35 protein-coding genes (1 of these 35 running past the window's edge) are annotated in these 40,808 nt (G+C 60.6%); 13 read left to right on the top strand and 22 right to left on the bottom strand.

Annotated elements, in window-relative coordinates:
* The 6 genes from VJZ71_07655 to VJZ71_07680 form a co-directional block, all read left to right on the top strand.
* Positions 1 to 367, top strand: partial view of a hypothetical protein gene (locus VJZ71_07655; protein HKQ47926.1) — the end only. 1,142 nt of this gene lie to the left of the window's left edge; 367 of the gene's 1,509 nt are visible here — the last part of the coding sequence; its start codon lies off the left edge, out of view; it ends in the stop codon at positions 365 to 367.
* A 63-nt stretch (positions 368 to 430) separates the two neighbouring features.
* Positions 431 to 1,210 carry a DUF2092 domain-containing protein gene (locus VJZ71_07660; GenBank protein ID HKQ47927.1) on the top strand — a complete coding sequence of 260 codons (780 nt, stop codon included), beginning with the start codon at positions 431 to 433 and terminating at the stop codon, positions 1,208 to 1,210.
* A 1-nt stretch (position 1,211) separates the two neighbouring features.
* A complete protein-coding gene (locus VJZ71_07665) occupies positions 1,212 to 3,068 on the top strand; it encodes a DUF6515 family protein (protein ID HKQ47928.1) in 1,857 nt (618 codons plus the stop codon).
* A 200-nt stretch (positions 3,069 to 3,268) separates the two neighbouring features.
* Positions 3,269 to 4,048 carry a protein-glutamate O-methyltransferase CheR gene (locus VJZ71_07670; GenBank protein ID HKQ47929.1) on the top strand — a complete coding sequence of 260 codons (780 nt, stop codon included), beginning with the start codon at positions 3,269 to 3,271 and terminating at the stop codon, positions 4,046 to 4,048.
* A gap of 10 nt (positions 4,049 to 4,058) precedes the next feature.
* Positions 4,059 to 8,126 (top strand): response regulator, encoded by a 4,068-nt coding sequence (locus tag VJZ71_07675; protein ID HKQ47930.1) that lies wholly within the window; start codon positions 4,059 to 4,061, stop codon positions 8,124 to 8,126.
* A complete protein-coding gene (locus tag VJZ71_07680; GenBank protein ID HKQ47931.1) occupies positions 8,123 to 9,265 on the top strand; it encodes a SpoIIE family protein phosphatase in 1,143 nt (380 codons plus the stop codon). The genes VJZ71_07675 and VJZ71_07680 overlap by 4 nt, the downstream gene beginning before the upstream one ends.
* Before the next feature lie 50 nt (positions 9,266 to 9,315).
* Here VJZ71_07680 and VJZ71_07685 read toward each other — a convergent pair whose 3' ends face one another.
* From VJZ71_07685 to VJZ71_07695, 3 genes are all read right to left on the bottom strand, one after another.
* Positions 9,316 to 12,129, bottom strand: a complete 2,814-nt coding sequence (locus VJZ71_07685) for a glucosidase (protein HKQ47932.1) — start codon at positions 12,127 to 12,129, stop codon at positions 9,316 to 9,318.
* 71 nt (positions 12,130 to 12,200) lie between these two features.
* On the bottom strand, positions 12,201 to 12,818 hold the full coding sequence (locus VJZ71_07690; GenBank protein ID HKQ47933.1) for a carbonic anhydrase: 618 nt from the start codon (positions 12,816 to 12,818) through the stop codon (positions 12,201 to 12,203).
* 14 nt (positions 12,819 to 12,832) lie between these two features.
* Positions 12,833 to 13,588: a hypothetical protein gene (locus tag VJZ71_07695; GenBank protein HKQ47934.1), complete on the bottom strand. Its 756-nt coding sequence runs from the start codon at positions 13,586 to 13,588 to the stop codon at positions 12,833 to 12,835.
* Between the two features lie 208 nt (positions 13,589 to 13,796).
* On the opposite strand from VJZ71_07695, the gene VJZ71_07700 reads away from it, so the two are divergent.
* The 3 genes from VJZ71_07700 to VJZ71_07710 are packed head-to-tail and all read left to right on the top strand — an operon-like array spanning position 13,797 to position 17,680.
* Complete coding sequence (locus tag VJZ71_07700; GenBank protein HKQ47935.1) at positions 13,797 to 15,077, top strand: DUF2254 domain-containing protein; 1,281 nt, start codon at positions 13,797 to 13,799, stop codon at positions 15,075 to 15,077.
* A 19-nt stretch (positions 15,078 to 15,096) separates the two neighbouring features.
* Positions 15,097 to 16,821: a sulfate permease gene (sulP, locus tag VJZ71_07705; GenBank protein ID HKQ47936.1), complete on the top strand. Its 1,725-nt coding sequence runs from the start codon at positions 15,097 to 15,099 to the stop codon at positions 16,819 to 16,821.
* Positions 16,822 to 16,840: 19 nt separating this feature from the next.
* Positions 16,841 to 17,680, top strand: coding sequence for a bile acid:sodium symporter (locus VJZ71_07710; protein HKQ47937.1), 840 nt, complete (start codon positions 16,841 to 16,843; stop codon positions 17,678 to 17,680).
* Here VJZ71_07710 and hypB read toward each other — a convergent pair.
* The 13 genes from hypB to VJZ71_07775 are packed head-to-tail and all read right to left on the bottom strand — an operon-like array spanning position 17,623 to position 29,441.
* Positions 17,623 to 18,363, bottom strand: coding sequence for a hydrogenase nickel incorporation protein HypB (hypB, locus tag VJZ71_07715; GenBank protein ID HKQ47938.1), 741 nt, complete (start codon positions 18,361 to 18,363; stop codon positions 17,623 to 17,625). The two genes, VJZ71_07710 and hypB, sit on opposite strands and share 58 nt — an antisense overlap.
* A complete protein-coding gene (locus VJZ71_07720; GenBank protein HKQ47939.1) occupies positions 18,360 to 18,767 on the bottom strand; it encodes a hydrogenase maturation nickel metallochaperone HypA in 408 nt (135 codons plus the stop codon). Before VJZ71_07720 ends, hypB begins: the two co-directional genes overlap by 4 nt.
* Complete coding sequence (locus VJZ71_07725) at positions 18,760 to 19,281, bottom strand: hydrogenase maturation protease (GenBank protein ID HKQ47940.1); 522 nt, start codon at positions 19,279 to 19,281, stop codon at positions 18,760 to 18,762. The genes VJZ71_07720 and VJZ71_07725 overlap by 8 nt, the downstream gene beginning before the upstream one ends.
* Positions 19,272 to 20,576 carry a Ni/Fe hydrogenase subunit alpha gene (locus tag VJZ71_07730; GenBank protein HKQ47941.1) on the bottom strand — a complete coding sequence of 435 codons (1,305 nt, stop codon included), beginning with the start codon at positions 20,574 to 20,576 and terminating at the stop codon, positions 19,272 to 19,274. Before VJZ71_07730 ends, VJZ71_07725 begins: the two co-directional genes overlap by 10 nt.
* On the bottom strand, positions 20,573 to 21,391 hold the full coding sequence (locus VJZ71_07735) for a hypothetical protein (protein HKQ47942.1): 819 nt from the start codon (positions 21,389 to 21,391) through the stop codon (positions 20,573 to 20,575). Before VJZ71_07735 ends, VJZ71_07730 begins: the two co-directional genes overlap by 4 nt.
* A complete protein-coding gene (locus VJZ71_07740; protein ID HKQ47943.1) occupies positions 21,388 to 22,242 on the bottom strand; it encodes an FAD/NAD(P)-binding protein in 855 nt (284 codons plus the stop codon). Before VJZ71_07740 ends, VJZ71_07735 begins: the two co-directional genes overlap by 4 nt.
* Positions 22,229 to 23,890 carry a HAMP domain-containing sensor histidine kinase gene (locus tag VJZ71_07745; GenBank protein HKQ47944.1) on the bottom strand — a complete coding sequence of 554 codons (1,662 nt, stop codon included), beginning with the start codon at positions 23,888 to 23,890 and terminating at the stop codon, positions 22,229 to 22,231. The genes VJZ71_07740 and VJZ71_07745 overlap by 14 nt, the downstream gene beginning before the upstream one ends.
* On the bottom strand, positions 23,891 to 24,292 hold the full coding sequence (locus tag VJZ71_07750) for a response regulator (protein HKQ47945.1): 402 nt from the start codon (positions 24,290 to 24,292) through the stop codon (positions 23,891 to 23,893).
* Position 24,293: 1 nt separating this feature from the next.
* Positions 24,294 to 25,763 carry a 4Fe-4S dicluster domain-containing protein gene (locus tag VJZ71_07755; protein HKQ47946.1) on the bottom strand — a complete coding sequence of 490 codons (1,470 nt, stop codon included), beginning with the start codon at positions 25,761 to 25,763 and terminating at the stop codon, positions 24,294 to 24,296.
* A gap of 27 nt (positions 25,764 to 25,790) precedes the next feature.
* The gene (gene hypE, locus VJZ71_07760; protein ID HKQ47947.1) at positions 25,791 to 26,873 is read right to left on the bottom strand and encodes a hydrogenase expression/formation protein HypE; all 1,083 of its coding nucleotides are present in this window, start codon (positions 26,871 to 26,873) and stop codon (positions 25,791 to 25,793) included.
* Entirely contained in the window at positions 26,861 to 27,994 is a 1,134-nt protein-coding gene (hypD, locus tag VJZ71_07765) for a hydrogenase formation protein HypD (GenBank protein HKQ47948.1), read from the bottom strand. The genes hypE and hypD overlap by 13 nt, the downstream gene beginning before the upstream one ends.
* Positions 27,991 to 28,245 carry a HypC/HybG/HupF family hydrogenase formation chaperone gene (locus VJZ71_07770; GenBank protein HKQ47949.1) on the bottom strand — a complete coding sequence of 85 codons (255 nt, stop codon included), beginning with the start codon at positions 28,243 to 28,245 and terminating at the stop codon, positions 27,991 to 27,993. The genes hypD and VJZ71_07770 overlap by 4 nt, the downstream gene beginning before the upstream one ends.
* Positions 28,242 to 29,441 carry a carbamoyltransferase HypF gene (locus tag VJZ71_07775; protein ID HKQ47950.1) on the bottom strand — a complete coding sequence of 400 codons (1,200 nt, stop codon included), beginning with the start codon at positions 29,439 to 29,441 and terminating at the stop codon, positions 28,242 to 28,244. The genes VJZ71_07770 and VJZ71_07775 overlap by 4 nt, the downstream gene beginning before the upstream one ends.
* 278 nt (positions 29,442 to 29,719) lie before the next feature.
* On the opposite strand from VJZ71_07775, the gene VJZ71_07780 reads away from it, so the two are divergent.
* Together VJZ71_07780 and VJZ71_07785 are read left to right on the top strand one after the other, a co-directional pair.
* Positions 29,720 to 31,024, top strand: a complete 1,305-nt coding sequence (locus VJZ71_07780; protein HKQ47951.1) for a PLP-dependent aspartate aminotransferase family protein — start codon at positions 29,720 to 29,722, stop codon at positions 31,022 to 31,024.
* Positions 31,025 to 31,254: 230 nt separating this feature from the next.
* Positions 31,255 to 31,647, top strand: a complete 393-nt coding sequence (locus tag VJZ71_07785) for a DUF2294 domain-containing protein (protein ID HKQ47952.1) — start codon at positions 31,255 to 31,257, stop codon at positions 31,645 to 31,647.
* Positions 31,648 to 31,690: 43 nt separating this feature from the next.
* On the opposite strand, the gene VJZ71_07790 is transcribed toward VJZ71_07785, so the two are convergent.
* From VJZ71_07790 to VJZ71_07810, 5 genes are all read right to left on the bottom strand, one after another.
* A complete protein-coding gene (locus VJZ71_07790) occupies positions 31,691 to 32,191 on the bottom strand; it encodes a rhodanese-like domain-containing protein (protein HKQ47953.1) in 501 nt (166 codons plus the stop codon).
* A 315-nt stretch (positions 32,192 to 32,506) separates the two neighbouring features.
* Positions 32,507 to 33,310, bottom strand: a complete 804-nt coding sequence (locus tag VJZ71_07795) for a hypothetical protein (GenBank protein HKQ47954.1) — start codon at positions 33,308 to 33,310, stop codon at positions 32,507 to 32,509.
* A gap of 287 nt (positions 33,311 to 33,597) precedes the next feature.
* Positions 33,598 to 34,071: a Na-translocating system protein MpsC family protein gene (locus VJZ71_07800; GenBank protein ID HKQ47955.1), complete on the bottom strand. Its 474-nt coding sequence runs from the start codon at positions 34,069 to 34,071 to the stop codon at positions 33,598 to 33,600.
* Between the two features lie 436 nt (positions 34,072 to 34,507).
* Positions 34,508 to 35,434: a PHB depolymerase family esterase gene (locus VJZ71_07805; protein ID HKQ47956.1), complete on the bottom strand. Its 927-nt coding sequence runs from the start codon at positions 35,432 to 35,434 to the stop codon at positions 34,508 to 34,510.
* A 539-nt stretch (positions 35,435 to 35,973) separates the two neighbouring features.
* Positions 35,974 to 37,257: a thioredoxin family protein gene (locus VJZ71_07810; protein ID HKQ47957.1), complete on the bottom strand. Its 1,284-nt coding sequence runs from the start codon at positions 37,255 to 37,257 to the stop codon at positions 35,974 to 35,976.
* A gap of 999 nt (positions 37,258 to 38,256) precedes the next feature.
* On the opposite strand from VJZ71_07810, the gene VJZ71_07815 reads away from it, so the two are divergent.
* Both VJZ71_07815 and VJZ71_07820 read left to right on the top strand, forming a co-directional pair.
* The gene (locus VJZ71_07815) at positions 38,257 to 39,198 is read left to right on the top strand and encodes a response regulator (protein HKQ47958.1); all 942 of its coding nucleotides are present in this window, start codon (positions 38,257 to 38,259) and stop codon (positions 39,196 to 39,198) included.
* 10 nt (positions 39,199 to 39,208) lie between these two features.
* The gene (locus VJZ71_07820) at positions 39,209 to 39,631 is read left to right on the top strand and encodes a response regulator (GenBank protein HKQ47959.1); all 423 of its coding nucleotides are present in this window, start codon (positions 39,209 to 39,211) and stop codon (positions 39,629 to 39,631) included.
* 517 nt (positions 39,632 to 40,148) lie between these two features.
* On the opposite strand, the gene VJZ71_07825 is transcribed toward VJZ71_07820, so the two are convergent.
* Positions 40,149 to 40,544 carry a hypothetical protein gene (locus tag VJZ71_07825; protein HKQ47960.1) on the bottom strand — a complete coding sequence of 132 codons (396 nt, stop codon included), beginning with the start codon at positions 40,542 to 40,544 and terminating at the stop codon, positions 40,149 to 40,151.
* Positions 40,545 to 40,808 lie beyond the last annotated feature (264 nt).

The raw sequence follows: 40,808 nt of genomic DNA on the forward strand, positions 1-40,808 counted from the left end.
CGCCCGCAATATCAGTCGCCTGCCGATTGTGAATGTCGACCCTGAATTGGTCCAATGGGGCGCCAGTGTGAGTTCGCAGTTGCTCCAGGTGGCCTCTACGCTCGGCGTAAGCGGCCTTCAGGCGCGCGCAAAGGCCGAGAGCATTCTGAATCCCTACGAAAGCGGCGGCTATCAGTCGGAACTGGAGATTCGGTCCGACCCCAATGCGGAAATCGATCGCCAGAACGCCGCGCGCCAGCGGCGCGCCGCCGTCGCCGAAGAAAAAACGAAGGCGCTGGAACAGGCCACTCAGATTCTGTTGCAGCTTGAAGCCGGGCGCTCGCAAATCCGGGCGGCGATGACGCAAAAATACAACGCGGAGTTCTAATCATTGCAGCATGCCGGTTTGTTCGCGGACATTGAGCAACGCCGATTGCCGGGAGGAGCGCTGATGACTCGTCTTCGCCAATTCCTATCGCCCGGAATGCGGTTGGGCGTCCTGACCGCGGCGATAGCGGCGGGATGCGCGGCGCCGGAGCCGTTGACCCGGGAAGTGGATTCGGATGCGGATTCGCACATCAAGAGCATGTGCAAACTCCTGGACAGTGCCAAGGCGTTTCGATTCCAGGTGCAAGCGACCATGGACCGACCGGTCGACACCGGGCAGCTTGCCCAATTCCATCGCACCAGTGATATTACGGTCGTGCGTCCCGATCGGCTCTTCGCCAATACAGAATCCGACGAAGGTTCGTGGTCGGTCTGGTATCGCGGCAAGTTACTGACGATTCTCGACCGGGACGAGAACACCTATGCGACCGAGACGGTGCCGGACCGCATCGGCGAGATGCTCGATTATCTGGCGGACGAACATGACATTGTCATGCCCATGGCCGACCTTCTGGTCGGGGGAACCTACGAATCACTGCTGGCGGAGGTAGAAGTCGGCGAATACGTCGGCCTTCATTCCGTGGCCGACACGCCGTGCCATCATCTCCTCTTTCACCAGGAAAACCTGGAATGGCAGATCTGGATCGACGCCGGCCAGCAGCCGCTGCCCCGAAAACTGGTGATCACTTACTTCGACGAGCCTGATGAGCCCCAATATGTCGCGACGATGGACAAATGGGAACTCGCGCCGACCTGGTCCGAAGAGACCTTCACCTTCACGCCTCCCAACGGCGCTGCCAGTGTTTCGTTGTCGGACTTGGTCGCCTCGACCGAGGAGGACTGATATGACTCGGGGAAAATATCTTCGGCTTGCCATAATCGGAATACTCGCGATTGCACTCCTGGATTGTGCCGCCTATGCCTTCGGACGCGGCGGGCGTGGCGGTGGAGGTCGTGGAGGCGGCGGCTCCCGTGGGGGAGGTTCTCGGGGCGGCTATCGCAGCAGCGGAGGCGGCAGCCGGTCGTCCTATTCCAACCACGGCAGTATCCGCTATTCAGGTTCTTCTCGATCGGGGTCGCGATCCTCTTCGCCCTCATACTCGCGCGGCGGCTCATCGTATGGAAGCGGGAGGTCATCGTATGGTGGGTCGTCATACTCCCGGTCGTCGACGCCCTCTTACTCCGGTTCCAGATCGTCAACCGGGGCGGGAAGGTCATACGGAAGCTCCTATTCGAGGTCTTCAACGCCATCCTTTCGGTCGAGCGGAAGCGGCTATGGGCAGCGATCTTATGGCGGGGCCTACGGAAGCCGGTCCTACTCGCGACCCGCAACTCCTTCCTACCGACCTTCGAACAGCGGATCAATCATTCACAGCGGATCCGCTACCGGACCGCGGGGCAACACGATCGCCGGCGCAGTCGGTCCGCGCGGTGGTACCGCGGTAGGAATCGAGGGCTCCCGAGGTGGCACGGCCGGCGCGATTCAGGGTCCGCGCGGCGGCGGCGCTGCACGCGTCGAAGGCCCGCGCGGCGGATCAGCCGGCGCTATCAAGGGCCCGCGCGGTGGCGGCGCTGCGGGCGTTCAAGGGCCCGGCGGCGGGACCGCCGGCGCGGTTCGTGGACCACGCGGGGCCGGCGCGGCGGGAGTCAGCGGCCCGCGTGGAGGAACGGCGGGCGCGGTATGGGGGCCAAACGGTCGCGACATTGCCGCCGGTCAGGGACCATACGGCAATCGCTTTGTCACCAATCTCCCCGCTGGCGCCATTAATTATCCGTGGCGCGGACAGGACTATTGGCACTCGGGCTATGGTTGGTGGCGGCCAAGTTGGGTCGGCGACAGCATGTACTACGGCTGGGCCTATCCGCCCATCGGATACTGGTACTCGTCGTTGCCTGACGACAACGAATCGGTCGTCATCAACAACACGACCTATTACGAGTCCGAGGGGGTGTATTACCAGGAGGGTGAACAGGAGGGGCAGAAGGGATATGTCGTCGCCGAAGCGCCCGTCGCCGCGGACGCCCCGGATGCTTCCGCCGCCGATGAGGTCGAAAACCCTTACAAGATCCTCAAGAACATGTGCATCTACGTGGCGAACCTCGATCGATTCACCGCTGACGCCAGTACGACGCACGATCAGGTGCGGGAAACAGGCGAAAAGGTCCAAGTCTCGTCCCGCCGCAAGATCAGCGTCAGCCGACCGGACAAGATCGCCGTGGATGTGAAGGATGACAACGGTGAGCGACGGGTCGTGTACGACGGCCAGACGGTATCGATGCTCGATCGCACGAAAAACATCTACACGGCGGTGGAGGTACCCAATACCATCGACGGCGCGCTCGACAAACTCGCCCAGGATTACAACATCATCCTGCCCTTGGGAGATCTCCTCTACAAGGATCTCTACGATCGCATGGAAGCGAGAGCGGCGTCCGGGCAATACCTTGGAATCCATCAGGCGGGCGAATTCAAGTGCCACCACCTGGCCTTCACGACGGAATCCTCGAGCTGGCAAATCTGGATTGACGCCGGCAACGTTCCCATCCCACGGAGAATCACGATCGACTACGGCCAGGGTGCCGATCGCTCGCGTTATTCCGCGGACATCGTGGAGTGGACCCCGTGGACCACTTTTTCGGCGGAGACGTTTGCGTTTACGCTGCCGCCCGACGTCAATCGCTTTGAATTCGAGGCAAACTGACGTCACCGGCCATGCGGTGCAGTTGCCGCGACACCGACTTGGATTGATAATGGCTCATGGAGGGTGACCCGCGCATCGGATTCCTGCCGCAAAAGGCCTCGCGTGTCGATGCCATCGACGCAGTCCGTTCTAGCTGATATTTGTTGCCATGTTTCCCTATGCTCCCGGACGAACAGTTTGATCGGATACGGAGAATCGCCTTGAGTCTTGCGGGGATTGAGTTGTTTGAACGGCATCGCGATCTTCTGCTCCGCCGAAGCAGTCGGATCGGAATTGTTGATCCTATTGAATTGGATTCACTGCTGCAGCGAGTCGAGAAGGGAGACCCGGATGCGCAGCAAAAATTCTTTTGTCTGCTGACGACAAAGTTCACCGGGTTCTTCCGCCATCCCCGGCACTTCGCTATGGCCGCACAACACGCAATGGAGGCGGTGCGCCGAAATGGTCGGGCGCGACTGTGGTCGGCGGGCGCGGCGACCGGCGAAGAGCCGTACTCACTGGCCATTGCCGTGATCGAAGTCTTCCAGCGTGACGACCTGCCCATTAACATCCTGGCCACGGATGTGGACGTGGAGGCGCTGGAAATCGGGCGGCGAGGCGAATATTCCGAAACAGCGCTACGCGGACTCGAACCGTCTCGGCGGCAGCGATTTCTAGGCGAGGATCGCAACGCCCGCCGGTTCGTTGTCGCCGATGCCTTGAGGCAATTGGTGGATTTCCGGGCCCTTAACCTTGCCGATGAGAAGTGGCCAATTGACGGTCCGTTGGATGTGATCTTCTGCCGAAACGTGCTCATGTACCTGGAAACCGGTTTGCGACACACCGTGGTGGAGCGCATGGCGTCGCTGCTCGCTCCCGGTGGTTTGCTGATGCTCGATCCGACCGAGCATCTCGGCAAGGCGGGTCACCTTTTCGAATCGCGTGGGGACGGCGTTTATTCGCTCCGGGGCTCCTCCCCTACGCCGCGCGGCGGCGCTTGAAAGCGGACTCATGACCATCGCCAAACGCCTGATCATCTTGCTCGCCGTACCCCTTGTCGCGCTCGGCGGGCTCGGCGTTTTCATCGGTGTTCACCTGCGCGAGACAGAGTCCCGCGGCCGGTTTGTGTCGGAGTCCCAGATTCCGAGTCTCGCCGTTCTCGGCAACCTATCGCGGAGTTTCGCCGAACTCCGGGTGAATGTGCGAGACTGTTTGCTCGCCACCGACCAGGCGCAACGAGACGCGGCGAAGGCCGCGTTTGATGAGGATGAACGAGTCGTCACTGCCCTGCTTCAACAATATGGGGACAGCCTGATCACCGGCGAGCGGGACCGTCGTTTATACAACGACTTCCGAGACCTGAGCCGGGAGTGGATTAACGGCGCCAGGCAGGGCTTTTCCCTTGCCGAGTCGGGCCGAAAGGATGACGCCATCGCCCAGTTCGGCACCACGCTTTCTGCAATAGGCGTCCGATTAAGCACGGTTTCGAACGAGTGGATCCAGCTTAATGAAGATCTGGCGACGGCGGCCGGCCGGGACGCTGTCGCGACAATCGAGAAAACCCAGCGCCGAATGCTTATCGCCAGTTCTGTCGCGCTCCTGCTGACCGCGGTTCTGGGCTACCTGACTTTCCGACGTATCGTCCACCCCATTCAGGCGCTTGAAGCTTCGGTACAGCGAATAGCCGCCGGCGATTACGCGATCGACGTTCCCTTCACGCAGGCGACGGATGAGACCGGCGGACTGGCCCGATCGATTGACGTGCTTAAGAAAGGCGCCGCGGCGATGGACGAACAGCGCTGGGTCAAATCCGGCGCCGCCCAGATCACCCGGGAACTGCAGGCGGCGACAGACTTGGCCGAGTTTGGACAGCGGCTGGTCTCCGAGCTGGTTCCGATGCTCGGCGGAGGCATCGCGGGGTTCTATCTCCTCGAACAGTCGCCCGAGCGACTTCGGCGGATCGCTTCGTATGGCTTGGCCGCCGAGTCGAGTTCAGCGGAATCGCTGGGCCTCGGTGAGGGCCTGATCGGCCAATGCGCCCGCGAACGAAAGACCATTACGCTTACAAATCTCCCTCCGGACTATCTTCAGATCGCCTCCGGCCTGGGCTCGGCTACGCCGGTTCAGTCCGTGGCCCTGCCGCTGCTCTTCAAAGACGACCTCTTGGGCGTGTTCGAGATTGCCTCCTTCCGCACGTTCAACTCGTCGGAAAAAGCCCTGCTGGAAGAGTTGTTGCCGGTCGTCGCAATGAGCCTCGAAGTCCTGCAGCGCAATCTCCGCACGCAGGAGCTGCTCTCCCAGACGCAGGAACAAGCCCGACAGCTCGAGGAGCAGACCGAGGAATTGACCCAGTCCCAGGAAGAGCTGCTGGCCCAGAAAGAGGAATTGCTGACGCAGCAGCGCGAGCTGACCACGCAGCGCGAACAGCTGCAGAAGACGGAGTTGTTCTACCGCAGCGTCCTGGAATCCGCCCCGGACGGCATGATGGTGGTGGATGCCGGCGGGATTATCCGTCTGGCCAACGCGCAGGTGGAACAGTTGTTTGGCTACACGCGGGACGAACTCGTGGGGAGTCCCGTCGAAGTCCTCGTCCCCGATTCCATCCGCGATAAGCATGTCTCCCTTCGCAACTCGTACCTGGCCGATCCGAGCGCTCGAGACATGGGCAGCGGGATGGCGCTGACTGGCCGGCGCAAGGACGGGACCTTGTTCCCGGTCGAGATCGGCCTGAGCCCGGTCCAGGGCGGCGACCAGACGCAGATCGCCGTATCGATTCGTGACATCACCGAGCGCCGGCAGCAGCAGGAAGCGCTCCGTCAGGCGAAGGAAGCGGCCGAGGCGGCCACCCAGGCCAAGAGTACGTTTCTGGCGACGATGAGCCACGAAATCCGCACGCCGATGAATGCGATCATCAACATGAGCGGCCTGGCGCTGGAGACCGACCTGACGCCCAAGCAGCAGCAATACGTCAGCGTCGCCCACTCGTCGGCAAAGAATCTCCTCGGCATTATCAACGACATCCTCGATTTTTCGAAGATCGAGGCGGACAAGCTGGAACTGGAGACAATGCCGTTCAGCCTGCGGCATGAACTGGAACACGTCACCGAGACATTCCGCGCCAAGGTGATGGAAAAGCACGTGGAACTCATTGTGCACGTCCCGACCATCGTACCGGACCAATTGATAGGCGATGCGCTTCGATTTCGGCAAGTCCTGACCAACTTGATCGGCAACGCCTTCAAGTTCACCGAAAAGGGCGAGGTGGCCGTAAAAGTTGCAGTCGCTGACGCCGCTCCATCCGGCAAGGCTACGCCGACGGGCTATCTCGACTTGTTGGTCAGCATTCGCGATACCGGCATTGGCATGACGGAGGAACAACAAGGCCGGCTCTTTGCCGCCTTCAGCCAGGCCGATACGTCGACGACACGCAAGTACGGCGGCACCGGTCTGGGACTCGCCATCAGCCGGCGACTGGCACGGATGATGGAGGGGGACGTTACCCTCGAGAGCAAGCCGGGCGTCGGCACGACCTTCTACTTTACGGCGCGCGTCGGGGTCGATGCGACCCAGCCGGCGCCGGCTCACACGCCGCCCACGCGAATACGCGAGCATCCGGTCCTTGTAGTGGATGACAGCGAGACGAGCCGCGAGCTTCTGGAAACGCTCTTGAGCGGGTGGTCGATTCCCGTCGTCACCGTTGGGACGGCGGAGGAGGCTCTGGCGCTGCTCGATCAGCGAAACAACAACGGCCACGATCCCTTCGGCCTCGTGATCCTCGATTGGATGCTGCCCGGTCTGGATGGAATCGAGGCCGCCGCTCGCATCCGGGCACGACCGGAGACGAAATCGCTCCCGATCATCATCATCAGCGCCTATGCGGGGAGAGAGGAAGAAGCGCGCTGTGCCGAAATCGGGGTTAACGTCTTTCTTCCCAAGCCGCTTACCGCTTCGTCACTCTTTAACTCTCTGGTAGAGGCCCAGGGGGCGCGAGTTCACGCCGTCCGCCGCGGGTTGGACGCCCCGTTGGAGCGTGAATTTGTTGGTGTGCGCGCGCTCCTTGCGGAAGACAACGAAACCAACCAATTGGTGGCGCTGGAACTCTTTTCACGGCTGGGAATCGAGCTGGATATCGCTGAAAACGGGCGCGTGGCGATCGATATGGCACGTCAAAACGCCGGCCGCTATTCGGCGATCCTGATGGACATGCAGATGCCGGAAATGGACGGCCTGGAGGCAACGCGCCTCCTGCGGAGCGACGCCGCCTTCCGGGAACTTCCGATTATTGCCATGACCGCCAATGCCATGAAACACGATCTCGACGCCTGTATTACGGCGGGCATGAACGACCACATTACCAAGCCCATCGATCGAGCGGCGATGCTGAAGACGCTGCGAAAATGGTTGCCCCGCAATGTCTCGACAAGCGCCACGACCTCGGCATCGCCTTCGCCCGCCACACCGTCCGGCGATGATGCTCCTCCAGTTCTGGAAGGCATCAACGTCGCGGATGCCCTGGCCCGTCTCGGCCTCGGCTTCAGCAGCCTGAAGAAGATGCTGCTGCGCTTCGCGGACGGACAGGGCAAAACCCTCGAAGAGTTGCGCGCCGCCGTCGCCGCGGGCGATAGTTCCGCCGCGGCGCGACATGCGCACGCCATCGCCGGCGCCGCCGGAAATCTGGGGGCGGATACGCTCCGGGTAGCCGCCAAGGCGCTCGAGCAGGCGGGTCGGGATGGGCGCCGCGATCTCGAAAAGCTGCTCGGCGCGGTCAATGAACATGCCGCAATTGTCTTTCGCTCAATCGACCGGTTACGCGACGGATCGGCAAGCCCAACCGCAGAAGCGACCCGGCCGCTCGATGGCTTGAAGGCCCGCGCGGCGCTGGAAAGATTGTCGGCGGCACTTGACCAAGTCGACGTTTCCGCGTCCGGTGAAGCGCTCACAGACTTGACTTCGCTTGGAGCGCAAACGGCGTGGGCTGGCGACGTCGCGCGGTTGCGTGAATTGACCGACGGTTACGAATTTGAAGAAGCGGCCGCGGCGGTCGCCACCCTTTTGAAACGGTTGGAGACCACGTCGTGAAAAACCTCTCGGAATGTCGCGTTCTGATCGTCGATGACGTCAAGGCCAATGTCGATGTGCTGGTAGAGGCCCTGCGCAGCGATCATAAGCTGAGCGTAGCGCTCGACGGCGAGTCCGCCCTGCGCAACATTGAGAAGAATCCGCCCGATCTCGTCCTGCTGGATATCGTCATGCCAGGGCTCGACGGTTACGAGGTGTGTCGCCGCCTGCGGGCCGCGCCGAATACGCAGGATATCCCCATCATGTTTCTCAGCTCGCTCGACGAGGTGAAAAACAAGACGCAGGGTTTTGAAGTCGGCGGCAACGACTACCTGACCAAGCCGTTTGAGGTCCTGGAAGTCAAAGCCCGCGTGCGCTCGCTCCTGAAGGCCAAGGCCTATTCTGACGCGGTGAAGGAGAAGATCGCCGCGGAACTGGCCATTGCCCGCGAGATTCAGCTTGGCATCCTCCCCTCGAACATCCCCGCGCAGGTTGCGGGCACAAATTTCGAGATTTGCGCCGTATTGGAAGCGGCCCTAGAGGTGGGCGGCGACCTCTACGAGGTATTGCGCCTCGACAACGGACGCCTGCTCGTCGCTGTCGGCGATGTCTCCGGCAAGGGTATCCCGGCATCTCTCTTCATGGCGGTCACGACAACCCTCTTGCGAACGATGGCGCGACAGTATCGCAAGCCGGAAGAAATAGTGCTCCAGGTGAATGATGCGTTGGCCGTGCAGAATCCGCGCGGCATGTTTGTCACGCTCGCCTGCATGATCGTTGACACGGTCACGGCCAACGTAACATGCGCCAACGCCGGCCATCTCTCGGCCGTGCTCCTTCGCCCCGGCGCCGAACCCCGCCTCGTTTTGGAGTCGACCGCCATGTTGGCGGGCGTCATGGAGGGGATCCCAGTCGAAAGCGAATCGCTCCAACTTCAACCGGGCGACACCCTGGCGCTCTACACGGACGGCGTGACCGAGGCCTTCAACGCAAAAGGAAAAATGTTCGAAGAGGCGGGCCTGCTCGAATGTCTGCGTGATGCCGCGGGCCGCCGCGCGGACGAAACGGTCAAGATTATCCTGGACGCGGTCCGTCGCCACGCTGCCGGGTTTCCCCAATCGGACGACCTTACTTTGGTTGCAGTCCGGAGGGTTGGCTGACTTCAGGTGAGGCGGTCGCCAGCATCGTCGCCGCACCCATTCGCATCCGTCTAGGGAACCTTACGATTCGCCGGCACGGGCGTAGTTTTGCGCGGGATCGCGTCGGCGCTGGCGACGACGATGTCTTCGGCCTTCATTCCGCTTCTTCGCTCGAAGGCCGACATTTTTCCGACTTCCAAAAACGTCTGTGGGTTCAGCGTGCCGAACAACTGGATCAGCGTCGCCACAACGCCCGTCCAGCCGGTCTGGTGGCTCGCGCCGATGCCGGCCCCGTTGTCGCCGTGGAAATATTCGTAGAAGAGCACATCGTCGCGCCAGTGGGGGTCGGATTGGAATTTTTCCGAATCGCCATAGACGGGTCGCCGGCCGTCCGAGTCGCGCAGGAAAATCCGCGTCAGCCGATCGGCAATTTCCTTGGCCACCTCGAAGAGGTTCATCAGGCGGCCGGAACCCGTGGGGCATTCAATGCAGAATTTGTCGCCGTAATAAAGGTAGTAGCTGAGCAGCGACCGGATGATCAGGACATTGACCGGCAGCCAGATCGGCCCGCGCCAGTTGGAATTCCCGCCGAATGCGCCGGTCGTGGACTCCGCCGGCGAGTAATCGACGCGGTGTTCTTGACCATCTACGTGCACGACGTAGGGGTGTTTTTCGTGGAACTTGGAAAGGGATCGGATGCCATAGGGGCTGAGGAACTCCTGCTCGTCGAGCATCTTTGAAAGAACTCGACGGAGCCGCTCGGGGTTGAGTAGAGCGACGATCCCCCGATCGCCAACACCCAGGTGGCCCGGACCGGTGGGGTGAATATTCTTCATCAGGTCCGGCATTTGCCGGGCGCGCTCGCGCCAGTGGGCCGCCGATTTTGCGACGATATCGCGCTGCCAGGGTTCAACCACGGTGGCCGCACAGAGGGGGAGGAGCCCTACCATGGAGCGCACCTTAAGCCGTTGAGCTGTGCCGTCAGGGAGCCGCAATACGTCGTAGTAGAATCCGTCCTCCTCGTCCCACATCCCCTCTTCGCCGGGTCGGTTCATGCCTGCGGCAATCCACAGGAAGTGGTCCACGAACTTGGAGACGAGTTCCTCGTAGTTGGGGTCCTGCGTCGCCAGCCGGATGCCAAGCTCAATCATGTTCTGGCAGAAGAAGGCCATCCAGGCCGTGCCGTCCGCCTGTTCCAGATATCCGCCGGTCGGCAGCGGCGCGCTGCGATCAAAGACGCCGATGTTGTCCAGGCCGAGGAACCCGCCTTCGAAGACATTTTTGCCTGACCGATCCTTGCGGTTCAGCCACCAGGTGAAATTGCACAGCAGCCGGTGGTAGATCGACTTCAGAAACTCCGTGTCCAACTTGCCCGATTGCCCCAATTCGCTGCGGGCCAGGAAGAGCGTCGCCCAGGCGTGGACCGGAGGATTGACATCGCTGAAGTTCCATTCGTACGCGGGAATCTGGCCGCTGGGATGCAGATAGTGGTCGCTCAACATCAGCTCGAGTTGGTCTTTGGCAAAATCCGGGTCGACGGCTGCCAGGGCGACGGCGTGAAAGGCGAGGTCCCAGGCCGCGTACCACGGATACTCCCACTTGTCGGGCATGGAGATGATGTGGTCGTTGACCATGTGGACCCATTCCCGGTTACGGGAGTGGCGGCTGTTGGGCTTTAGGGGATGGGCCTGGTGCTCGTCGAGCCATTGGTTCGCGTCCAGGTAGTAATACTGTTTGCCCCAGAGCATGCCGGCCAGGGCCTGTCGCATGACGTTGGCCGCGTCGGCATCGCAGCCGGGCGGAACAATGGCAGCGAAGAATTCGTCGGCCTCGCGGAGCCGCTCATCGAAGATCTGATCGAAGCGGCGGCCAAAAAGATCAACGGCGGCGGGGGTTTCCGTCTTGTTCAGCTTATCCGGCAAGACCTCCACCAGGCGCAATCGGATCTCTTTGAATTCACCGGCGCCAACGGTGATCTGGTAGTGAGCCGCTGCCTTGGTGCCGATTTGATTCGGGTTGACGAGGTCAACGCGCCCATGGACCACGGCATTGTGGATGCCGTCTTTGACATACGGGTTGACGTTGGGCGTTCCGAAGAGGCGCTCGGTGTTCGACTCGTTCTCGGTGAACAAAAGCGGCACATCCCCCTCGCAGTGGAGACAGAATACGCCGAGATTGGGATGGGCCGACGCGATTACCGCCGACTTGCCGCGCCCCTCGATCTGTTTAAGTTGGGGACGGGGCTGGGACAACTCACCGGACCAGGTGTTACGAAACCAGACCGTCGGCAGGACGTGCAGCGCGGCGGCCTCCGGTCCCCGGTTATGGATGCGGATGCGAATCAGCACGTCGTCCGGCGCGGCCTTGGCGTACTCGATAATCACATCGAAATAGCGATCTTCCTTGAAGACCCCGGTGTCGATCAGTTCGTATTCCGGTTCGTTGCGGTTGCGCCGGCGATTGGTATCCACGATGTCGCTGTAGGGGTAGGCTGCCTGGGGATACTTGTAGAGGTACTTCATGTAGGAATGCGTCGGCGTGCTGTCGAGGTAGTAGTAGTACTCCTTGACGTCCTCGCCGTGGTTACCCTCGCTGTTGGTCAGGCCGAACAGCCGCTCTTTAAGGATCGGGTCCTTTCCATTCCACAGCGCCAGGGCGAAACACAGCCGCTGATGGTCGTCCGAGACGCCGGCGATCCCGTCTTCACCCCAGCGGTACACGCGCGAACGAGCCTGATCGTGGCTGAAGTAGTCCCAGGCACTGCCATCGGCGCTGTAATCCTCCCGGACGGTGCCCCATTGCCGCTCGCTGAGGTAGGGCCCCCACTTTTTCCAAGGGGCAGTTCCTTCACGGGCTTCCTGAAGTCGAATTCGTTCTTTTGACATGAGGCACTCCTTTGGGGCCGCGAGTGAACGCAGCATACCCTCGGAACCGGACATCGCAAGTCGCAGTTTTGCTAGGGAAACGCCTCGAACCTGCCGGTCATTGAATTAAAGGCCTCGACCTTGCCGGTGTGGATTTCGTAGACCCAGCCGTCGACGGAGATCCGCCCTTTCCGCAGGCCGTCGGCCACAGCGGGATGTGTTTCCAGGTTCTTTATCTGCAGGAGGACGTTGAGCCTGGTTATCGCAACGAGTCGGACGTCATCCGCGTCGTCCCTATGATCGCGATCCAGGGCTTCCAGCGCGGGCTCCGCAAAACTAAGCCATTGACGCACCGCCGGAAGCGCGGCGAGCTTTTCAGGGTGCATAAGCGCCTTCATGGCCCCGCAATTGGAATGACCGCAGATGATGATCTGGCGGACTTGCAGCACAGATAAGGCGTATTCGATGCTGGCCGAGACCCCTACTCGCGACCGCTCGTCGTAGACGGGCACGAGGTTTCCGGGGTTTCGCTCGACGAAGATCTCGCCGGGGCCGCTACTGGTCAACAATTCTGGGTCGATCCTGGAATCGCCGCATGTCAGGAAAAGGGCGCGCGGGCTTTGAGAAGCTGCCACTCCTTCGTAAAAGTGCCGCCTCTGCGGAAAAACCTCCATCTGGAATCGCCGGACACCGTTACGAATCTCATCCATATTCACGCCTTCGCCTAACGCGGAGCACTCAGATTCAGTTCAATGAGCGGCGCGTCGCTCAGTTGAATCAGGCCCGACCGCGGTTTATCTAAATCCATGGTCGTCCACAGTGCGATCCCAATGAGCAGGGCCAGCGATCCGGCCATCAGCGCGGACCTTCGCCCCGCCAGACCGCAGCCGTATCCGATCATCGCCATCGATATCGCAGAACTGGCTACCAGCAGACCCAGGACGAGCGGGGGAAGATGTTTGCGGCCCGCGGCGACGCGAGTTGAATGCAAATCGATCACCTCATTCACCGGCACGAGTAGTGCCATGAGCGCGACAGGCTTGGCAGAAACACCATCGCGCGCCGCCTTCCAGATTAGTTCGTGCAGCCGGCTGATTTCAGCCCTGGCTTCATCCGCCAGCCCGTAACGCAGTGTTGTTGAGACCTGGAGTCGGTGCTTCACGTACTCTGCGAGGGCCGATCGAAGTTCGGAGCGGTGTGGCTCGTCCAACAAGTCGGCCCTCAGGTAGGCCGTGCCGATCGCGTTGGCCTCCTCTACGATCAGGTCCTGGCGCTCCATGAATCGGGAGGCCGCCCCTGCAAAACTGAAGCCCAGGAGCAAGGCCAGCAGTCCAAGCATGGCGCCCTGAATCGCGCCGAGATGTCCGCCCGCCTGGGCCTCGCGGGCGACGGTCGGGCGCCGGCCATAGCGGAATCCCAACTCCAGACTTGCTAATAGAAGGAAGAGGAGTGAGGCGGCTGTTGCGATCTCCCCGGTCATGTCAGGTCTCTCATGAGAATGCGTCTGAGTCGATCCGCAATATCGGATCGGAGGACTAGGGTTGCTGCTGCAATCGACCTCGCCCCTCGTCTCGCTCCAGGGCGAATGGCGCCCGCGGAAGTCGGTGCTTTGACCGCGTCCGGGCGCGCATGGTAGCATCGTTCGTCGAGAAGGGCACGACGCAGAATGCGACCGTGATCAGCACACTATGAATTGGCTACAGTGGTATCGCGTTCGAACCTACGTTCGGAGTTCCATCTGGATACTTCCGGTCTTCGGCCTCGTTGCGGCGGCGCTGAGCGGTCCGCTCGTCTTTTGGACCGACAAGTGGATTCCGTCGAAATCGACCTTTGATCCCGGCGCGACTCGTGAACTGCTGGAGACGCTGGCCGCGTCGATGTTCACGCTGATCGTGTTTGTCTCGTCGGCGTTGTTACTCGCGATTCAGCTCGCCAGCGCCCAGTTAACCCCTCGCGTGATCTCGCTCTTTTTCAAGGATCGGGTCACGAAATTGGCCCTGACGATCTTCGTATTCACTTTTGCCTTTTCACTCGCGGTCGCCGTTCGCATCAGCGACACCGTACCACTCTTTGCGGTGCGAGTGGCGGCGTACAGTTGCATGCTCAGTGTGGCCTTCTTCGTTTACATGATTGACCACGTGGGAAAATTCCTGCGGCCCAGCGGCGTCCTCCGCATCGTCGCCTCCCTGGGGCGTCAGGTCATACGAGACATCTATCCTCAACCTTTCGAAGAATCGGAAGCGAAGACATCGGAACCTGGCGGCGCAGGCGAAGCCACGCGGACGATCATCAGTACAAAGACTGGCGTGGTCCTCGCGGTCAACGTCCGCGGGCTTGTGTCGCTGGCCCAACGCCATAATTGCTTGATTGAACTCGTTCCGCAGGTCGGCGAATTCATCGCCCTTGAAGAGCCGCTCTTTCGCATTCTCCAAGGCGGCGCGGAATTGCCTGCGAGCGACTTGCACAATTCGATTGCCGTGGGGTCCGAGCGCACCATCGAACAGGACCCGGCCTTCGCATTCCGGATCATCGTCGACATCGCCTCCAAGGGCCTTTCGCCCGCCATCAACGACCCGACGACCGCCGTGTTGGCGATTGACCAGATTCATCGCCTTCTGCGCATGGTCGGTCTGCGCCATCTCGACGAGGGGATTGTTCGAGATGCGCAGGGCTGCATTCGTCTCATGTACCGGACGCCGGACTGGGAGGATTTCGTCTATCTCGCCGTGACGGAAATCCGCAATTTCGGGGGCACAAGCATCCAGATCTCGCGACGCTTGCGAGCCATGCTCGATAATCTGATTCATACGTTGCCGCCGCAGCGCGCGCCGATACTTCGACAGGAACTGAACCGCCTGCAACGCTCCGCCGAACGCAATTTCCCGGAATTGGATGACCGCGCGCTGGCCGGGGTCAGCGATTCCCAGGGTGTCGGCGGCACGCGCGAAACAAACTCGCAAGAGGTCTGACAACAGTTAGAATAACGGCATGGCCTCGATCCTCACGAGCCGCCTCGGAAACTTCATCCCGATTCTAAGCATGTTCCGGTCGTACTCGCGCTACGGGTTGGGTTCTGACCTGCTCGCCGGCCTCAGCGTGTGCGTCGTCATGATCCCCTCGGTCATCGCCTACGCCGAGTTAGCGGGACTGTCGCCGGTTCATGGGTTGTATGCCGCGCTGGCCGGCCTTGTCGGCTACGCACTGTTCGCCAGCTCGCGACAAGTCATCGCCGGACCCGACGCGGCCATCACACTTCTCGTTGCCGGCGCCGTCGGACCGCTCGCCGCCGACGATCCGTCGCGCGCGGTCACCCTGGCCGCGATCACCGCCCTCCTCGGCGGGGGATTGATGCTACTGGCGGGGTGGCTCCGGGCCGGCGTCGTCGCCGACTTCATTTCCAAACCCGTGCTGGTGGGATATCTGACCGGGGCGGCATTGATCTTGATTTCCACGCAACTCGGCAAGCTCCTGGGCATCCGCGCCCACGAGCACGACTTTTTTCCGCTCCTGGCGGAGTTGGCGCGCCGTTTGCGCGAGACCCACCCCCTGACCCTCGGCATAGGCGTGGGGTTTATCGCCGTGCTTGAAGTGCTGCGGCGGGTCGCGCCGCGGATCCCCGGGGCGCTGGTCGTGTTTATTGTCGCGCTCATTATCTCCAGCTTGTTTGATCTTGGGGGTCGCGGTGTCAGCGTCGTCGGATTTGTCCCGCGCGGCCTGCCCGCGTTTCGTTTTCCCACCCTATCGCTTCAGGATATTCGTGAACTCCTGCCCGCGGCGGTCGGCATCGTCATGTTGACCTTTCCGGAAGCCGTCCTGCTGGCCCGCGCGTTCGCCGCGCGAAACCGGTATGACATTCGCCCCAACCAGGAACTCTACGCCCTGGCCGCGGCCAACGTCGCCGCCGGGTTGTTTCAGGGCTTCTCCGTCGGGGCCAGCCAATCCCGTACGACGGTGAACGAAGCCGCGGGCGGGAAAACCCAGCTCGCCAGCCTGATCGCCGCCGGGGCGCTGGTCGGTTTTCTCCTTTTCCTCACCCCCCTGCTACGCCCGCTCCCCACGGTCGCGCTCGCCTCGATCCTGATCTCCGCCGGCGTACATCTCATCGAAATACACGAATACCGCGTACTCTTCCGGGGAAGTCGCAAGGGCTTCGTACTGGCCCTCGTCGTCGCCGCTGGCGTGCTGCTGGTCGGCGTGGTCCCGGGCATCCTGATCGGCGTCATGGCGTCGTTGATTTATGTCCTGGCGCGTCTGGCCCGCCCATTGGACGCAGTCTTGCGCGAAGTGCCCGAATCGGGGCGATTTCACGATCTGGGTGAGGCGCCGGAGGCCGAGACAGTCCCCGGTCTGATCGCGTATCGGTTTTACGCGCCGCTCTTCTTTGCCAACGCCGAGTACTTCGTACAGCGCGTTCGGGAGTTGATCGCCTCCAGCCCCCATCCGGTTCGCTGCTTCCTGATCGACATGCAGGCGGTGTGGGAGGTCGACGTGACTGCGTCCGAGGCGTTGATCCGACTGGCGGATGAATTACAGAAGGACCATGTGGCCCTGGGGATCGCCCGCGCGAACCGACCGCTCCGCGAGAAACTCGAGCGCATCGGGCTGCACGAAAAGGCTGACGGGATAAAGTACTATCCATCCGTTCACGCGGCGATTGACGCTTTTCGTCGTGAAGCGGCGGACACGCAGGGCGCGGACAGTTCGCCTGCTTGAAACCTGTGAAGGAGTGATCTTGTCGCTCGAACGGATTACTAACCTCCTGGTGACGATCACGTTGATCGAAATGATGCTGGCCATCGGGCTCGGCGTCACCTTCGCCGAACTGGGCGCCGTTGCCCGGAACCGCGGGCTGCTCCTGCGGGCGGCGCTGGCCAACTATGTCTGCGTCCCCGCCTTTACGGTCGCGCTATTGTTTCTCTTCCACGCCCAGCCAATGGTCGCGGCGGGTTTTCTCATCCTCGCGGTTTGCCCCGGAGCCCCTTTTGGACCGGCCTGCACCGCGCTCGCCCGAGGCAACGTCAGCACCGCCGTCGGCACGATGGTGTTTCTGGCCGGGTCGTCGGCCCTACTCGCACCCCTGATGCTCCGCTTCCTTCTTCCGCTCATGGGGGGAAATCAGCCGCTCCAGGTGGACGCGGCGGGCATGGTGACCGCACTATTTGCCACTCAATTGGCCCCGCTGATGATCGGTCTCGCCGTGCGGCACGGGTGGCCATCGGTGGCGCAGAAAGTGAAATCCCCGTCGGACAAACTGAGCGCGATTCTCAGCCTGGTTACTCTCGGTTTTCTTCTGGTCATTCAATTTCCCGCGCTCAAGGAGATTCGGCTCGTCGGCTTCGGGGGCATGGGGATTCTGTTGATCGCCAGTCTGGCCTCCGGATGGATCCTGGGCGGCCCGGGCCGCGCTGATCGCAGTGCCCTGGCCCTGACCACATCGCTGCGCAACGTCGGCGTCGGACTGGTCATCGCGACGCGGACCTTCGCCGACACGCCCGCAGTGCTCGCCGTCGCGGCCTATGGCATCGTGGAGATCATCGGCTCCGTGCTGGTCGCTCTGTGGTGGCGCCGTTGATCAACAGTCGGTGTTCGGGGTCCCGACACTTTGCGGCGCACGTATCCGACGATCCATTGTTCAAGCTCGTCGATACCGGAATGAGTTCTTGCGCTCGTCAAGACGACCGGCGTGTGGGAATTGATGCGACGAATGTCCTGAATTGCGCTCGCCACCTTGAAGTTCGTATGGGGAAGCAGGTCACACTTCGTCAACAAGATGAGGGCAGCGTTCTTGAAGAGGAGTGGATACTTGGAAGGTTTGTCGTCGCCTTCGGCTACGCTCAGTACGCTGATGCGATCATGCTCGCCCAGGTTAAAGTTGGCCGGACAAATCGGGTTCCCGACGTTTTCGATGATGATCAAATCGAGGCTTTCCAGGGACAATCGAGCCAGGGCCTGTTGGACGAGGGTCGCATTCAAGTGACATCCGCCATCCGTCAAGAGTTGAATCACGGGTACGTCGAGCCGCGCAATCCGTTCGGAATCGCGGGTCGTGGCGAGATCGCCTTCCAGCACCGCGACGCGCAAGGTGTCCTTCATCGCACGCAACAACTCCTCCAGAATAGAGGTTTTGCCGCTCCCGGCGCCGCCGAGAAGATTGAAGCACACGATACCGTGGCGATCCAGCAGCGCCCTGTTCTCGCATGCGGCGTCGTCGTTACGCTGAAAGACGTTGCGGAGCACCTCAATCGTCGTCATCATCGTGAAACTCCCGTCTCGCAATCCGCCGCTGTTGGTTTGCTCGGCTGGGTGAACTCGTCGTCCGACTCAACGTCGATGGACGTCAACTCCAGTTCATCGCCGCCGGAGACGTCGGTTCCTTCGGCCCCACAGGCCGGGCAATCCCACCGGCCGTCTTGAATTGGGAAGCGGACATCGCATTTTCCACAAGCGGCGCTGAGATCCGTCTTTTCGATTAACAATCGGCTCGATTCACAGAGCGTTCCCTGGCGGGCGACGTTGAAGGCTTCCTGCAGCAGCCAGGAGTCCACCTGTCTCAACACGCCGAGTCGGCAGCGCACGCAAAGGACCGCTCGTGCCCCAAAACGCTCGGCCTCACGGTCTGCCGCCTCCACGAGGGACCGAGCTACCGCCAATTCATGCATGGCATGGCTCCAATTCTTTGAGCCATGCTTGAACGTCGTTCAGAATGGCGTTGCACACCTTGGGGACCGCCGTATTCACGGGCGCGGAGAGTTCTTCGCCGTAGCCGCAATTCTCGACTGCGATGGCATAAATCCAGGATTCATGTGGGAGGAGGGCGAGACTCTCAGACAAGTTGAGCGCGAGGTCCACACTGAGCCCGTGCGTGTCTCTTGCATTGCGAGAGTGAAGGCGATGGCCGTCCCTCCCGTAAACGAGGCGCTGAAAGCTGCCCGGAGGATTCGCTACCGAGCCTCGGGCCGCATCCACGAGAATGAGCAACGCGATTCCGTCAAGCCAGTTGGGAATGTCGGCGGCTGGCGCTTCCGTCAAATAAATCCGGGCGCCAGACAGTCTCGGATTCTTCATGAGCGCTTCGACGACGCACAGCCCCACTTGATCGTCCGCGCGCAGCCAGCGACCGCAGCCGACGATGCAAACCTGTTGTAGCCGGTCCGGACACATGTTCATATCCATTCCACATCAAGAAAATGGGTTGCGCAGGAAATGCAGGGGTCGTAGGCGCGCACCAGCATCTCCAGTTGCAATGTCATCTCTTCTTTGGCCTTTCCGGCCTGGAGCAGTTGCTTCACCAAGGCGCGCATGTCTTCTTCTATGTTGGCGAGGTTCTGGCCGGTGGGGATAATCAGGTTCGCGCTCTCGATTCGGCCCTTGGAATCGAGACCGTATTCATGAAAAAGCAGGCCCCGTGGAACTTCCGCGGCTCCCGCACCAAGTTCGAACCGCGCCGGGGCAGCGAGCGGTTCGACCGCGAGCCCGCGGGTCAGCAGTTCATCGATAAACTCGATGCACGTCTCCACGCAATGCACGGTTTCCACGAGCTGGGCGGTGTTGTTGTGAAAAGGATTATTGCAAGGCGCAGCCAAACCCAGTGTCTTCGCAACGGCCTTCGCCGCCGGATGGAGTTGATCGTGGTTGTTATTGAAGCGCGCCAGCGCGCCGACGGCAAAGGTGCTCGAAACGGGCGTCCGGCAATGTTTGGCCGCCGAGTGCGGAACGACGGTTTCCATGACGCGTTGACGATAGTCCGCGACCTTCGTCGGCCGAGGGTCCTTGGTCGATACGATGTCGCCATCGTAGAAGGCGTACTCGCCATTGTTCGTAACCTTGAGAGACAGGTATTCGGTGTCGCGATTCAGGGCGGGGACTTTTAATTGGGAAAAAAGGGCGACCGTCTCCGCCAGGTCCTCCCGGGAATCCTCCAGCCGCCGCTTGAGGTCCGTCAGCGCATCACTTGCGGGAACGTGGGTCATCCCGCCCACGTGCAAGGCGATGGGATGAATGTGCCGTCCTCCAACGGCCGCGCAGATGTCATTGGCCAGCTTCTTCATCCGCAGCGCCCGTTGAACCACTGTTGGATGAGTTTTTGCAAGGGGAATGACCGACCCTACGCCGAGGTAGTCGGGCACAGCCAGAAAATACAGATGAAGGAAGTGGCTCTGCAGCTCCTCGCCATAGAGGATCAGTTTTCGCAGCAAGACGGTTTGGTCGCTTGGTGTAATGCCGCACGCTGCCTCGATGGCCTTGAGGCTCGCGGTCGTGTGCCCCACGCTGCAAATGCCACAAATCCGGCAGGTGATATGCGGCGCTTCGTCGAAGCGGCGGCCGCGCAAAAACGATTCGAAAAAGCGCGGACTCTCGACGATCTGAAGCTCGAGCCGCGTAATTTCGCCATCGTCGAGCCGGACGGCGATGTTGCCGTGGCCCTCGACGCGGGTGACTTCCTTTACATCGATGGTGACGCTCTTCATGAGAGCTCTTCCTTCTGGAACGCGCCATAGAGCCGCAGGCCGGCCAGGACTTCCTCGGCAGGAACGCCGTATTGCTCATGCATGTTCCTGACGAAGGCCTTCAATGCCTCGTCGCCAAGGATTCCGCGGCATCCTTCGCATTTCGATCCATACTGGGGGCAGATCGCCGCGCATCCTGCGCGCGTGATGGGGCCGAGACAGATCTGACCGATGTCGTAGAGGCAGCGATATTCATGCTTTTTGCACTCCACGCAGACCGGGTACGTCGGCAAATGGAACGTGCGGCCGCTCAGGACGCATTTGACGAACCGCAGGAATTCCTCGCGCACCATGGGGCAACCCGGCAACTCGTAATCCACCTTGACGACGGCCGAGAGTGGGCGCGCGTCGAGCGTCGGGAAGTGGATCGCCTTGTCGCCATATACGTATTGGCGATATTCTTCGGGATCCTGGTATTTCTTAAGCGTATTGATGCCGCCCAGGCACGCGCAGGCCCCGATTCCCACGAGGGTCTTGCAGCACTTGCGAAAGTGCCGGATTTCCTCCTCGTCGTGCGGAGTTGAGACAGCGCCGTCCACAAAGCCGATATCGATGTCCCACTCGCGTTCGGACTTGCCTTCGCGGAAATTGACGATTTCAACGGCGCCGAGGATATCCAGCAACTGATCTTCCAGCTCCAGGATGGCCAGTGAGCAGCCTTCGCACCCCGTGAGGCTGAAGACGGCAATGCGCGGCTGCCGGGCGCTATCCGGCTCACCCACGGCTTGACCAACGGGGCAACCGATCGACGGAAGGATGTTGGGGACTGGTTTCATTCGATCGCCTCACGCACGGTGGCCAACTCCGAATATTTGAAAACCGGCCCCTCCATGCATGCATAGAGGTTATTGACCTGGCAATGTCCGCATTTACCAATGCCGCACTTCATCCGTCGCTCCAGCGAGCAGTACACATTGCCGGCGGGAATGTTGCGCTCGAGCAGTTCGAGCATGACGAATTTGAACATGACCGGCGGCCCTATGACGACGGCACGCGTCCTTGCCGGGTTCAGGGGGGGCAACTCGGTAAACAGGCGCGTCACCACACCCGTGTGCCCGTGCCAGGAGGCGCTCGCGTGGTCGACCGTGACGCGACATTGGAGGCGCGGGTCGGATTGCCAGGCCTCCAGCTCATCGCGGAAGAGCAACTCGGGCGGCGAGTGCGCTCCATAGAGCAGATGAAATGCACCGAAGCGGTCGCGCTTGTCCAGGATATAGTGAATGAGCGAACGGGCTGGTGCGAGCGCACATCCGCCGGCTACGATCACGATGTCTCGGCCCTCGAGGGCCTTAGTGTCGAAGCCGTGGCCCAACGGTCCGCGAATGCCGATGGTGTCTCCCGCGCAGAGGCCATGTATTTTGGACGTAACATCGCCGACTCGGCGGACGGCCAGCTCAAAGGTCTGGGGCCGCGTCGGGGACGAGCAGATGGAGATCGGGCACTCGCCGACGCCGAAGATAGAGACTTGAACGAACTGCCCCGGAGTGTGGTCCAGCGGCGAACCGCTTTGCAGATGCAGTTCGTAGTGTTTCTCCAGCGCCGTAAGGCTGCGCACCGACAGTACGTCCGCCGGCTCGGGCAGATACACGTCGGTGGGGTCGGCGCAAGTGGTTTCAACGGTACGCATGGGACCTCCCAGCAATGAGAGTGGGCGCTGCCGGCTCGGCGTTCCAGCCCGTCGTCGAATCGTCGTCACTGCCGCGCTGCCCTGGGACGAAGTCATTCCCCGGCTCAAGCGGCGCGGGGGGCGATTCCGAGCAAGTCACGAGGGCATCGGTCACGGCGGCGCGGGGAGCGGGAGCATCGCACGGCGGAAGTCGCAGCGTGCATTGCGTTCCGCAGCCCGGTACGGAACGAATGTCGATCCGCCCGCCCGCCTGTTCGACCACTGCGCCGATGATCGCCAACCCAAGTCCTGATCCAGGGATCCCGGCCGCCAGAGCGTTGTTTCCACGGCGATACGCGTCGAACGTGGCGGCTCCGTTGCGATGAAGCTGAGCGAGGAGGTCCGCGTCAAAACCGATGCCGGTGTCATCGACATGGACGGCGATCCACGGCGCCGCGCCGTCCTCCTCCGTTTCCGGGCGCTCGACCCAGACGGAGACCTTTCCGGGTGACGGTGTGTATTTCAGCGCGTTGTCGACGAGGTTTGCGATGCAGTCGCCCAGATCGCGCGGATCGACATGGGCCAGGAGATTCACGCTCTTTGGTGCGTAACACGCCAGGCTCACCCCTCGTCCGGTCGCCACCGGCTGGTATGCCGCGCATTGCTCCGCGACGACTTCGCCGACGTCGGCATACGACAGCTCGTGTCGTTGCGGATCGGCGTCCTGCACACGGGCCAGCGTGAGCAACTCGGTCACATGCAGGGTGCCCTCCTTGCAGCAGTTAACGATGCGAGAAAACGTCTGCTGGGCGGCGCCCTCGCGCACGATCCCATCTCGAACGAGACCGGCGAGAGTCTGGATGGTGGCCAGCGGGCTTTTTAGGCGGTGGGCCGCCGTCTGCATGAAGCGCGAGCGACGTTCCTGAAGCTCGCGAACCGCTGCCTGCGACGCGCGGAGGGCCGCATTGGCGGTCTGAAGCTGGAGTTCGCGCCGCCGAAGCCGCGCCGCGATGGTGCCGGTCAGGTACAGCGTCCCCAGAACGCCGGACGACATCGCGATGATCGCCGCCCCGACATTGATGGAGTTGGATGCGCCGGCGACAACGGGCGCTGCAGGCAGGGGAGGATAATGAAGTGTGATCACGCCGGCCAGTTCGCCCAGGGCTACCGCCGCGTATAGGCCAATCGCCCAGAGACCTTCGAGCAGGGCGTGCCGAATGGGCAATAACAACGAGCCGAGGGCCATGTGGAATACGTAGAAGATCGCCAGCGGACTCTCGTGCCCACCGGTGAAGCGCACGATCGCGGTCAGGACAAGCAGGTCTGTCGCAATCTGGCCGTGGGCGAACATGAGCACCGCGCGCGGTGATGCCGGAGACGCGCCCTCGCCCGCCTGCTGACCGGTCAGCGAACGGTGCATACCCAGCCATACGACGTTGAGCAGGGCCAACAGGCCCAGCGCCCAGACAATCTGCTGCGGGCGCAAGAAATCCGGCTGCGCAATTCGCTCGATGGCCAGCGCGACAAGCGACACGGCGATGAAGGCCCAGCGCAGCTGGATATACCACAAGAGAGGCTGAAGCGAGAGCAGCGGCTCGAGTTCTTCCGTGGATCCGCGGTCCCCTTGGCTCGTCTTATTCGACCACGATGTAACGCTCCGCACTGTCATCTAAGTTCTCACTCGCAGGAATCTCCGCACGGCGCGCTGAAGTGTTGCCGCGTCAAGCGGCTTTTCCAGAAAAGCCTCGGCGGGCACATAGTCCGTGCCCAGTTCTTTTGCATAATCCATGCCCACCCGCTCGCCAATGGCCGAGATCATGATGACCGGCACGTCGCGCAGCCGCGGCTCCTCCTTCATCACGTAACAAAGATGAAAGCCCTCCGAAGGCGTCGCGAGCATGATGTCGAGCAGAACGAGGTCCGGGGGGCTTTGGCGCATGGCCTCCAGCCCCGTGGGACCGGTCGCGCAGCACGTGACATGAAACTCCGGCTCAGGAAGCATGGCTCGGACGGCGTGGTGGATGTCCGGGTCGTCGTCGATTAACAGAATGTGGTATCCTTCGGCAATCATGTCAGCCTCCGGGTTTCTGCGCATCGGCCGGTAAGTGCGCGGATTGGACGTTGTCGACTTCCTCGGCGAGTTGGTTCAGGATGTCCACGATGCTGATGTGGGCGGTACACGCACGCACGCAGCGCGCGCAGCCCACGCATCCGGACAATCCGGTGCGCTGCTCGATCCACGCGCTTTTGCGGGTGATCCGATGGCGGAGCCGCTGGGCCGCTTTTCCGCGGAAGTTGTGACCTCCGGCCACTAATGCGAAGTCGTGCAACATACAGCCGTCCCAGGTTCGCTCCCGCACTCCGCAGCCAGGGGACAGGCCGGTCTCGTCCTGAATATCGAAGCAGTAACAGGTCGGGCAGACGAGATTACACGATCCACACGAATAGCATCGCTGGGCCGTGGCCTTCCAGACGAGCGAATCGTATGAACGTTGCAAGACGGCGGGAAGCTGCGCCCGAGTTTTCTGGAGCCGACGTGGGAAGGCGCCGTCTTTGCGCTCCAAGTACCGTTCAAATCGACATTCCTCCTCAAACGTCGGCTCGCGCAGCGCCGCGCCCTCGGACGCCCGCAGCCATTTGCGCCCGGCGTCCGTTCCGAACACGACGCCGTAGTCCTTCGCATCTCGACACTCGGCCGGGGGCCGCGCTTTTTCGTCTACGGGGAACGGATAGAGCAGCACGTCGAACCCCCTGTTCGCGTCGCAGGTCTGCATGTCGCGGCAGAAAGCGTCCGGCGCACAAGGACCGGGGCAGTCGATCCCCACCACGAACAAATTAGCCCTGCGCTTCAGATAATGCTGGTCGCGCTGATCGTGCGAGAAGACTTCGTCCAGAAGACGGGTTGCATGGAGATCGCACGGGTGAACGCCGACCAGCGCCGTCTGTTCAGAAGAGAAGACGGGAACCGCTTCAAAGTGGCGATTGCGCGAGTCGAACCGGAAAAGTGTCTCGCGCGGCGGAAGCAGCGTCGCTTTCGGGCTATACACGCAGCAATCGAAGTCCAGCGCCAGTTCGTCTGCCCGCGAAACAGTCTGATAGAAAAACCGCTTCCGCGGACACGACCGCGGCTCGTCGCGAAGCACCGGACCGACGAGCGCGTGTGTCGGCGCGAGCGATTCGATACGCTCGATCAGGCAGTCACGCGAGATGACGCCATGCAACCACGGCCGGTGGACCGCGGCCCACGAGCCCCGGCGATACACTCTGCCGTGGCCCTTCCAACCGACATAGGCGACCGCCGCGAGATAGACCAGCATCAGCGCGGCAAAGACGAACATTCCGACAGTAAAACCGATTCCGCGAACCAGGTTGGCAATTCCCCAACCAAACGGCCGCTCGAGGTTCATCCATCCGCGAAAAGCGTGGACGGTGAGCCACGAACTGAGAGGCAACAGAATTAGGAGGTGCGGGTAACCAAGGACGATCAGCAGGACCACGCGCCCTAACTTACGAACCGCCGGCGGTAACCTGATTCGAGGCATTCTGCCCATCCTTTCGGGAGGCAGTCACTAACAAATCCGCGGCAATTCCTCGCCGTATGGCCGCTGGACGATACGCCGCCCGCCAAGTCGAGTGACGAGCTCAACAAGCGGCGGCCGGTCTTCCGTCATGACACCTATGCATGTGGCGTGCCAGCCCAGCCCGTGGGCGCGCATTTGCGTAAGTGCTTTAGCACAATCAGATTGGGAGACGACGCAAACCACCTTGCCCTCGTTGGCTACGGTCAGGGGGTCCAACCCGAGCATCTCCGCTGCCTGTCGGGCGGTCGATGAGATAGGGACCTTGGACTCGTCGATTTCGATGCTCAGACCGCTCTCTTCGCTGATGTCGGCGAGAACGCCAGCGAGGCCGCCCCTCGTGGCGTCACGCAGAAACTTCACGTCCGCGCCGCTGTCAAGCAAGTGTACGATTAGAGAATTCAATGGGGCCGCATCCGTTCGCAACGGCGTGTCGAATTCCAGCCCGCTGCGGACGGAGGTGATCGCCAAGCCGTGTTCAGCGATGGGGCCATTGATGAGGACACAGTCGCCGGGCGTTACGCGGGCGATACTGAGATTCGCATCCGCGCGAAGCCGTCCCACGCCCGCGGTGTTTATCATCAGCTCGGGCTCATCGCTTCTTCGCTCAATGACTTTCGTATCGCCGGTGACGATTTCGACGCCGGCTTCGTGGGCGGCGATCCCGATGGAACGCATGACGCGGTCCAGTGTCTCCAGCGGCAGTCCCTCTTCGAGGATCAACCCCAGACTGATTGCGATCGGCTCGGCGCCCATGACCGCCAGGTCGTTGACCGTCCCGCAAACCGCAAGGCGGCCGATATCTCCGCCGGGGAACTCGATCGGAGTGACGACGTATGAATCCGTCGTGAAGACGACGTCGGCGCCGTGCCACGGAACGATGGCACTATCCGTCAATGTTCCATCCGACACACTGCGCCGCGACGAGGACGCCGATACGACCCTCTTCATAACCGTGGCGCCTCCGGATTGAAGGTTGGGCAGCACGTGTTCGCGGATGAGCCGCTGCATCAACTCCCCTCCGCCGCCGTGGGCGAGCATGACGCGTTCGGTCTGCATCATCAGGCTGGACATGGCGTAACTCCTCTGGAATTCGCAATGCGGAGTCGCGCTCGCGCCGTTATCGCTCCCCCGTACTTGAACCATGCCGCGCACGTCCCTTCGCCGCTGACCATGCACGGCCCGATGGGCGTGAGGGGCGTACAGCCACGATCGAAGAGCGGACAATCTGCCGGCTCGACTTTCCCCTGGATGACTTCCCCGCACTTGCACGACGGATGATCCCGGTCGTCACCCAGTTCCACGCTGAAGCGGCGCAATGCGTCAAATCGACTGAAGAGTGGCCTCAACTCGAGGCCGCTGTCGGGAATAGTCCCCAGCTCACGCCACGGCGCATCCGCGGGAACAAAAACGCGCTCGAGCAGGGCGAGTGCCGCACCATTGCCTTTCTCGCAGACTACTGCGGGATAAACATTCTCCAGTAGCGCGCGGCCCGATTTGATCTGCCGCAAAAGATGGACCAGCCCGGAGAGCAATTGCACCGGCTCAAACCCTGCTACCACGCAGGGCTTGCCATGCTGCTCGACGACAGCTCGATACGCCTCCGAACCAATGACGACGCTGACGTGCCCAGGACAGAGAAAACCGTCGAGCGGCACATCGCCTGCCTCAAGCAGGGCCAACATGGCCGGGACCACGAGCTTGTGGCACAACAGGACGCTGAAGTTCTCAATGCGCTCACGGTCGGCTTGCAGGACGACCGCAGCGGTCGCTGGGGCGGTCGTCTCGAATCCGACGGCGAGAAAGACCACCGGTCGGTCAGGATGCCCGCGCGCGAGTTCCAGGGCCGTCCGGGCGGAGTTAACGACGCGAATGCAGGCTCCATTGGCCCGCAGTTTCTCAAGGCTTCCGAGTCTTCCGGGCACGCGCAGCATGTCGCCGTAGGTCGCCAGGATAACGCCGTCTAGACCGGCCAGTTCGATGGCGGCGTCAATGTGTCGCTGCGCAGTGACGCAGACCGGGCAACCCGGTCCGCTGCTGAGCCGCAGGTTCGCGGGCAGGATCGAGCGAATTCCGCTCCGAAAAAACGAGACGGTATGAGTGCCGCAGACCTCCATGATCTGTACACGGCGACCGACCGCCGCGCACAGGTCGGAGAGTTCGCCGCGAAGAGCCTGTAGCCGGTCGGGGATCATGGGTCCGCTCCCGCGCCGACGGTCTCATCGATGTCCGTTCCGTAAGATTGCTTCAAGTAGCTCCACGTCTCGAGTGCATCCTGCTCCTGAATGGTGCAGATTGAGAAACCGGCATGAACGAGCACCCAGTCGCCGGCATTCGCCTCGGGGGTGAGCACGCGACTGATCTTCAGCCGATTGCCCTGAAAATCGACGAGGGCCTGCTCGTCTCCACATTCAATGATCTTGCCTGGAACCGCGAGACACATCATCCGGCCCTCTCAAGGATGGCTGCGGCGACGACCGCCTGCCCGAGCGCCAATCCCGCGTCGCCCATCGGGACGCGTTCGGGAACCACGACTTGAAACTGAGCCCGTTGCAGTAGCGCTATCACGCGCGATCGTAGCCGTCGATTCGCGAAACATCCCCCGGCCAACACGATCGTGCGGACGCCCGTCTGCTCCGCCGCCATGTCCGCCGTCGCAACCAGCATCCGGGCGACGGTCTCGTGAAAACGGCTGGCGATCAGGCTGCACGGAGCGCGTCTCATCCTGTCGTGCAGGATCGCGCGAACGGCGCCGGCGAGAGACATGCGGATACCTTCCGGGCCTGCTCGAGTCTCATACGGATAGGGATCCGACTCGTCATCTCGGGCCGCGTTTTCCAGAGCGATCGCGGCTTGAGCCTCGGTCTCGTTCTTGTTGCAGAGGCCGAGAAGGAAACTCACACCGTCGAAGACTCGGCCCAGACTGGAGGTCTGAGGAACGGGGAGTTTCGTCTGGTTGAGACGGGCTACACCGTTTAACACGGCTTCAGGTACCCGATCGAACGACTCAGCAGTCTCCCGTTGCCATAATTCGCCAAACGCCTGTTGAACCAACGCCAGCGCCGGTCGCCACGTTTCGATGGCCGCCGCATCGCCGCCCAACAACGGGAAATACTCCAGATGCCCCAATCGGGTGAACTTGTCCATGCGACAATGCAGGATCTCGCAGCCCCACGCCGCATGGTCCGTGCCGAGGCCAACGCCGTCACAACAGATTCCGATCACGGGTTTCACGATGCGCCGTTCGGCCATCACGCTCACCACGTGTGCGTGGTGGTGCTGCACGCCGATCGTCGGCAGGCCCATCTGCAACGCGAGACGGGTGGACAGATAGTTGGGATGCAGGTCGTGTGCGACGAATTCCGGTTTTAGTTCCGAATCACCCAGGAGTTGTTTTATGGCCGCACAATAGTTCCGGTACTGCATTGGATCAGTCAGATTCCAGTTACTTCGACTCAGCCTTGCAGTGGTGTCGTGATAAAAAGCAAAGGCGGCTTTGAGTTCACCTCCCAATGCCAATACGGGTCTTTGTGTCCTCGTGGACAGCCTGAAGACATCTGCACGGTTGCCGGCCCGCAAAGTTGATGGATGTCGGGCGCCTGAGTTTGCCGGCCACAGCGTTTCGGCGATGCTTGTCACCACGTGCAACCCTCATTGCTTTTGAGATGGACCTGCAATATCCGTGCCACTCCGCAAGTGTTTTGTTCGGCGTCACTTATTCGACGCGGGTATCCGTATTACGCGAACGCTCCAGTGCGTGAAATTCCGTACCAATTGCGGGTTTTCACGCAAGGCGGTTCGTTCTTGGCCCGCAGGCCGGAGCCGCCTGCCGCGAATCTCACGCTGGCACGTAGATTGCTTGATATCCATACAACAACGTTGGCAGTTCTTCGCCTGCAGCGTCAGCGGAGGAGGTGCCTGTGGCAGGGAATTCGCATTCCGACAGGGAGTCCGAACGGCAGGCGCATAACCGCACACGGATGATTCATGGCGCCTCGCGGAGCCGGCGCTGGGATTACTCACATCACGTCGTACCGCCGATCTCCAGTTCGGCCACCTTTCGGTTGGATTCGGCGGAACGGGGGACCCAGGGCTTTGAAGACTTCGCGCACGATTCGGCCGATCTCCACGACCCGATCTACATCTACGACCGACTCGACGAGCCGACTCGCGGAATGCTCGAGGACAACTTGGCCGTCGCCGAGGGCGGGGAAACAGCGCTCTGTTTCGCATCGGGCATGGCGGCCATTTCGGCGGCCGTGGGTTGCCTGCTTCGCAGCGGCGAGGATCTCGTCGCACATCATGTTGTCTACGGCTGCACCTATTCGCTGTTTACCAGATGGCTGCCGCGATTTGGAATAACGGTTCGTTTTGTTGACTTTACCGATGCTGGGGCGCTCCGCGCCGCAATCCTGAAAAATACTCGCGTCGTGTATTTTGAGACGCCGGTAAACCCGGACATGTCGCTGATCGACATCCAGGCCGTGCGCCGCGTCGTCGACGAGGTGAACCGCGACCGACCCGCTTCCGAAAAGGTTTGGTCGGTTGTCGATAACACCTTTGCAACGCCGGTTTGCCAGCGTCCTCTGCGGCACGGGGCGGACATCGTTTGCCATTCGCTCACGAAAGGCATCGGGGGCTTCGGCACCGACGTCGGCGGTGCCGTGATCGCGCCGAAATCGCTGAGAAATCAACTGCTCATGCATCGCAAGGACTTCGGCGGCATTCTGTCGCCGAAGGCGGCGTGGGCCACGCTGGTTTACGGGTTGCCGTCACTGGCGGCGCGAATGGCCAACTATCAGAAGACGGCGCATCACGTGGCTCGCCATCTTGCCGGGCATCCGAAGGTAGAGATGGTTCGTTATCCCGGCCTGGAGTCGTTTCCCCAGTTTGCCCTCGCGAAGAAGCAAATGTGCGATCCAAAGGGACACTTCGCACCGGGAAGCATGTTGTATTTTGTACTCAAGGGCGAACGCGACGATGCCGCGGTCGGCCGGAGATTCGTCGACTACATTGCGCGCAACTCCTATGCGATCTGCCTGGCCGTCAGCCTCGGACAAATCAAAACGCTGATTGAATGTCCGTTCAGCATGACGCATTCGGCGGTGCCGCACGATGTGCTCATGCAGCGCGGCATTGTCCCCGGCGGCATTCGCCTGAGCTGCGGTCTGGAAGACTGGGAGGACATCGTGGCCGACCTCATGGAGGCATTAAGCGCAATCTGACGAGCAATTACGCGGTCGGCGGCGCGGCAGTTTCAGAACAATCCCAAGCACCTTGGGCACAGCATTCTGAGCCCTGAGGGAGCTTTCACGTGGTTGATCCCCTTCCCCTGGATGTCCCCTCTTTTTCCGGATATCATTTGGTACGACAACCACTTAAGCCTTGACGGATTGGATAGATAGGCCCCTCTCTCTGGAGCCTGAATCGGTGAGCCATACAGGTAAGGGTTGCCATGAAAACTCAGGGAGAAATCGAAGCCGCCATCTGCGAGGTAATTCGCCGCTTTGAGTTGGAATACATGGGCCGGGGACCGGCGGATATTCATGCCCACCTGGTCGGCGAACTTCTCGTCGTTCGGCTCAAGGGAGTCTTGACCGCGGCCGAACGGCATCTGGTTCAATCACTGACGTCAGCGGACGGGCGGGACCTGCTCAAGCAGGTTCGCACCCAGTTGATTGAGTCGGCGCGGCCCCGGATGGCGGCCATGATTCAAGAAGTGACCGGCGTGAACGTGTTAAGCTTGCACCACGACATTAGCACCGTTACCGGCGAGGAACTCATCGTCTTTACCCTCGCCGAGTTGCCCCCCATTCGCGAAACGAAGAAGAACAACGTCCGGGCATGACGCTTGGGGCGCGACAGCGCTGCGTTCGGGGGGCCCACTTACGCTATCGCAGCTCCTTGGCCGATGCCAACCGCTGCCAACCGGGAACAAAAAGCCGCATGTTGGTGAACCCCTGCGAAGCGAGATACTCGTACAACATGTCGCTCGCGTGGCAGGTTGGATTGCTGCAATAGATGATGATGAGCCGGTCATGGTCCAGCTGTCGCAGGTATTGCTCGGTATAGGCTTCCTTTTCGCCGGCGGGGACGTTGATTGCTCCGCGCACATGCCCTCCGGAGAATGACTTTGCGCTCCGGGCGTCAACGATGACGGCGCTCTTGTTTTGAATATGCTCGCTGAGCTCCTCGAAATCGACGCTGGGATACGTGGGGAGTTCGGGCGGCGACTCCTGCCGAACCAGGGTCATGTGGACGGGGCTGGGCGGTGACGCTTCTTCGCGTTCCGAGGAAGCTGTTTGAACGGTCGATTTCGTTGAATGCGAACATCCCCAGAGGATCAGGCCCAGCGGAAAAACGACCAGCGCGCGTCGAATTGCGGGAGTCATGTCAAATCCTCCAGAATCGGTGCCATGCCGCGCGGCCGGTGTCGACAACGCAACGGGCCTCTTTTGTCCCACGTCGATCCGCTCATGTGCGCAACTTGCGCACCGACCGGATCGAACGCCAAAACCTCGGCCTCACCCCCTGGGAAATTCCGAAGCTGAGCCGGGGTTTGCATCGTCCCCCTGCGCGCCAGCGGTCCTCGAGCGGCGGCTCTTTCGCCCCGCTCGAGGAGTTGGCTGGGCCGTTCGTTCACGCCCACGGGAAGTGGGTTCTGCCTGGTTGCCGGGCCTTCACCGCATTCCCGAGCGCGCTAATCGTTACGGCCGATTCTGCTGTGCACTCACCGTTGCGATCGTTTGAGGTTGATCCGCACCGGCCGTCACCTTCTCGGCTTCCGGGTGATCGCAAGCCACGAGTTTCCAGGCCATCCGGCCATCGCAGACTTTTACGGTCTTCTCGATGGTCTCGTATTCCGCCGGGATGCAGGTCCTCTTTGTCGTGGCGGCACACACCAGCCGTTGCCGGCGCACGGTTTCATATTCGGCCGGAATGCTGACGGTCCGAATCTCCGGGGGTTTGCAGACTCTCTGGGTCTGAAGGGTCAGGTGCTCGGGCGGATGTTTCACGAGACAGAAGACATCTCGAGCCGGCTGCTCCTTGGGATGCGCACAAGTGGCGTTCTTGTTGACCTCCCAGTCGGTGTGACCGGGATTCGTTTGAATCGTCAATTCCCGGGGCGCGAATTGCGCGGGCAGGACCTCGAGTTCCGTGGAAGCGTCTTTCACGAGGCGTCTCTCCTCGACCCACTCGTATTTGGCGGGAATGACTTCGACGGTCTCGGATGCCTCGCGAACGAGAACTCGTTCCGAAATGTTCTTGAATGTCGGCGGAACGAATACCTTGGCATAGCACTCGCCGGGCTTGGCGTTGGGAGGCAGGAACGCGCTCATCTCGCCGGCCGGTTTGGGGCAGCAGGCAGCGCGTGGTTCGCACGGCTTCGCGCACGGGGTTGGCGCCTTGGCCTGCACACATTCACCCTGGGCGCAGTTGCATCCCGTCTGCGCCAGCAAGGCGCCGCAAAACAGTAATAGGCATGTGATCTTGAAGCTTGTGGACAACATGTTTTTTTCTCGATTCTGGGCAGATCGGCCTTCGCCGCTCCCCGAAGTTGCGTTCCGATGGTGGAACTGATACGAAAAACATCTTACGTTCTGCAAACTTCGCTTGAGATTGATATCACGTCATCAACACCTCCTGTTCCTGGCTCCGTCCAACCGCTGCACGCGTTGACGCAGTGGCAGCCTACGAACCGATGCGTCCCACTTGGCGGAACTCGAGGCGGCGGCACGCACCCAACGCCTCAGGACCGCCGGTGTCACGGTTGCGCCGGTTACAAACGCGTTCATAATCACGGGCTCTTCCTTTTGTCCGTACAAACCAGGCATGGTTCTTTCGTTATTTCCGCGTCCTCGGCTTTTGGGCCCATTCCGCTCCATGTATCCGTGGGCACGCCGCCTTCGAGCAATAGGACGTGTACCACGGTCCCGGAGGTGGATACTTTTGCGACGGCACCAGCGGCCGGCTCAATCTCCGTGGCGGCTTCGCACACTTCCATCCCGGTGATCTTCTTGATCTCTTGCCGAAGTGAGCCAGGAGCGTTGGCAAACAACGCCTGGTGGAACTCCTGTAACCGATCGGCGCCGCTCGCACTTTGCGCCAGCGTCTGCTCGACGGGGGACAGGGCTCCGTGCAGCGTGATGACCAAAGTACTGTCGCTCATCACCACGGTGATCGACTTGGGAAGATAGCTTCCGGTCCGCAACTCAAAATTGCCGATTGCTTCCGCAATCTGCCGCGCCATGCTGAGATGGGTTTTTTTCATCGGGCGTTTTTCCCACGGTCACAATGACCGACTCGAGATTCGTAAAACGCAAAGAGCCGATGCGATCGAACACCCTTGGCGTTCGTTCGCATCGGCTTACTCTTCGACGAGCCCCTCGCCGTGGCGAGCTGCCCCTTATCTAGTCAACCGATGTCTAGCTTTCAAATTCTCGCGGAACCCCTCGAACGGTTTTCGAGTTTTCCCGTTCAGGTGCGGTATGGTATCGTCGCGCGCAGGAAATGCAAGTGTTTTTTTATTTTTTTTTACAAGCCAACAAATGGTCCTGACACGAAACGACAATTGACAAAATTAAGACATTTATAATCGCGACGACATGAACCGTGCGACATTTTTCTAATTGCCGAACCCTGAGGATCTTGTGATGCGTGAATCCTGTATGGGTGGATCTTGTATTCACCCAAGTTCTTCGGCGACGTCATTGACTGGTGGCGGTTGGCACAACCTTGGCCTGACCCTGGGGCGGACGCGATGCCACACTGATGACCGGCGAGAACTTGGCGATCATTTCTCGCGGCGGATAATAGTCCGTCATCATCATCGCACCCAGGGTCCGCGCCCCTTCGGCCGGGTGGAGGGGTTCAATTCCTAACTGTTCGGCGAAGAAGGCGGCGGCGGTCTGCGGGATTCGCTGATGGCCCATGTTGTCAACCATCGAAGCGCGAACGATGCGGAACTCGCGCGCCTGATACCACGCCGTGGCCTCTTGTGATTCACGCTTACAGGCCGGGAAATCGCCATCACCCATGAAAATCGCCACGGGCATGCGTTCGCGGTATTGCGGCACCGTGTCTTCCACCATGAGCTTGGCCGAGAAGTTGGAGAGGCGGGTCGCGAGACACGCAAAGCGGTCGGGGAAGCGATTCGTAAGATAGTGCGCCAGGTAGCCGCCGGAAGACCAGCTTGTCGCAAGCACCCTTTGCGGGTCGGCTGCTGTCGTGGCGAAAACGTGGTCCATGATGGCGATCACGTTACGTTTATCTTCCAGCACGTATTGGTGTTCCCTCGTCAACGGGAATTCCATGAACGAATCGCAGGTCTCAAGCTCGGGAGCACAGACGATGTAACCGTAGATATCAGCCTGCTGTTCCCATTCGCGCTCCTGGGGCCGCGCGTTGTCATAGGGCTTCATTCCGTGAAGGGTCATGACCAGCGGCCATTTCTGAGGCTGCGGGTTGGAGTCTGCGCCTTTGCTCTTTACGTAGTCGACCGGCAGGTAAAGGTGATACCACGCGCGGGTGCTTGGCTCCTGAACACGGGCGTACTGCCCCAGGCCGCGTGGTTGAGGCACCGCACAGCCCGCGTGGAGAGAGATGCCGATGAAAGCAACGGATAACAGTCGCATTTTGTACATTATTGATAAGCTCACGTAGAGGAGACTCAGATTCGACCTTCGAGAATTTAGTCCGCGATTGTTTTCAACCACCCCGCGCCAACGCGCCCCAAAAAGCCGACCGGGCTGAGTGCCCTGCGCTTTTCGACCCCGTCGGTTCCCTCGAAAAGGCGCTTTTTGCGCGGCGACAAGCTCGTTGCTTGTGTCGTCCGGCGGCTTTATTCTGATTTCTAAACCTCGGTGCTCTTGGCACCGGACCCCGGAGGTTCGCACATCATAGCAAAGACGGTTCGGCTCGTCCAAGCGAGCCTATTCGGACTCGATTTACCTGCGATTCGGAAAGTGACCTAACCATCGAGCCCTCCGGCGCTTCTGGATTTCAAAACCGATCCAGCCATTGTGCGGTAAATTCCATGTAAATTAATTGAAAGCTGTCGACGAGGCTGTCCCCGATTGTGGGAGGGCGCCGCGCAGGAAGCGCGCGAAGGGGATTTGTGCGGGCGTCCCAGAGACGTCGCTGTCAAATATCTGACTCCACCGCGTCGTCGCGGTTAGTACAACTTGGATTGAGTGGCCAGCACTTCAAGACTGGCAAATTCTTTCGATTCGAGCTTATTGCGGGCCAGCTCCAGCAACCAAACCACTTGTTCGTGTCCTTTGGCGCGAAGGGCGTGCTCCATCAGTGACTCGTAGATAGCCCGCCCGCCATCGAACTTCAGGAGTCGCGCGGCAATTTTCTGGGCGTTCGTCGAGTCTTTGACTCCCACCAGTGCTTCGAAAATCTTGCTTCCGTGCTCCAGGGCCCGGCGTCTAAACAGCTCACTGGACCTGCGGTCCGTGTTCTGAGGATCCGACTCTTCAGCCTCCTTCATGGAATGGTAGCTCTCAATCTTCTGCTCGACGGCGGCCAGAGGATTCGGCAAGCCGGCAACGATGCTCGAATATTCGTTCGACCGAATAAGCGGATCGATGGCGTCATCGATAAGCACGCAAAGCACACGGCGATCCTCCTCGCCCCGGGCCATCAATTTTTTGTACGTGCTCGCGGTTCGTTCCTGGTCATTCAGTTCCCGATTAATCGCGGCAACCTCCGTCGCCGCTTCGAAGCGCGACCGGGGATAGCCGGAGGGTTCGGTCGTATTCTTGACCGTTTTATCGTTGAGCAGGGCGTTTTCCGCCCGATCCCGCCGAACGCGGAGGGCATCGATCGCCGGCGGGTAGTCGTTTCCGAGTTGGCGGATATACGCCAGGAGATAGGATAGGCGCATGCTCTTGAAGGCCGGGCTCGCCTCCACCCCGTGATCGAAGCACCAGAAGTACTCGTGCATCGCTTCCTTGTGTTTTCCCCTTTGGGCGAGCGCCGCGCCGTTTTGCATTCGGTTCAGCGGATCGTTCGCTCCACGAGGCTCAACCGAAGTCCCGGCACGGGAAACGCCGTACCGGTCGCGGACGGCACCTTTCGCGTCGGCAAGAAACTCCTGCGGATCGCGATAGCCGATCAGTCGTTTCAACTCCTCGCCGTCGCTCCGCAGGAACAAAAGCGTGGGATATGCTCGGATTCCAAATTGCGCGCACAGCTTGGAGTTCCGATCGCCGTCGATCTTGAGCGCGACGGTGTTGGCACGGAGCCAGGCGCGGACATTCCCGTCTTTCCAGGTCGTGCGCTCCAGCATTTTGCACGGCCCGCACCACGTGGTGTAAAAGTCGAGAAGGACGACCTTCTTTTCCTGTTTCGCCTTCTGGCATGCGCTTTCAAAGGAAATGGACGCGAAGGGCTCCTCAGCAAAAGCAACGCTCGCACAGAAGATAATCGCGCCGGACAGAAGGGTTCGCATAAATGTTCCTTTCGATTCGCTGCGGCTGGACTCTCTCGATCAACTTAAGTAGGGCAGGCCAGGCGATTGAGCGGGGGCCTTTCTACTGCTTCCGATCCCTCCGAATTCCAAATATGAGCGAACAGGCTGAAATCATCGCCCCAGTCCTCGATTCTCTTGCGGTGATAACTCGGAGGGACGGTCGCCTTCAATCTGTGGATCGGCAAATTCGGCCGCACCACAATAGTCGCTAAAAAATCGCTCCGGCTCGGGAGTGCCTGTCGGCGTTTCGGTAAGGCCGCGCTGGGCCTCTCTTCTATGTACAACCTGATTCGCTTGGCGTCTCAGCGTCGTTTCCGAACGCGACTTTTCTTGACTGTGTCCGGCTAAGCCGAAGGACCATCACTACTTAATCGCGTCGTTTTCGCTTCAGACCCGCAATATCCGGCATGACGAATTCGGCATCGGCCGCGCTTCGCGGTCCGACGAAGCAGGTGGGCTGGTGGGCAGATACTTTGGCCGTTTGCGTCCATGCTTTGCCGTGGCTGAATCGCGAAGTTCCGTCTCAGCGACGTTTCTTGCCTGCGGAGGTTGATACCACAACCGCTACGCTCTCCAAACGCACAGGTACCATGCCACGAACGCACTCATCCTAGTAGGTCTCACGGGGATTGCCAAGCACTTTTTGATGGCCGGCCGCATCGTTGCAGACTCCAATTATCCAATATCGCCGTGAGGCCCGTTTTTTCGGGGTGCGGCGAGGCAACCTGGCCAACAATTCACAACGTCGCCCGGGTGATCCAAAGTCGCGGACCGAAGCGAACAAAGATTCCGCTGGTGCGCGGCCGATGGTCCGGAAAGCGGTTCAAGAAATCCTTGACCGCCTTTTCTGGCTAAGAAATCGCCGGTGTCGCAATCAGTGTTCCTAAATTAATATTTATATACGCCCTTGTGCTGCAGTTACGTTGAGAAGCCCCCTTTGCGCAATACGATAGGTAGTGGATTCAGGGAGAAGGTCCCGTGCCACGCAAAGAAGTAAATGGGGGAGCCGACCACGTTCCACCCGAGAATACCGCCATCAAGCGCCTTCGATCCCAACTTGAGACTGAATCCGGCGACAGCCGCAAGCTGCTCGCTTCCCCAACGGATAACCCCATCTGCTCGATTCAGCACGACGATTCCCTTCCGGGCCTCGTCGTCGTGTGGCGAGACTACGCCACCAGCAGGCAACTGAGATTCGTTTACGAGTACCTCCTTCAACTCATCGAATTGCGCAACATCAGCAAGATCCTGTACGACGACACGGCCCTTCGGACGATCGCCGCCGATGACCGGTCATGGATCCTTCAGGATTGGATGCCCCGGGCGGTTCGCGCCGGGTTTCGGGCCAGCGCCCACACGGCGTCCACCGCGCATTTTGTCGGAGTCGCGGTCAATGCCCTTGCGACGGGGGCGCCCGCGGGGATTGCGTTGCGGACGTTCGACAACACCTCGGAAGCGCGGAAATGGCTACAGGATTTCGAGGTTCAATTGCGTCCCACCACTCCGACGATCCTGATCGTTGATGATGCCGACGACACACGGGAGCTGCTGGCCCACCTGCTTCTACGCGAGGGCTACGAGACGCTCTCGGTGCCGGGTCCCGCCGAGGCGATGGCGCTTCTCGAGAAGGTCAGGCCATCGCTCGTGATCCTGGACTTTAGTATGCCCCAGAAAAGTGGGTTGGACGTGTTCGCCGAGATCCGAAGCGACGCGCGACTTCGAAATGTTCCGGTGATCATGTATAGCGCCAACGATTCCGCCAGGGAATCGGCGATGCGGGCCGGCATTGATGCGTTTATTCTCAAAGGCTCCATGGACTGGTCGGCCCTCCACCGCGAAGTGGTCCGGCTCGCCGGGCCGGGAACCCTGCACAAGTCACTGCCGGATGTTCCGCCGGCGCGGGCCAAGGATGCAGGATGATACGGGGACGATGGTGCGTTCATTCGCGGTTGGGCCGCGGCGAATCAAGGGAGTCACCATGATCTGGGTAGTCACCAATCATCCCGGCACCCGGCAGTCGCTGATGCCGCTGATTGCCGCCAAGGGATATCCCGTTGAGGAATTCGACTGCGGAGACGAGGTGCTCCGGCGGGTCCGCTTTCAAACCGTCGCACTCATCATCATCGACTGCGGCATCATGGGCAGCTTCGACATGTTGAAGGCGATCCGTGGCGAACCCCAATCGCGGACCATCCCCGTCGTCATGTTCAGCATCGATGATCAGAATCTCAAAGATAAGGCCCTCCTCGCCGGAGCGGACGCCTACGTCCCCAAGGGCTCGCTGGACTGGGCCGAACTGCTGGTCGAAGTCGTTCGCTTCGCCGGTCCACCGACCGGCCCAGGCAGCAATTGAGTCTGTGCTTCCTTTAATGTCGACCTAGCGTCGCGTATTCGGCGTGCCGCCGTATCATCGCGCGCGGATACGCGGGATTCCGACCGCAGCACGCGTACGGCAGGATAGAAAAGACGGTCGATGGGTTTCAAACCCCCGAATTCCACGCGCTCATCGTCAACAAAAAAGCCACCGCGATTCACGGTGGCGGGGTGATCTCCCCGAACGCAACCGTCTCGAACTTTGGCTACCTGCCAAAATGACTGGGTTTGGAGGCCAAAGCTGTTAACCAGAGAGCGCCCTAAAGCTCGACGACGGCCCCGGCGCGGTCAATGACCATGCGTACATTATACATCCGGTCCACGACGAAGTAATAGGCCTCGCTGGCAAACTGAGAGCGGGGCGGACTCAAGCCGAGTGGCAAGGCAAACGATGCGGCTCGGCAGTTTCTCGCTGTCCTTTGATAAGACACACTAGGCGATTAGCGGCGCCGAAGAATTACCCAACGGCCATCTGGGTGTCGAGGCAACGTCGCTAGTTAATTTCCCGAGCATAGTGTCTCGAATTGGCCTGCAAGTTCGTTATTTCCAACATTTACATGAACAAAACTGCCGTCTTTATCCAAAATGAAATTGCTTGAATTTCGAGCGCCAGATTCTTCACGGAAATAAGGATCGCTCACATAATATGCATTAATGGGGTTCTTACGAAGAAACAACGCGGCATTTCTTTCGTTAACGTCCGAGCAAATAACAATCCACCTAACTCCGCCTTGCCGGTACTTGACCACTATTTCGTTCAATAGCGCAAATGTTTCGTGCGATTCTGGATCAGAGGGTGACCAAGGACCAGTCAATAAAACGAAGCGAGTCTCGCTATCCAAAGCCGCCAGCCACTGTAACCGCTGATTATTGCGTTCGCTATTTACACTCATCTGGTCTATTCGTAGCGCATGTAAAGCTATCCTGCAATTACGTGGGAGCCGCGCCCGTAACCCATGAATCGGCCCGATATCCAAAAGCGTCGAGTGTCTTCGCACCGTGAGTGACAGACTCTTATTTAGAGTCCCTAAAAGAACTTCATAAACAATGACGAAGAGTGCCGATAGCCAGGGTGTTGCAGGATGCGACGACACCGGGTGTCATGGAGGACACGCATATGGCCAAGCCTCTCGTCGACGACGGACTCTGGGCAATTG

Source organism: Phycisphaerae bacterium (assembly GCA_035275405.1).
Taxonomy (GTDB): domain Bacteria; phylum Planctomycetota; class Phycisphaerae; order UBA1845; family UTPLA1; genus DATEMU01.

Excerpts from the sequence above, each read along its gene's own strand:
- VJZ71_07700 (HKQ47935.1), top strand. The coding sequence starts at position 13,797 with ATGAATTGGCTACAGTGGTATCGCGTTCGAACCTACGTTCGGAGTTCC.
- VJZ71_07795 (HKQ47954.1), bottom strand. The coding sequence starts at position 33,310 with ATGTTGTCCACAAGCTTCAAGATCACATGCCTATTACTGTTTTGCGGC.
- VJZ71_07695 (HKQ47934.1), bottom strand. The coding sequence starts at position 13,588 with ATGACCGGGGAGATCGCAACAGCCGCCTCACTCCTCTTCCTTCTATTA.
- VJZ71_07725 (HKQ47940.1), bottom strand. The coding sequence starts at position 19,281 with ATGGATATGAACATGTGTCCGGACCGGCTACAACAGGTTTGCATCGTC.
- VJZ71_07730 (HKQ47941.1), bottom strand. The coding sequence starts at position 20,576 with ATGAAGAGCGTCACCATCGATGTAAAGGAAGTCACCCGCGTCGAGGGC.
- VJZ71_07750 (HKQ47945.1), bottom strand. The coding sequence starts at position 24,292 with ATGATTGCCGAAGGATACCACATTCTGTTAATCGACGACGACCCGGAC.
- VJZ71_07770 (HKQ47949.1), bottom strand. The coding sequence starts at position 28,245 with ATGATGTGTCTCGCGGTTCCAGGCAAGATCATTGAATGTGGAGACGAG.
- VJZ71_07690 (HKQ47933.1), bottom strand. The coding sequence starts at position 12,818 with ATGGATGAGATTCGTAACGGTGTCCGGCGATTCCAGATGGAGGTTTTT.
- VJZ71_07805 (HKQ47956.1), bottom strand. The coding sequence starts at position 35,434 with ATGCGACTGTTATCCGTTGCTTTCATCGGCATCTCTCTCCACGCGGGC.
- hypD (HKQ47948.1), bottom strand. The coding sequence starts at position 27,994 with ATGATCCCCGACCGGCTACAGGCTCTTCGCGGCGAACTCTCCGACCTG.
- VJZ71_07745 (HKQ47944.1), bottom strand. The coding sequence starts at position 23,890 with ATGACAGTGCGGAGCGTTACATCGTGGTCGAATAAGACGAGCCAAGGG.
- hypE (HKQ47947.1), bottom strand. The coding sequence starts at position 26,873 with ATGTCCAGCCTGATGATGCAGACCGAACGCGTCATGCTCGCCCACGGC.
- VJZ71_07735 (HKQ47942.1), bottom strand. The coding sequence starts at position 21,391 with ATGAAACCAGTCCCCAACATCCTTCCGTCGATCGGTTGCCCCGTTGGT.
- VJZ71_07755 (HKQ47946.1), bottom strand. The coding sequence starts at position 25,763 with ATGCCTCGAATCAGGTTACCGCCGGCGGTTCGTAAGTTAGGGCGCGTG.
- VJZ71_07740 (HKQ47943.1), bottom strand. The coding sequence starts at position 22,242 with ATGCGTACCGTTGAAACCACTTGCGCCGACCCCACCGACGTGTATCTG.
- VJZ71_07800 (HKQ47955.1), bottom strand. The coding sequence starts at position 34,071 with ATGAAAAAAACCCATCTCAGCATGGCGCGGCAGATTGCGGAAGCAATC.
- VJZ71_07675 (HKQ47930.1), top strand. The coding sequence starts at position 4,059 with ATGACCATCGCCAAACGCCTGATCATCTTGCTCGCCGTACCCCTTGTC.
- hypB (HKQ47938.1), bottom strand. The coding sequence starts at position 18,363 with ATGATGACGACGATTGAGGTGCTCCGCAACGTCTTTCAGCGTAACGAC.
- VJZ71_07720 (HKQ47939.1), bottom strand. The coding sequence starts at position 18,767 with ATGCATGAATTGGCGGTAGCTCGGTCCCTCGTGGAGGCGGCAGACCGT.
- VJZ71_07660 (HKQ47927.1), top strand. The coding sequence starts at position 431 with ATGACTCGTCTTCGCCAATTCCTATCGCCCGGAATGCGGTTGGGCGTC.
- VJZ71_07790 (HKQ47953.1), bottom strand. The coding sequence starts at position 32,191 with ATGACTCCCGCAATTCGACGCGCGCTGGTCGTTTTTCCGCTGGGCCTG.
- VJZ71_07785 (HKQ47952.1), top strand. The coding sequence starts at position 31,255 with ATGAAAACTCAGGGAGAAATCGAAGCCGCCATCTGCGAGGTAATTCGC.
- VJZ71_07685 (HKQ47932.1), bottom strand. The coding sequence starts at position 12,129 with ATGTCAAAAGAACGAATTCGACTTCAGGAAGCCCGTGAAGGAACTGCC.
- VJZ71_07825 (HKQ47960.1), bottom strand. The coding sequence starts at position 40,544 with ATGAGTGTAAATAGCGAACGCAATAATCAGCGGTTACAGTGGCTGGCG.
- sulP (HKQ47936.1), top strand. The coding sequence starts at position 15,097 with ATGGCCTCGATCCTCACGAGCCGCCTCGGAAACTTCATCCCGATTCTA.
- VJZ71_07810 (HKQ47957.1), bottom strand. The coding sequence starts at position 37,257 with ATGCGAACCCTTCTGTCCGGCGCGATTATCTTCTGTGCGAGCGTTGCT.
- VJZ71_07820 (HKQ47959.1), top strand. The coding sequence starts at position 39,209 with ATGGTGCGTTCATTCGCGGTTGGGCCGCGGCGAATCAAGGGAGTCACC.
- VJZ71_07665 (HKQ47928.1), top strand. The coding sequence starts at position 1,212 with ATGACTCGGGGAAAATATCTTCGGCTTGCCATAATCGGAATACTCGCG.